A 57671-nucleotide genomic window follows, 5' to 3' on the forward strand; every position below is an offset into this window, starting at 1 on the left:
CGGATGCGGGCTACCAGATCGCTATCGATTGCGCCAAAGAGCAGGGCCTCAATCTCCCGATGATCAAATAACTAATGTGGGAGCGGGCTTGCTCGCGAATGCGGTGTATCAGTCACTGAAGTCGTTAGCTGACCCATCGCTTTCGCGAGCAAGCCCGCTCCCACATGTGATCTGCGTTTCACCCAAAAACAATCCATCAGAGGTTGAACATAAATGGCAGTAAAAGACGCTCGTGCAAGCACCACCCCGTTGATCGAAAGGCGTTCGATCGACTACATCCCGGAAGCGGAAAGACACGGCCGTCTATTGAGTCAGTTCACCCTGTGGTTGGGTGCCAACCTGCAAATCACTGCGATCGTCACCGGGGCCCTGGCCGTGGTGCTGGGCGGTGATGTGTTCTGGTCGTTGATCGGTCTGTTGATCGGTCAACTGCTGGGCGGTGGCGTCATGGCCCTGCATGCGGCGCAAGGCCCGCAACTGGGCTTGCCGCAGATGATCTCCAGCCGCGTGCAGTTCGGCGTGTATGGCGCGGTGATTCCCCTGGTGCTGGTGTGCCTGATGTACATCGGTTTTTCTGCCAGCGGCTCATTGCTGGCGGGGCAGGCGGTGGCGCAGTTGCTTCACGTTGAAGACTGGGTCGGCATCGTATTGTTCGCGGGGCTGATCATGGTGTTTACGATCTTCGGCTACCGGGTGATCCACGGCATCGGTCGCATCGCCAGCGTGCTGGGGGTGGTTGCCTTCGTGTACCTGTTCTACAGGCTGCTGGCCGGTAACGACATCGGTGCGTTGCTGGGCAACAGGCATTTTTCCCTCAGCAGTTTCCTGCTGGCGATTTCCCTCTCGGCGTCCTGGCAGATTGCGTTCGGCCCGTATGTGGCGGACTACTCGCGCTACTTGCCGCGCAGCACGCAGGCCTCGAAAACCTTCTGGGCCGTGGGCCTCGGTTCGGTGATCGGCGCGCAGGCTTCGATGGTGTTCGGTGTGTTTGCGGCAGCCCTGGCAGGCTCGCAATTCGCTCACCACGAAGTGTCGTTTATCGTCGGCCTGGGCGGCACCGGGATCGTCGCGGCGCTGCTGTATTTCAGCATCGCCTTCGGCAAGGTCACCGTCACCACCCTCAACGCCTACGGCAGCTTCATGTCGATCGCGACAATCATCAGTGGTTTCCGTGGCAGCCGGCATATCGGCAGTGGCACGCGGCTGTTGTACATCTTCGTGATGGTGTCGATTGCCGCCGCGCTGGCGTTGCTGGGCAAGGACTCGTTCCTCAAGGATTTCTCCGCGTTCATCCTGTTCCTGCTGGCGTTTTTCACGCCCTGGAGTGCGATCAACCTGGTGGACTTCTACTGCATCACCAAAGAGCGCTATGACATCCCGGCCCTGTCCAACCCCAACGGTCGCTACGGTCGCTGGAACCTGATGGGCATCAGCATCTACGTGTTCGGCGTGCTGATTCAGATGCCGTTCATCTCGACGCATTTCTACACCGGCCCACTGGTCGCGAGCCTGGGCGACACCGATATCTCGTGGATCATCGGGCTGGTGGTGCCGGCGGCGTTGTACTACTGGGCTGCGAAAAAATGGCACAGCCCGATTCCTGAGCGCCTCGTGCTGCCCGATGTGCAGGGCGCCGCTGCTCAACCTGTTTAACCAGAACCCGGTACGCATGACGAACAGCGAATTGAAACAGCAAAACTGGCGAAAACTTTCCTCAAGGGACATCCTGAACTCTGGCACGCATGGTGAGCGACAACGCAGCCAAGAAAATCGACGCGGCCTTGTAGGTTGAGTGTTTCCGGTTGCCGCCACAGGCAACCGGGCGCCCGGCCACAATCCACTGGATCGAGAGCACACTATGTTTCCTGAGAGTTTTACGTTTTCCATCGCCGACTGGGTCAACAGTTGGGTCGATGCGCTGGTGACCAACTACGGCGATGTGTTCCGGCACATCTCCGATACGTTGCTGTGGGCCATCGTTAACCTGGAAGGTTTGCTGCGCGCAGCGCCCTGGTGGTTGATGTTGCTGATTGTCGGCGGTATTGCCTGGCATGCCACTCGCAAGTGGTTCACCACCGTCGTGATCGTCGGCCTGCTGTTTCTGGTGGGCGCGGTCGGGCTGTGGGACAAACTGATGCAAACCCTGGCGCTGATGATGGTGGCCACGGTGATCTCGGTGCTGATCGGCATTCCCCTGGGGATTCTGTCGGCCCGCAGCAACCGCCTGCGTTCGGTGCTGATGCCGCTGCTGGACATCATGCAGACCATGCCCAGCTTCGTGTACCTGATCCCGGTGTTGATGCTGTTCGGCCTGGGCAAGGTCCCGGCGATTTTCGCCACGGTGATCTACGCCGCACCGCCGCTGATTCGTCTCACCGACCTGGGCATTCGCCAGGTGGACGGTGAAGTCATGGAAGCGATCAACGCCTTCGGTGCCAACCGCTGGCAGCAACTGTTCGGCGTGCAACTGCCGCTGGCCCTGCCGAGCATCATGGCCGGGATCAACCAGACCACCATGATGGCCCTGTCGATGGTGGTGATCGCCTCGATGATCGGCGCCCGTGGCCTGGGTGAAGATGTACTGGTGGGCATCCAGACCCTCAACGTTGGACGCGGCCTTGAAGCCGGTCTGGCGATCGTGATTCTTGCCGTGGTCATCGACCGCATTACGCAAGCCTATGGTCGTCCACGGCATGAGGCGAGCAAATGACTACTGTCAGCAAAATTGAAGTCAAAAACGTATTCAAGATTTTCGGCAACCGCTCCAAGGATGCACTGGCGTTGATTGGCCAGGGCAAGACCAAGGACGAGGTGCTGGCCGAGACTGGTTGCGTGGTGGGCGTGAACGACCTGTCCCTGAGCGTCGACACCGGTGAAATCTTCGTGATCATGGGGCTGTCGGGTTCCGGCAAGTCGACCCTGGTGCGTCACTTCAACCGGCTGATCGACCCTACCAGCGGTGCGATCCTGGTGGACGGTGAAGACATCCTGCAACTGGACATGGAAGCCTTGCGCCAATTCCGCCGGCACAAGATCAGCATGGTGTTCCAGAGCTTTGGCCTGCTGCCTCACAAGAGTGTGCTGGACAACGTTGCCTACGGCCTGAAAGTGCGTGGCGAAACCAGGCAAGTGTGCGCCGAGCGTGCGCTGCACTGGATCGAAACCGTGGGCCTCAAGGGCTATGAAAACAAATACCCGCATCAACTTTCCGGCGGCATGCGTCAGCGTGTAGGCCTGGCCCGGGCGCTGGCGGCCGACACTGACATCATCCTGATGGACGAGGCGTTCAGTGCGCTCGACCCGCTGATCCGTGCCGAGATGCAAGACCAGTTATTGGAGCTGCAAAAGACCCTGCACAAGACGATCGTGTTCATTACCCACGACCTCGATGAGGCGGTGCGCATCGGCAACCGCATTGCGATCCTCAAGGACGGCAAGCTGATCCAGGTCGGCACGCCCCGCGAGATTTTGCATTCACCGGCGGATGAGTACGTGAACCGGTTTGTCCAGCGGCGGGTGGCGGTGGTTTGATCCGATATTTGTGGTGGGTTGGCTGAGGCTATCGCAGGCAAGCCAGCTCCCACATTTGGAATGCGTTTCCCCTGTGGAAGCTGGCTCGCTTGCGATGAGGCCAGTGAAGCTGCACAACAATTGCGAATTTCATGAAGAGGTCAACGATGTCCCAGGCTGAAAAAATCATCATCGCCGACGCCCCGATGCGTTGGCAGGACGTGGTCGCCGTGGCTCGCCACGGTGCGATCCTCGAACTCTCGGGCCAGGCCTGGGCTCGCATCGACAATGCACAGGCCATCGTCCAGCGCATCGTCACCAGCGGCGAGCGCGCCTACGGCATCAACACCGGCCTGGGCGCCTTGTGCAACGTGTCGCTCAAGGACGAACAACTGAGCCGGCTGTCGCGCAATACCCTGCTTAGCCATGCCTGCGGCGTCGGTGCGCTACTGAGTGTGGAGCAAACCCGCGCGATCATTTGCGCGGCGATCATTAACTACAGCCACGGCAAATCCGGCTTGCATCCGCAGGTGGTGCATTCGCTGCTGGGGCTGCTCAACCATGGCATCACGCCGCAAGTGCCGTCCCAGGGTTCCGTGGGTTACCTGACCCACATGGCGCACATTGGCGTCGCCTTGCTCGGCGTCGGCGACGTCAGCTATCGGGGCCGTATCGTTCCCGCACACCAGGCGCTGGCTGAAGAAGGTTTGCAGCCCGTAGTGCTCGGTGCCAAGGACGGGCTGTGCCTGGTCAACGGCACGCCGTGCATGACCGGCCTCAGCAGCCTGGCCCTGGCCGATGCGCACCGCCTGCTGCAATGGGCCGATGTGATCGGTGCCATGAGCTTCGAAGGCCAGCGCGGCCAGATCGACGCCTTCGACGAAGAAATCATCGCGCTCAAGCCGCACCCGGGCATGCAGCAAGTGGGCATCAACCTGCGCGCGTTGCTGGACGGCAGCGAAGTGATCGCCAGCAGCAAAGGCATTCGTACCCAGGACGCCCTGAGCATCCGTTCGATTCCCCAGGTGCACGGCGCGGCCCGCGACCAACTGGAACACGCCACCCGGCAGATCGAAACCGAACTCAACGGCGCCACCGATAACCCGCTGGTGCTCGGCACTCCAGACAACTACCGCGTGGTGTCCCAGGCCAATCCCCACGGGCAGTCCGTGGCCCTGGCGGCCGACATGCTGGCCATCGCCATGGCCGAAATCGGCTCCATCGCCGAGCGTCGCCTGGACCGTCTGATCAACCCGCACGTCAGTGGTTTGCCGGCGTTCCTGGTGAGCAACCCCGGGGTCAACTCCGGGATGATGATCGTGCAGTACGTCGCCGCCTCGCTGTGCGGGCAAAACCGCCAGTTGGCGCAACCGGCGGTGCTCGACAACTTCGTCACCTCGGGCCTGCAGGAAGACCACCTGAGCATGGGCACCAACGCCGCCCTGAAGCTGTATTCGGTGCTGGAAAACGTCACCCAGATCCTCGCCATCGAGTACTTGCTGGCGGCCCAGGCGTTCGAGTTCCTCCAGGACCAACGCTTCGGCGCCGGCACCGATGCCGCCTGGCGTTTGCTGCGCGAACACGTCCCGGCCTACGACCAGGACCGCTGGCTGGCGCCAGACATCGCAGCCACCGCCGCGTTGCTCAAGGACGCCGATTTACTGCAACGCACGCTACCGAATTTGCACTGACCTTTTCCCAACAATAACCAGCGTGCCAAGCCGACTGATCCTCTAAAAGAGCACAGCGGCGGATAACGGAAGCATCCGGAGCGACTGGTAGTTAACAACACTCTCAAAAGGAGCATGAATGTGACTGCGCTAAACCTGATTCCAGGCCAACTGAGCCTTGCCCAACTGCGGGCCATCTACCAGCAGCCGGTAACCCTCAGTCTGGATGACAGCGCCTCGGCCCAGATCGAAGCCAGTGTCGCCTGTGTGGAGCAGATTCTCGCCGAGAACCGCACCGCCTACGGCATCAACACCGGTTTCGGCCTGCTGGCCTCGACCCGCATTGCCAGCGAAGACCTGGAAAACCTCCAGCGTTCCCTGGTGCTGTCCCACGCCGCCGGCGTCGGTGAGCCCATCAGCGATGCGCTGGTACGGCTGGTCATGGTGCTCAAGGTCAACAGCCTGAGCCGGGGTTTTTCCGGGATTCGCCGGCAGGTCATCGACGCGCTGATCGCCCTGATCAATGCCGAGGTCTACCCGCACATTCCACTGAAAGGTTCGGTGGGCGCCTCCGGTGACTTGGCACCATTGGCCCACATGTCGCTGGTGCTGCTGGGCGAAGGCAAGGCCCGCTACAAAGGCGAATGGCTGGAAGCTACCGAAGCGCTGAAAGTTGCCGGCCTGACGCCGCTGACCCTCGCGGCCAAGGAAGGCCTGGCGCTGCTCAACGGCACCCAGGTTTCCACCGCTTATGCATTGCGTGGGCTGTTCGAGGGCGAAGATCTGTTCGCCGGTGCCCTGGCCTGTGGCGCCCTGACGGTGGAAGCCGTGCTGGGTTCGCGCTCGCCGTTCGACGCCCGCATTCACGCTGCCCGGGGCCAACGCGGCCAGATCGACTCTGCGGCCGCGTATCGCGCCCTGCTGGGTGAAAGCAGCGAAGTGTCGCAATCCCACGAAAACTGCGACAAGGTCCAGGACCCGTACTCCCTGCGTTGCCAGCCACAAGTCATGGGCGCCTGCCTGACCCAGTTCCGCCAGGCGGCTGAAGTACTGGTGGTGGAAGCCAACGCCGTGTCGGATAACCCGCTGGTGTTTGCGGCTGAAGGTGACGTGATTTCCGGTGGCAACTTCCACGCTGAACCGGTGGCCATGGCGGCGGACAACATGGCGCTGGCCATCGCGGAAATCGGCTCCCTGAGCGAGCGTCGCATCTCGTTGATGATGGACAAGCACATGTCGCAACTGCCGCCATTCCTGGTGGGCAATGGCGGTGTGAACTCCGGCTTCATGATCGCCCAGGTGACGGCGGCGGCATTGGCCAGCGAGAACAAGGCACTGGCGCATCCCCATAGCGTCGACAGCCTGCCGACGTCAGCCAACCAGGAAGACCACGTGTCGATGGCCCCGGCGGCGGGCAAGCGCCTGTGGGAAATGGCCGAGAACACCCGCGGTGTGCTGGCGGTGGAATGGTTGGCGGCTTGCCAGGGCCTGGACCTGCGCAATGGCTTGAAGACTTCGCCGGCGCTGGAAAAGGCGCGTGGGATCCTGCGCAGCAAAGTCGCGTTTTATGAGAAGGACCGCTTCTTTGCGCCGGACATCAATGCCGCCAGTGAGCTGCTGGCAACGCGTTGCCTGAACGAGCTGGTGCCGGCGAAGTTGTTGCCGAGCTTGTAAGAGCGACACCGATCCAGTGTGGGAGCTGTCGAGCCCCGGCGAGGCTGCGATGGCGCCGGAACAGGCAACACTTTCGTAGCCTGACCTACCGCTATCGCAGCCTCGCTGGGGCTCGACAGCTCCCACATTTGATCTTCTACAGATTCGAATTTTCTCAGGATAAAAATAATTAAGGACGAGAAATGCACCAGCAAGAAAAGACGTTAAAACGCGGGCTCTCCGCCCGACATATTCGCTTCATGGCCCTCGGTTCCGCGATCGGTACCGGGCTGTTCTACGGCTCTGCCTCCGCCATCCAGATGGCCGGCCCGGCCGTGCTCCTGGCCTACCTGATCGGTGGCGCCGCGGTGTTCATGGTCATGCGCGCCCTCGGCGAAATGGCCGTGCATAACCCGGTGTCCGGCTCCTTCGGCCAGTACGCCAGTACCTACCTGGGCCCGATGGCCGGCTTTATCCTCGGCTGGACCTACGCCTTTGAAATGATCATCGTCTGCCTCGCCGACGTCACCGCCTTCGGCATCTACATGGGCTTCTGGTTTCCCGAAGTCGCGCGCTGGGTCTGGGTGCTGGGCATCGTGTTGCTGATCGGCGGCCTGAACCTGTGCAACGTCAAAGTCTTTGGCGAAATGGAGTTCTGGCTGTCGCTGCTCAAGGTCGGTGCCATTGTCGCAATGATCCTCGGCGGCTTCGGCATCATGCTGTTCGGCATTCACTCGGCGGGCGAAGCACCCGCTACCGGCCTCAGCAACCTGTGGGCTCACGGTGGCTTCATGCCGAACGGCGTGGGTGGCTTGATCGCGTCCTTCGCGGTGGTGATGTTTGCGTTTGGCGGCATCGAAATCATCGGCATCACCGCCGGCGAAGCCAAGGACCCGCAGCGGGTGATCCCCAAGGCAATCAACGCCGTGCCGTTGCGTATCCTGCTGTTCTACGTGCTGACGTTGTTTGTGCTGATGGCGATCTACCCGTGGCCGCAGATCGGCAGCCAGGGCAGCCCGTTCGTGCAGATCTTCAGCAACCTGGGGATAGGCTCGGCGGCGACCATCCTTAACATTGTGGTGATCTCGGCCGCCGTCTCGGCCATCAACAGCGACATTTTCGGCGCCGGTCGCATGATGTATGGCCTGGCCCAGCAAGGGCAGGCGCCCAAGGGTTTTGCCCAACTGTCGAGCCAGGGCGTGCCGTGGATGACCGTAGTGGTGATGGGCGCCGCGTTGCTCGGCGGTGTGGTGCTCAATTACCTGATCCCGGAAAACGTGTTCCTGGTCATCGCCTCGATTGCGACCTTCGCCACGGTGTGGGTATGGCTGATGATCCTGGTCACCCAGGTGGCCATGCGTCGCTCGATGACCAGGGAACAGATTGCCGAGCTGAAATTCCCGGTGCCGTTCTGGCCCTACGCGCCAGCGGCCGCCATCGTGTTCATGCTGTTCATCTTCGGCGTGCTGGGTTACTTCCCGGACACCCAGGCCGCTCTTATGGTCGGCGCCGTGTGGATCGTCTTGCTGATCGTCGCCTATCTGCTGTGGGTCAAGCCCGCCGCCGGGCAAACGGCCAAGGTCCACTACGACCCGGCTTTGTCTCATCGATAACCTAATGGAGGCGTTGATGAAAACGCTTTGGCAACACTGCCACGTTGCAACCATGGCCCAGGGCAACTACTCGATCATCGAGGACGCCGCCATTGTTACCTCGGGCACGCTCATCGAGTGGATCGGCCCGCGCGCCGATCTGCCGGATGCGAACTACGCAACCACCCATGACCTGCAAGGGGCGTGGGTCACGCCCGGGCTGATCGACTGCCACACCCACACGGTGTTCGGCGGCAATCGCAGCGGCGAGTTCGAGCAGCGGCTGCAAGGCGTGAGCTACGCCGAGATCGCAGCGGCCGGTGGCGGTATTGCCAGCACCGTGCGCGCCACGCGTGCGGCGAGCGAAGATGAACTGTTTGCCAGCGGCCACAAGCGCCTGCGCAGTTTGCTGCGCGACGGTGTAACCACCGTCGAGATCAAGTCCGGCTACGGCCTGGACCTGGCCAGCGAGCGCAAGATCCTGCGGGTGATCCGTCGCCTCGGCGCCGAGTTGCCGGTCAGTGTGCGCAGCACCTGCCTGGCGGCGCATGCGTTGCCGCCGGAGTACGTGGACCGGGCCGATGCCTACATCGATCACATCTGCACCGAAATGCTCCCGGCGCTGGCAGCGGAAGGCCTGGTGGACGCGGTCGACGCCTTCTGTGAGTACCTGGCGTTCTCACCGGAGCAGGTGGAGCGCGTGTTCATCGCCGCCCGGAAACTTGGCTTGCCGGTAAAGCTGCACGCCGAACAGTTGTCGTCCCTGCATGGCTCCAGCCTGGCGGCGCGTTACCAGGCGCTGTCGGCGGACCACCTGGAATTCATGACCGAGGAAGACGCCATCGCCATGGCCGCTTCCGGCACCGTCGCGGTGTTGCTGCCGGGCGCGTTCTACTTCCTGCGGGAAACCCAGTTGCCGCCGATGGATGCCCTGCGCAAGCACGGCGTGAAGATCGCGATCGCCAGCGACCTCAACCCGGGCACCTCGCCGGCGTTGTCGGTGCGCTTGATGCTGAACATGGCCTGCACCCTGTTCCGCATGACCCCGGAAGAAGCCCTGGCCGGCGCCACGCAACACGCGGCCACCGCCCTGGGCCTGGGCAACAGCCATGGCTCGCTGGAAGTGGGCAAGGTCGCGGATTTTGTCGCCTGGCAGATTGATCGTCCCGCCGACCTGGCCTACTGGCTGGGTGGCGAGCTGGATAAACGCGTCGTGCGCCACGGCGTCGAAGTCACCGTTTAAGGAGTACCGCTGTGGATAAGGTTCTGAACTTCAAACAAGGCCGTGTGCCGCTGCTGATCAGCATGCCCCACGCGGGGCTGCGCCTGACGCCGGCGGTGCAAGCCGGGCTGATCCCCGAGGCGCAAAGCCTGCCGGACACCGACTGGCACATTCCCACGCTGTATGACTTCGCCGAAGCGCTGGGCGCCAGCACCCTGGCGGCGGAGTATTCGCGCTTTGTCATCGACCTGAACCGGCCTTCAGACGACAAGCCGCTGTACGTTGGCGCGACCACCGGCCTGTACCCGGCGACGCTGTTTGACGGTGTGCCGCTGTTCCGCGAAGGCCTGGAACCGTCCAAGGCCGAGCGCGCCACGTACCTGGAGCAGGTGTGGACGCCGTATCACCGCACCCTGCAAAACGAACTGGCCCGGCTCAAGGCCGAGTTCGGTTATGCGCTGCTGTTTGATGCGCACTCGATCCGCTCGGTGATCCCGCACCTGTTCGAAGGCAAGCTGCCGGACTTCAACCTCGGCACCTTCAACGGCGCGGCCTGCGATCCGCAGCTGGCCAGCGAACTGGAAGCCATCTGTGCCGGCCACCCGCAGTACAGCCATGTGCTCAACGGGCGCTTCAAGGGCGGGCACATCACCCGTCACTACGGCAACCCGGCCGAGAACATCCACGCCGTGCAGCTGGAGTTGGGGCAGTGCACCTACATGGAAGAGTTTGAGCCCTTCCGTTATCGCGCCGACCTGGCCGAGCCGACGCGGGTGGTGTTGAAGGAACTGCTGGAAGGGTTCCTGGCGTGGGGCAAGCGGCATTACTCCTGAGTGGCGTCGCTGCTGAGATAGCCTTCGCGAGCAAGCCCGCTCCCACATTCGACCGTGTTTCTTCAGGAGGAACACGGTCGAATGTGGGAGCGGGCTTGCTCGCGAAGAGGCCCTCAACAGCAACACACCTCCCAAGTCGTCTGTGTGCAAATCCCTGTCGCCACAGTTCGCTTTGATCGAGGTCTCGCTGGGTAAGGTGTTGGGCACGGCGCGTCAGACGCCACTCCCACAATAAAAACTGCCGAGTGAGACCGCATCGATGAAAAGACTGTTCAACCGTTGTCTGTTGATTCTCACCGGCGCCGCACTCTTGAGCGCCAACGCGATGGCTGCCGACCCGGCCTCGTGCAAGGTCGTGCGCATGGGCGTGGTCAGCTGGACCGACGTGATCGCCACCAGCGGCATGGCCGACGTGCTGCTCAATGGCCTGGGCTATGACAGCAAGCAAACCAGCGCCGTGCAGCAGATCATCTTTGCCGGCATCCGCGACAAGCGCCTGGATATATTCCTGGGCTACTGGAAACCGGCGATGGACAACAACATCGCACCGTTCCTCGCGGCCAAGCAGGTCAAGGTGTTCGACAAGCCGAGCCTGTCCGACGCCCAGGCGACGCTGGCGGTGCCGCAGTACGTTGCCGACGCCGGCTTGAAAACCTTTGCCGACATTGCCCGCTTCAAGGACAAGCTGGGCGGCAAGATCTATGGCATCGAGCCGGGCAGCGGTGCCAATACCGATATCCAGAAAATGATCGACAGCAACCGCTTTGGCCTCGGCGGCTTCAAGCTCGTGGCCTCCGGCGAGGCAGGCATGCTGGCGGCGGTGCAGCGGGCAGTGAATCGCAAGGAGTTCGTGGTGTTTGTCGGCTGGACCCCACACCCGATGAACATCAACATGAAAATGGCGTACCTGACCGGCAGTGAAGATGTGTTCGGTGCCAACGAAGGCATGGCCACGGTCTCCACGGTGACGGCGCCGGATTACGCCGAACGTTGCCCCAACGTGACACGCCTGCTGGAAAACCTGACCTACACCGCGGCCCAGGAAAGCCAGTTGATGGTGCCGATCATGGACCGCAAGACGCCGCAGGATGTGGCCAGACAGTGGCTGCGCGACAATCCCGAGGACTTGCAGCGCTGGCTGGCGGGCGTGACGACCCTGGATGGCAAGGACGGCGTGGCGGCGGTGCAGGCCAGCCTCAAGCCCTGAGCAAATGAAGATCAAAATGTGGGAGCGGGCTTGCTCGCGAATGCGGTGGGTCAGCCACACAAGTATTGACTGATAGACCGCATTCGCGAGCAAGCCCGCTCCCACATTGCATTCGTGGCGGCTGTTAAATCCTTATCTTCAGGACGATCCTTCGATGTCCCATTACCCGATTTCCGCGCAGATGTGCGCATTCGTCGAAAAAACCGAATCCTTCACCAGCGACGACACATCGCTGGCCGGATTGCGCCGAGGCTACGACCGCATGTGCCAGGCGTTCACCCCGGCGCGGCCCGAAGGGTTACAGGTGTCAGACGTTTCCCTGGGTGGCGTGGGCGTACGCATTTATCAACCGGCGACGCCAACCCCTGATAGCGGCTGGCCATGCATCCTTTATATGCACGGTGGCGGCTGGGTGGTCGGCGGCCTGGATTCCCATGACTTCATGTGTGCTGAGCTGGCCGACTCACTGCAAGTGCTGGTGATCGCCATCGATTACCGCCTGGCACCCGAACACCCGTTTCCGGCCGCCTTTGAGGATTGCCGTGCGGTCTGGCAGGCGATCCAGGTGGGCGAAGCGCCCCAGCCGATCAACCTTCAGCGTCTGGTGGTGGCCGGTGACAGCGCCGGCGGTAACCTGGCGGCGGCCCTGTGCCTGGGCCTGCGGGATGACCATCAGCCGCAGCCCCTGGCGCAAGTCCTGATCTACCCCGGCCTGGGCGGCCCCGCCGACCTGCCGTCCCGCCGCGATTGCGTCGACGCGCCGCTGCTCAGTACCGCCGACACCGAGTGCTATCTCGCCCTTTACCTGCGTGGGCCGGGCAAGCCGTCGCCCTACGCCATGCCATTGCTGGCCGTGGATTTCAGCGGGTTGCCGCAGGCTTTGATCGCTGTCGCCCAGTTCGACCCGTTGCGGGACGACGGCATGCTCTACGCCGAACGCCTGCAAGGCGCCGGGGTGGCGGCCACGCTGTATCCCGGCAAAGGCCTGGTTCACGGCTGCCTGCGGGCCCGGGGCCAGGTGTTGGAGGTCGACCGGCTGTACGTTTATCTGCTGGACTACCTGCGTGGTGTTCTGCTGACACAGGTCTAGGTCCACGAGGACATGCTCATTGCACAATTCGGGTTTATGATGCCAGACGGCAAAATAATAGACGTCCCCCCAGGGATGAACTCGACCCCTTACGGAGCGCGCAATGCAGACTTTGTACCCGCAGATCAAACCCTACGCCCGGCACGATCTGGCCGTCGATGAAACCCACGTCCTGTACGTCGACGAAAGCGGTTCCCCGGAAGGCTTGCCCGTTGTGTTCATCCATGGCGGCCCCGGCGCCGGGTGTGATGCCAATAGCCGCTGCTATTTCGATCCTAATCTGTACCGAATTGTTACTTTTGATCAGCGTGGCTGCGGGCGCTCCACCCCACGGGCCAGCCTGGAAAACAACACCACCTGGGACCTGGTGGCCGACCTTGAGCGGATTCGCGAACACCTGGGCATCGAAAAATGGGTGCTGTTCGGCGGTTCCTGGGGCTCGACCCTGGCCCTGGCCTACGCGCAAACCCACCCGGAGCGTGTGCACGGCCTGATCGTGCGGGGCATTTTCCTGGCCCGCCCCCAGGACATTCAGTGGTTCTACCAGGCTGGCGCCAGCCGGCTGTTCCCCGATTACTGGCAGGACTACCTGGCGCCTATCCCGGCGGAGGAGCGGCACGACCTGCTCAGCGCCTACCACAAGCGCCTGACCGGCAACGACCAGATCGCCCAGATGCACGCCGCCAAGGCCTGGTCCACGTGGGAAGGGCGCATGTTGGGCCTGTGCCCGAACCCGCAATTGATCGAGCGTTTCTCCGAACCCCAGCGCGCCCTGTCGATTGCCCGTATCGAATGCCATTACTTCACCAATAACTCGTTCCTTGAACCTGACCAACTGATCCGCGACATGCACAAGATCGCCCACCTGCCTGGCGTAATCGTGCATGGCCGCTACGATATGATCTGCCCGCTGGACAATGCCTGGGAGCTGCATCAGGCCTGGCCCAACAGTGAGCTGCAGATCATCCGCGAGGCCGGCCATGCGGCTTCCGAACCCGGAATTACCGATGCGCTGGTGCGTGCGGCGAGTGAAATGGCACGGCGCCTGCTTGATTTGCCGCCTGAAGAAGCATGAAGGGGCTTTTGCAACGGGTGCGCGGCGCCCGGGTCGAGGTAGAGGGGCAGGTGGTCGGGGCGATAGACCAGGGTTTGCTGGTGCTGGTGGCTGTCGAGCCTTCGGATACGCAAGCCAGCGCCGACAAGCTGCTGCATAAGCTGCTTAACTATCGGGTGTTCAGCGACGACGAGGGCAAGATGAACCTGTCCTTGAAAGACATTGGCGGCGGTTTGCTGCTGGTGTCGCAGTTCACCCTGGCGGCAGACACCAAGAGTGGGCTGAGGCCGAGCTTCTCCACGGCGGCACCGCCGGCGTTGGGCGAGGCGCTTTTCGACTATCTGCTGTTACAAGCGCAACAATTGCATGGCACGGTAGCGGCAGGGCGTTTTGGCGCTGATATGCAGGTGCATTTGGTCAATGATGGGCCGGTCACCTTCCTGTTACAGACGTGAATGTACTGAAAACGACTTGTGATGCCCAAAAAACCGGGTTTTCGCTACAAATACTTCGCTGACCCTGATGCGTTGTCACGCGGGCTACTAGATAATCGCGCGCTACGGGGATCAGCGTTAATTGGTCCATTTTTGACTTAGGTAGAGACTTGTCCGATAGCCATTGGGGAATCATTTAGCCCCATGGGAGTCGGAACAATGCTCGCCAACCTGGCATATAGATAGCTGGCCGTTGGTTTTTTGATCTGTTTTCGGCGAGGGTTGCTCGTGATTGTTAGTCCCTGTAATGCACCAAAATTGTCTGCCAAACGGTTACGAAACGTACTGGTGACGGGCTCTGCCCTGTTTTGCCTGTTCGGCGCGGGTCAACTGTGGGCATTCAGTCTGGATGATGTGTCGGCCAAGGCAAAAGAGCTGGCCGGGCAGAAATACGAAGCTCCGCGCAGCAATTTGCCGAACGAATTCCGCGAAATGAAATTCGCTGATTACCAGAAAATTCGTTTCCGCAACGAAAAAGCCGAGTGGGCCGATCAGAACACCCCGTTCAAGCTGTCCTTCTACCACCAGGGTATGCATTTCGATACACCGGTGAAAATCAACGAAGTCACCGCCGACAGCGTTCAGGAAATCAAGTACGACCCGTCCCGCTTCGATTTCGGCGACGTCAAGTTTGATCCCAAATCCACCGAACAGCTGGGTTATGCCGGTTTCCGTGTGCTGTACCCGATCAACAAGGGTGACAAGCAAGACGAAATCATGACCATGCTCGGCGCCAGCTATTTCCGCGTCGTGGGCAAGGACCAGGTCTACGGCCTGTCTGCCCGCGGCATGGCGATCGACACCGCGTTGCCGTCCGGCGAAGAATTCCCGCGTTTCACCGAGTTCTGGATCGAGCGTCCAAAACCGGGTGAGAAACAGCTGGTGATCTACGCCCTGCTGGATTCGCCGCGGGCCACCGGCGCTTATCGCCTGATCCTGCGCCCGGGTACCGACACCATCGTCGACGTCAAATCCCAGATGTACCTGCGTGACAAGGTCACCAAGCTGGGCATCGCCCCGCTGACCAGCATGTTCCTGTTCGGCGCCAACCAGCCGTCCAAGGTCCTCAACTACCGTCGCGAGCTGCACGATTCCAGCGGCCTGTCGATCCATGCCGGCAACGGCGAGTGGATCTGGCGCCCACTGAACAACCCCAAACACCTGTCGGTCAGCAACTTCACCGTGGAAAACCCGCGTGGTTTCGGCCTGCTGCAACGCGGCCGCAACTTCAGCCACTACGAAGACCTCGACGACAACTACGACAAGCGCCCAAGCGCCTGGATCGAGCCTGAAGGCGATTGGGGCAAGGGCTCCGTCGACCTGGTAGAGATTCCGACCGCCGATGAAACCAACGACAACATCGTTGCGTTCTGGAGCCCGGAAACACTGCCGGAGCCAGGCAAGCCGCTGGACGTTGCCTACCGCCTGCACTGGACATTGCAAGACGCCGAGTTCCATTCGCCAGAAAGCGCCTGGGTCAAGCAGACCCTGCGTTCCACCGGCGACGTCAAGCAATCCAACCTGATCCGTCAGCCAGACGGCAGCGTGGCTTACCTGGTGGACTTCGAGGGCCCGTCCCTGAAGAAACTGCCAGCTGACGCACCGGTTCGCAGCCAGGTCAGCGTGGGCGACAACGCCGAAATCGTTGAAAACAGCGTGCGCTACAACCCGCACACCCAAGGCTGGCGCTTGACCCTGCGCATGAAGATCAAGGACGCAGGCAAACCGACTGAAATGCGCGCTGCTCTGGTTCAGGACATCGTGCAGCCGGAACCGGAGAAGGTTTCGACCCAAGTGCTGAAAGCCGACAAAGTACTGGCTAAACAGCACGAGAAAGCGGCCAAGAAAGACGCCAAGGACAAGGACGCCAAGCAGCCGGAAGCGGCTGCCCCAGCCACACCACTCCCTACCCAGGATCAGGCCAAGACAGAGCAAGTCCTGACCGAAACCTGGAGCTATCAGTTGCCTGCCGATGAGTAATTCTCAAGTCCAGCCAGAGACTCTTGCCGAGTACCTGGCGCATCTACCGATGACCGATGAGCAGCGCGCCGAACTGGCGGGCTGCGAGTCCTTCAGTGAATTGCACAAGCGCCTGTCATCGTCCACGTTCGACGCGCCTGCCGACGCTGCCCAGGCATCGGTAGGCGCCCGGCTGACCCTCAACACTGCCGAAGAGCTGCAAGACGCCGAAATGCTGGTGCTCGACGCCAGCGGCCGGGTTTGCCTCAAGGCCACGCCGCCGATCCGTCGGACCAAGGTCGTGCCTGAGCCGTGGCGCACCAATATCCTGGTGCGTGGCTGGCGCCGCCTGACCGGCCGCACCAATCCGCCGGCCCCGCCGAAGGATGAGCGCGTACTGCCGGCCGCCCGCTGGCGCACCGTCGGTTCGATCCGTCGCTATATCCTGCTGGTGCTGATGCTCGGCCAGACGATCGTTGCCGGCTGGTACATGAAAGGCATCATGCCGTACCAGGGTTGGTCCTTCGTCGACTTTGACGAGATCCGCAACCAGACCCTGCTGCAAACCGCGACCCAGGTACTGCCTTACGCCCTGCAAACCAGCATCCTGGTGCTGTTCGGGATTCTGTTCTGCTGGGTCTCGGCCGGTTTCTGGACCGCGCTGATGGGCTTCCTGGAACTGCTGACCGGTCACGATAAATACCGTATCTCCGGTAAAAGTGCCGGTGACGAGCCGATTCCGAAAGACGCCCGCACCGCCCTGGTCATGCCGATCTGCAACGAAGACGTGCCCCGGGTATTTGCCGGCCTGCGCGCGACGTTCGAATCGGTGGCTGCCACCGGTGACCTGGACCGTTTCGACTTCTTCGTCCTCAGCGACAGTAACGAGGCCGACATCTGCATCGCCGAGCAGCAAGCCTGGCTCGACGTGTGCCGCGAAGCCGGTGGCTTCGGCAAGATCTTCTATCGCCGCCGTCGCCGTCGCGTCAAACGCAAGAGCGGCAACCTCGACGACTTCTGCCGTCGCTGGGGCGGTGACTACAAGTACATGGTGGTGCTCGACGCCGACAGCGTGATGAGCGGCGAATGCCTGACCAGCCTGGTGCGCCTGATGGAAGCCACGCCGGATGCCGGGATTATCCAGACCGCGCCACGTGCGTCGGGCATGGATACCCTGTATGCGCGCATGCAGCAGTTCGCCACCCGGGTGTACGGCCCGCTGTTTACCGCCGGCCTGCACTTCTGGCAGTTGGGTGAATCCCACTACTGGGGTCACAACGCGATCATCCGCATGAAGCCGTTTATCGAGCACTGCGCCCTGGCGCCGTTGCCGGGTAAAGGTGCGTTTGCCGGTGCGATTCTTTCCCACGACTTCGTTGAAGCGGCGCTGATGCGCCGTGCCGGCTGGGGCGTGTGGATTGCCTACGACTTGCCGGGCAGCTACGAAGAGCTGCCGCCAAACCTGCTGGACGAACTCAAGCGTGACCGTCGCTGGTGCCATGGCAACCTGATGAACTTCCGCCTGTTCCTGGTAAAAGGCATGCACCCGGTGCACCGTGCGGTGTTCCTCACCGGCGTGATGTCGTACCTGTCGGCACCGTTGTGGTTCTTCTTCCTGGTGCTGTCCACGGCCTTGCTGGCGGTCAACACACTGATGGAGCCGCAATACTTCATGGCGCCGCGCCAGTTGTATCCGTTGTGGCCACAATGGCATCCGGACAAGGCGGTGGCGCTGTTCTCCACCACCATCGTGCTGCTGTTCCTGCCTAAATTGCTGAGCATCATCCTGATCTGGGCCAAGGGCGCGAAAGAGTTCGGCGGCAAGTTCAAGGTGACCCTGTCGATGCTGCTGGAGATGCTGTTCTCCATGTTGCTGGCGCCGGTGCGGATGATTTTCCACACCCGTTTCGTACTGGCCGCGTTCCTCGGCTGGGCGGCGACCTGGAACTCGCCACAGCGTGACGACGACTCCACACCATGGAGCGAGGCAGTCAAGCGCCACGGTCCGCAGACCCTGCTCGGCTTCTTCTGGGCGCTGCTGGTGGTGTGGTTGAACCCAAGCTTCCTGTGGTGGCTGGTGCCGATCGTCGGTTCGCTGATGCTGTCGATTCCGGTGTCGGTGATTTCCAGCCGGGTCAAACTGGGCCTCAAGTCTCGCGACGAGAGCCTGTTCCTGATCCCCGAGGAATACAATCCGCCCCAGGCGCTGTTGTCGACCGACAAGTACACCCACGAAAACCGTTGGCATGCGCTCAATGACGGTTTTGTGCGGGCGGTGGTCGATCCGCAGCAGAACGCCCTGGCGTGCGCCTTGGCAACTTCCCGTCACGGGCAGGCGGAGCCGATTGAGTGGCTGCGTGTTGACCGGGTTCGCCACGCGTTGAAAGTCGGCCCGGCCGGCCTCAACAACGGTGAACGCCTGGCCTTGCTCAGCGACCCGGTCGCCCTGGCACGCTTGCACGAGCAGGTCTGGAGCGAAGGCCACGCCGAGTGGCTGAGCGCCTGGCGCGAATCGGTCAAGGCCGATCCGCATGCGCCATTGCTTCCATTGAAGCCGCTGTCGTCCCAGGCTCAACCGGCCTGATTCCGACGCCCCCGAGGTGCCACCTCGGGGGCGTTTGCGATAACCGTCCTACGTTGTTTTTCCCTTCTGCTGTATTGCGCTAACTCCTTGTTATTTCGAAACAAAAGACCCTTCTCCGAGGCATATTGCCGTGCCTGCGAGTGGGTTAGCATCGCCCCCCAAATCTGACTCGAAGCCTGCGGCTTACGCGACCTTGCGCGTGGCCGGGTGTGGGAGTGTTTAATGGAACAGGGGCTTTTTTCATGATCAAAAGGTATTTGTCGATGCTGCTGCTCGGCATCGTCACATTTTCCCACGGTTACCTGGCGCATGCCGGAGCCATAGATGAGGCCGTTCGGCGGGGTGTGTTGAAAGTCGGCACCAATCCGGCCTACGTGCCCTTTGAGATGACCGACAAGAAAGGCCGGATCGTCGGGTTTGAAATTGACCTGCTTCGGGAGATGAGCAAGGCGCTGGGGGTCAAGCTGGAGCTGGTTTCGGTACCGTATATCGACCTGATTCCCGGCCTGCTGGCCAGCCGGTTCGACCTGATCGGCAGCGGCATGACTGTCACGCAGGAGCGCAACCTGACCCTCAATTTCAGCGACTCGTTCATCATCGTCGGCCAGACCGTGCTGCTGAACCCTCGGTTGGCCGACAAGGTCCAGAGCATCGAGGACTTGAACGAGGCCGGTTACCGGATCGTGGCCGCCGAAGGCACCACAGGCGAGGCGGCGGCGAAAAGGTTTCTCGGCACTGCACGGCTGCGCAGTTTTCCAACACCTGAAGAAGGCGTGCGCCAGGTGGTGGAGGGCAAGGCCGATGCGTTTATCCATGATGCGCCGTATAACCTGATCGCCATTACCAAGCCCCAGAACAGTGCGCTGTTGGCGCTGGAGCAACCCTTCACCTACGAGCCCCTGGCGTTCGGCTTGAAAAAGGGCGATTACGACAGCCTCAACTGGATCAATCATTTCCTCAACCAGGTGGCCCAGGACGGCACCTACGATCGGCTGCATGACAAGTGGTTCAAGGACTCGGGCTGGATGGCGGAAGTGGACTGGTAGTCATAACTGCTTACACATCAAGCAATTGGCTGGGCCGTGGGTCGAGGTGTCTAGCCATGCCTTTCTCTGCACGGTTGTGGGGCTTTTCTGTCATACCTTGGCAACAAATCCCGGCGAAACCTTTGTACCCGGCGGTGAGTGAGTTAGGATCGCACCCCGAAATGGTGCAGCCCTTTTGCGCGCCGACCTCACAAGAAAATGAGTTCAGGGGACTTGATGATGAAAAAGTATCTTTCGATGCTGCTGCTGGGCGTCACCGCACTGGTGGCGGTCAACGCGGCACATGCCGGCGCCATCGATGATGCGGTCAAGCGCGGTACGCTGAAAGTCGGCATGGACCCGACTTACATGCCGTTCCAGATGACCAACAAACGCGGTGAAATCATCGGCTTTGAAGTCGACATCCTCAAGGCCATGGCCAAGTCGATGGGCGTGAAGTTCGAGCCGATTTCCACCGGTTACGACGGCATCATCCCGGCCCTGTTGACCGACAAGTTCGACATGATCGGCAGCGGCATGACCCTGACTCAGGAACGCAACCTGCGCCTGAACTTCAGCGAACCGTTCATCGTGGTCGGCCAGACCCTGCTGATCCGCAAGGAGCTGGAGGGCACCATCAAGTCCTACAAAGACCTGAATGACGAGAAATACCGCCTGACCTCCAAGCTCGGCACCACCGGCGAGATGGTGGCCAAGAAGCTGATCTCCAAAGCCAAGTACCACGGCTATGACAACGAGCAGGAAGCTGTTCTGGACGTGGTCAACGGCAAGGCTGACGCCTTCGTCTATGACGCCCCGTACAACGTGGTGGCCGTGAACAAGGTCGGCGCCGGCAAACTGGTGTTCCTTGATCAGCCGTTCACCTTTGAACCCCTGGCGTTCGGCCTGAAGAAGGGCGACTACGACAGCATCAACTTCATCAACAACTTCCTGCACCAGATCCGCAACGACGGCACCTACGATCGCATCCATGACAAGTGGTTCAAGAGCTCTGAGTGGCTCAAGGACATGGAATAAGGTTGGCTTAATACCGAGTCGAGCCCTTCGCGAGCAAGCCCGCTCCCACATTAGATCGCGGTCGAAATGTGGGAGCGGGCTTGCTCGCGAATAGGGCCTGCCAGGCGATACACATCCCGGAACCTGAAATGAAACAGAAAAAAGCCCAATGGCCCTGGCACCTGCTGACGGTGCTGGTGCTGGTCGGCCTGGCCGGCGCGTTGTATTACGCCACCTCGCTGATGTCCTACGAATGGCGCTGGAACCGCGTGCCGCAGTACTTCGTCTACCAGGCCGAAGAGTCCCAGCGGGCGTCGGACATTTCCACCGTCAGCGAGTTGGTGCGCAAGGGCGATGTGGCTGACGTCACCCTGCGTAATGACGAGGGCAACGAACAGCACCTGACCGTGGCCGAGAACAGTCTGCAAGTGGCCAAGGGCGATGACGTGGCCGAGGGCGATGTGGTCGGCGTCACCCGGCATTGGGCTGCGGGCCCTCTGCTGTGGGGCTTGTGGACTACGTTGTGGCTATCGGTGGTGTCCGGGGTGCTGGGACTGTTGATCGGCCTGGCGACCGGATTGTGTCGCCTGTCGAACAACCCGACCTTGCGCGATCTGTCGACGATCTACGTCGAACTGGTACGCGGTACGCCGTTGTTGGTGCAGATCTTCATTTTCTATTTCTTTATCGGCACGGTGCTCAACCTGTCCCGGGAATTCGCCGGGATCGCCGCGCTGTCACTGTTTACCGGCGCGTATGTGGCGGAAATCATCCGTGCCGGCGTGCAGTCGATTGCCCGTGGGCAGAATGAGGCGGCACGTTCCCTGGGGCTCAGTGCTGGCCAGTCGATGCGCCATGTGGTGTTGCCGCAAGCCTTCAAGCGCGTGCTGCCGCCCCTGGCCGGGCAATTTATCAGCCTGGTCAAAGACACGTCCCTGGTGTCGGTGATCGCGATTACCGAGCTGCTCAAAAGCGGCCGCGAGGTCATCACCACCTCGTTCTCGCCGTTCGAAATCCTGTTCTGCGTCGCAGGCCTGTACCTGCTGATCAACCTGCCGCTGTCGAAAATCGCCAGTCGGCTTGAGCGGAGGCTCGCGCAAAGTGATTGAAGTCCGCGATCTGGTAAAAGTCTTCGACACCCGTGGCCACGTCGTGCGCGCGGTGGACAACGTGACCACGCAGGTGGCCAAGGGTGAAGTGCTGGTGGTGATCGGCCCGTCCGGTTCCGGCAAGTCGACGTTCCTGCGCTGCCTTAACGGCCTGGAGGAATTCGATTCCGGCTCGGTAAGCATCGACGGCCTGCAACTGGCAGACCCGAAAACCGACGTGAACGCCTACCGCCGTGAAGTCGGCATGGTGTTCCAGCACTTCAACCTGTTCCCCCACATGACCGTGCTGGAAAACCTCTGCCTGGCGCAAAAAGTCGTGCGCAAGCGCGGCAAGAAAGAGCGCGAGGCCAAGGCCCTGGCGCTCCTGGAGAAAGTCGGCATTGCCCAGAAAGCCCACGAGTTCCCGTCGCGGCTTTCCGGTGGCCAGCAGCAACGCGTCGCGATTGCCCGCGCGCTGGCGATGGAGCCCAAGGTGATGCTGTTTGACGAGCCCACCTCGGCCCTGGACCCGGAAATGGTCGGCGAAGTGCTGGACGTGATGAAGACCCTGGCCCTGGAAGGCATGACCATGGTCTGCGTCACCCATGAAATGGGCTTTGCCCGGGAAGTGGCTGATCGCGTGCTGTTCTTCGATCACGGCAAACTGTTGGAGGACGCCGCCCCGGCGCAATTCTTCGATGCGCCGAAGGACCCCCGCGCCCAAGCCTTCCTGCGCCAGGTTCTATAAATGCGTGGGAATGCTTCTTGTGGCGAGGGAGCTTGCTCCCGCTGGGCTGCGTAGCGGCTCCCAAAAAAGATAGGAGCGCTGCGCACTCCAGCGGGAGCAAGCTCCCTCGCCACAGGTTGGGTTCTTTCAGACCTTGAACTTGCCCACCCACACCTGCAAATCCGCCCCCAGGCGCGCCAGTTCGACACTGGCCGCCGCAGTGTCCTGACTCGCGGCCCAGGTCTGTTCCGACACGTCCTTGACCTTCAGCACGCTGCGGTTGATCTCCTCGGCGACCGCGGTTTGTTCCTCGGCGGCAGCGGCAATTTGCGGGTTCATCTCCTGAATCACTGACACGGTACGGGTGATGCCAGCCAGAGCCTCTCCTGCGCGGCGGGTCAGTTGCACGCTGTTGTCGGTGAGGCTGCGACTGTTGTCCATAATGTCCGCGACCTGCTGCGTGCCCCGGTGCAGGCCGCTGATCAACTCCTCGATTTCCTCGGCCGACTGTTGGGTACGCTGCGCCAGGCTGCGCACTTCATCGGCGACCACGGCAAACCCCCTGCCGGCTTCGCCTGCGCGGGCCGCCTCGATCGCGGCGTTGAGGGCCAGCAAGTTGGTCTGTTCCGATACCGACTTGATCACCTCCAGCACGCTGCCGATCTTCCGGCTTTCCTGTTGCAGGCCTTGCATGGCCTGGCTTGAACGAGCCATCTCCTGAGCCAGGTGCTCGATGTGGGTAATGGCCTCAGCCACCACCTGATCGCCCTGGCCCGCCTGCCGGTCGGCCTCGGCAGCAGCCAGCGACGCTTGCTCGACATGGCGCGCAACTTCCTGGGAGGTGGCGAGCATCTCGTTCATGGCGGTGGCCACCTGTTCGGTTTCCTGCTTCTGGCCGTCGACCCCGTCGCGGGTTTGCTCGGTGACCGCCGAGAGTTGCTCGGCGGCGCTGGCGATCTGCTGGGCGCTGTCGCCGATGCCGCTGATCAAGCCCCGCAGGTTGAGGGTCATTTGCCCGATGCTGCGCTGCAACTGCCCCAGTTCATCCTGGCGCGAGGCCTGGATGTCGTGGCTCAGGTCACCTTCGGCAATCCGGTTGGCCACGGACAGGGCCTGGCGCAGCGGCGCGACGATCTGGCCGGCGATCAACCAGGCGGCCACGACGCCGAGCAACAGCGCCGCTGCAGTAACGTTGAGCAGCAGGGTGCGGGCGAGGCTGGCTTCGTTGTCACGCTTGGCGGTCTGGTCCTGGCTCAGCAGGTCGCTTTCCGTGAGCAATTGATCCAGCCACTGTTCAAGCTGGTTCTGGGTGGTTTCGGCGCTGAGTTGGGCATCCTTGAGGCGTGTCAGGTGAGTCCGGAAATCGAGCAGGACTTTTTTCAGGGCGCTGGCGTCAACCGGCAGCGCGCCTACCGCCGCCTGGGCGCCATCCAGGGCCAGTAGCGCATCACTCACGTCCTTGGCATAGGCGTCCAATGACGCAGCGGCCCAGGCGGGGCTCTGGGCGCGGTCTTCGGCTTGTTCCAGGGCCTGGCGCAATTGTTCCACGGCATCGAGGGCCTTTTCATCGTCTTGATTGGGCAGGTTGCTCGACAGTTCAGAGAGGCTGTCACTGCTCTGGACTGAGCTGCGCTTGAGCTGTTCACGGGCGTTTTCACGTTGCTTGATCAGCCCCTCCAGGCCGCTTAAGGCGGTCTTGAAACTGGTGACGAAGCGTCGGCTTTCCTGCAGCTGTTGTTGGTTGACCGGGTCGGTAAATCGCGGGGAAAGATCCACCAGGAACTGGTCGATCTTGTCCATGTGCAGCTCTATTTTGGACAGGCTGGCCGGGTCGTTAAGGGTGCGATAGACGATGCGATCAGCGCGCAACTCTTCGCCGACGACTGCCAATTGCGAGAGCAGCGTGAGTTTTTGGGAGCGCTCGAGGGATGCGCTCAAGGCTTGCCAGCCGGTAGAGGCGATGATCAGGCTGAGGCTGAGCACCAGGCCAAAGCCCAGGGCAAGTTTGAGGCTGATGCTGATGTTTCCGAGCAGGCGGGTCAGTGGACGAAACATGGTGAACCTCCAACGAATCAAAAGGAGCGTCTCAAGCGTCCGGCCAACAATGGTCAGGGGAGTTGAAACGCTACTTTTATTCGGCGCCAGGTGTGTGATCCACGACCTGAAAAACGCGTAGGAAATTTCACATATTGTCGGAGCGGCGGCCCTGATGGCCGCCGCAAGCGGGTCAGACCTTGAAGCGACCTACCAGGCTTTGCAGGTAAACCCCCAGGCGCGCCAGCTCGGCACTGGAAGCCGCGGTTTCTTCGCTGGCCGCCGAGGTTTGTTCGGAAACGTCCCGCACGTTGAGCACGCTGCGGTTTATTTCTTCGGCCACGGCGCTTTGCTGCTCGGCGGCGGTGGCGATCTGCTGGTTCATCGCCTGGATCGCCGAGACGGTACGGGTGATGTTCTCCAGGGCATTGCCGGCCCGACGGGTCAGCTCGACGCTGCTGTCGGTCAGGCCGCGACTGTTATCCATGATGGTCGCCACCTGCTGGGTGCCGCTTTGCAGGCCGACGATCAACTCTTCGATTTCCTCGGTGGACTTCTGCGTCCGCTGGGCAAGGCTGCGCACTTCATCGGCAACCACCGCAAAACCGCGTCCGGCTTCACCGGCGCGCGCCGCTTCAATCGCTGCGTTAAGGGCCAGCAGGTTGGTTTGCTGGGCCACCGACTTGATGACGTCCAGCACACTGCCGATCTTGTCGCTCTCACGCTTGAGATGGCCCATGGCTTCTGTGGAGTTGCCCACCTCGCTGGCCAGGCGCTCGATCTGGGCGATGGCCTCGCCGACCACCTTGTCGCCTTCACGGGCCTGTTGGTCGGCGGCTACGGCGGCTTCCGAGGCTTCTTCAGCGTTACGGGCGACTTCCTGCACGGTAGCGGCCATTTCGTTCATGGCGGTGGCCACCTGGTCGGTCTCGACCTTCTGGCTGTTGACCCCGGCGCTGGTCTGCTCGGTAACGGCCGATAGCTGCTCGGCGGCACTGGCGATCTGGGTGACGCCGTCGCTGATACCGCCAATCAGCTCCCGCAGGCCCACGGTCATGCTTTGCATCGACCGTTGCAGCTGCCCCAGTTCATCCTGGCGCTGGGAGATCAGGTTGTGGCTCAGGTCGCCGGACGCCACGCGTTCGGCGACTTTGAGGGTCTGGTTCAATGGAATCACGATCTGCCGGGTAATGGCCCAGGCGGCGAGTACACCAAACGCCAGCGCGAGGGCGGTGGCCAGTAACAGCAGGTTCTTGGCGTGGGCGGTATCGGTATCACGCACCACGGTTTGCGAAGTGGTGAGTTTGTTACTGCGATCGAGCAGGATATCGCCTTGCTCGCCCATGATTTTCATCGCGGCGGTACTGGCCACCTGGGAGTCGCGGTACTGGCTCACGGCGGCGCGGTAGGCCTGCAGCGAGACGCTGGCCTCTTGCAGGTTGGCCCGGTATTGCTCGGGCAACTGATCGTTGAGGTCGGTGATTTTCTTCAGGGCGTTGTCGATGGCATCCAGCGCCGGCTGTTCGGCCTCGACCTTGCCGCTGTAGGTGTAGCCGCGCACCTGGAAGCGCGCTTGCTGGATCAGTTTGCTCAGGTCGACCACGCTGTTGAACAGGGTGACGCTGTCGCCTTGCAGCAGGGATTTTTCCACTTCGTTGATTTTTGCGACGGCGTTGTCGGCGGTATCGCCCAGTTTGCTGCGGGCGCCTTCACGCTTGAGGCCGGCCTGCACCATGGCGCCGAAGGCTTTTTTGTATTGGCCCAAGGCATCCTGTTGCTGCTCTACCACGAGCTTGTCGTCGGGTTGCTCGATCAGGTCTGCGGCGGTTTTCAGGCCACTGTCCAGCTGGGTGATCAGGTCGTTGACCGCGCTGGTGCCTTGTTCGCCACGGCGCATTTCGAAGTCCAGTCGCGCCAGGCGCAGGTCCTTGGTCAGCCCGTTGAGGCTGGAGATGTAGCCCAGCTTGTCGCCACGGCTGATCACGCCGCTGAGGCCGGTCCAGCCGGTGAAGGTGATCAATAGGGTCAGGACCAAGACCAGGCCGAAGCCTATGCTCAGCTTGCGGTTGACGCTGACATTCCCCAGTTTCTCGGCTAACCAACGATACATGCTGCGAACTCCCCTGGAACAAGGCTTGGACTTATTCAGAGCGTATCGGCAGATTCGGATGTTTCTGTAGGAGCGAGCTTGCTCGCGAAGGTCGTCAACGATAACGCGGGCATTCTGAGTGAGCGCGGTGTCCTTGAGTTTTTCGCGAGCAAGCTCGCTCTTACAGGAGAGGGCGGTGTTAGAAAAGGCGGGCGAGCAGCGCGGTGACGGCAGTTTCGACTCTCAGGATGCGCGCGCCGAGTTGCACCGGCTGCAATCCGGCCTTGGCCAGCAGGTCCACCTCGTAGGGAATCCAGCCGCCCTCCGGCCCGATCGCCAGGGTGACCGGCTCATCCAGCCCGCGAGGGCAGGGCGGATAGTCGCCAGGGTGACCAATCAGGCCGAGGGTGCCTTGCGCCATGGCGGGCAGGCGGTCTTCGACGAATGGCTTGAAGCGCTTTTCGATCACGATCTCGGGCAGCACCGTGTCCCGGGCCTGTTCCAGGCCGAGGATCAATTGCTCGCGAATCGCTTCCGGCTCCAGGAACGGCGTCTGCCAGAAGCTTTTTTCCACGCGATAGCTGTTCACCAGCACCACCCGCGGCACGCCCATGGACGCCACGGTTTGCAGCACCCGGCGGAGCATTTTCGGGCGGGGCAGGGCCAGCAGCAGGGTCAGGGGCAGTTTGGCCGGCGGCGGCTGGTCGAAGGTCACTTCCAGCTCGGCTTCACGGGCTTCCAGGCGCAGCAACTGCGCGTTGCCCATCAAACCGCCGATGCGTCCGACCCGCAGGCTGTCGCCTACGGCGGCACGGTGGACTTCCTGCATATGCACCAGGCGCCGATCACGCAGCACCACCCGGTCGGCCGCGATAAAGTCGGCCTCCTCAAGCAGCAGCAGGTTCACGGCTGGGTCGCTGGCGGCTGGTCGTCGTCGGCGGGTTGGTCATCGGGGTGATCGCCACGCTTGCTCACCAGGCTGCCAAACAGGATGCCAATCTCGAACAGCATCCACATGGGTACGGCCAGCAGGGTCTGGGAGAAGATGTCCGGCGGGGTCAGGATCATGCCGACCACGAAGCAGCCGATGATCACGTAGGGGCGGATCTTCTTCAGGTATTTGACGTCGACCACGCCGATCCATACCAGCAGCACCACGGCCACCGGGATTTCGAAGGCCACGCCGAAGGCGAAGAACAGCGTCATCACGAAGTCGAGGTAGCTGGTGATGTCGGTCATCATTTCCACGCCGGCCGGCGTAGCGGCGGCGAAGAACTTGAAGATCAGCGGGAACACCAGGAAGTAGGCAAAAGCCATCCCGGTATAGAACAGCAGGATGCTCGACACCAGCAGCGGCACGGCGATGCGTTTTTCATGCTTGTACAGGCCCGGCGCGATAAAGCCCCAGATCTGATGCAGGATCACCGGGATCGCCAGGAACAGCGAGACCATCATCGTCAGCTTCAACGGCGTGAGGAACGGCGATGACACGTCGGTGGCGATCATCGTCGCGCCGGCCGGCAGGTAATTGCGCAGCGGCGTGGAGACGAAGGTGTAGATCTGCTGGGTGAAGGCAAACAGCCCGGCAAAGATGATGAAGATCGCCGCGACACAGCGCAGCAGGCGGGTGCGCAACTCGGTGAGGTGCGAGACCAGTGGCATGTGCTGGTCGGTTTCCGGTTTATCAGCGCTCATGGGGCTCGCGGCGGCAATGTAGGGTCGTGGGGCGCGGGCGACACGGCAGGTGTCGGCGCGGGTTCGGTCGGGGTCACGGGCGCAGTGGGCGCAGGCTCGACGGCGTGCACGGGTTCAGCGACCGGTGCAGGCGCGGGTGCGGCGGGCGGAGCAATCGAATGCTCGGCCACAGGCTCGACCGGCTTGGGCGTTTCCTGCACCGGCGAGAGAATCTTCCGTGCCTCCTGCTCCAACGACAGAATGTGTTCGTTGTGCAGTTGCCGGCGAATCTCGTCGGCGCCGATTTCCCGTTCAACTTCCTGTTTGATGGCGTTGAAACTGCGTTTCAGGCGCCCGATCCACAGGCCGGCCGTGCGCGCGGCACCGGGCAGGCGTTCCGGCCCCAGTACCAGCAGGGCCACGAGGCCGACGAGCAGCAGTTCAGAGAAGCTGATACCAAACATTATTCAGTACTCACGAGTCTTTTTGGTTCTGCTCTTTGACGTGCTCGGCCTGCACGTCGAAGGTGCGACGTTCAGTGATCGGCTGAGTGGCCTGCGGGTGTACAGGCTGCGCCGGTGGCACCGGATTGACGGCCGGGTCGGCAGGCTTTTCGTCGTCGTTCATGGCCTTGCGAAAGCCCTTGATCGATTCACCGACGTCGGTGCCGAGGTTTTTCAGTTTCTTGGTGCCGAACACCAGCACAACGACCACAAGAATGACGATCCAGTGTTTCCAGTCAAAAATGCCCATGCTGCAATTCCTCTGTAAAAGTTGGTCAGGCGGACGGGCGCGAGGCCTTTTCGGCATGCCCGGACAAGCCGAAGCGACGGTCCAGTTCATCAAGCACTGCCTGTGGATGCTGCCCCAGTTGGGCGAGCATGACCAGACTGTGGAACCACAAGTCGGCAGTTTCGTAGATCACGTCGCTGCAGTCGCCGCTGATTTGCGCGTCCTTGGCCGCAATAATCGTCTCGACGGATTCTTCGCCGAGTTTTTCCAGGATCTTGTTCAGACCCTTGTGGTACAGGCTGGCGACGTAGGAGCTGTCGGCGTCCGCGCCTTTGCGGTCTTCCAGCACCTGGGCCACACGGTTGAGGGTATCGCTCATGTTCAGTGTCCTGCCGAATAGATAGCGTGCGGGTCTTTGAGCACGGGCTCGACGGTCTTCCACTCGCCGTTCTGGAACACGCGGTAGAAGCAGCTGTGACGGCCGGTGTGACAGGCGATATCGCCGATCTGCTCGACCTTGAGGATCACCACATCGGCATCGCAGTCGATGCGCATCTCATGCAGGGTTTGCACGTGCCCGGACTCTTCGCCCTTGCGCCACAGTTTGCCACGGGAACGTGACCAGTAGATGGCGCGGTTCTCGGCGGCGGTCAGGCTCAGGGCCTCGCGGTTCATCCAGGCCATCATCAGCACGCGCCCGGTCTTGTAGTCCTGGGCAATGGCCGGCACCAGGCCGTCACTGTCCCACTTGATCTCGTCCAGCCAGTCTTTCATTTTCGGCTCCGGCAATTTGCGACAGTGTATAACCGGATTGGCTATCGACGCACGATCAGATACACGCCCACCGCGACCATGATGCCGGCCGGCCAGTGGCCCAGTTCATTCAGCGGCCCGCCGGCGGCCAGTATCGTACCGCCCACCAGGTGCGCGGCGCCCAGCAGGCGCAGGAACCAGTCGTCCTTGCGCTTGTGCCACGGCGGTGCGGGGTCCTTGGCGTGGGGCTGGGACATGCGCTCCAGCAGGTCGCGGGTCATGTTGGCCAGGTGCGGCAGTTGCTCGACCTGGCTTTGCAGGTTGCCCAGCAGGGTTTTCGGGCTGATACGGTCCCGCATCCAGCGCTCGAGGAACGGCTGGGCGGTGTTCCACAGGTCGAGGTCCGGGTACAGCTGGCGGCCCAGGCCTTCGATGTTCAGCAGGGTCTTTTGCAACAGTACCAACTGCGGCTGCACTTCCATATTGAAGCGCCGCGCCGTCTGGAACAGACGCATCAGCACCTGACCGAAGGAAATATCCTTTAACGGTTTTTCAAAGATCGGCTCGCACACAGTGCGGATCGCCGCTTCGAATTCGTTGAGCTTGGTTTCGGCCGGCACCCAGCCCGAATCGATGTGCAACTGCGCCACGCGGCGGTAATCACGCTTGAAGAAAGCGAACAGGTTGCGCGCCAGGTAATCCTGGTCTTCCGGGGTCAGGCTGCCGACGATGCCGCAGTCGATCGCAATGTACTGCGGGCTCCACGGGTTCACGGTGCTGACGAAGATGTTGCCGGGGTGCATGTCGGCATGGAAGAAGCTGTCGCGGAATACCTGGGTGAAGAAAATTTCCACGCCGCGCTCGGCAAGCATCTTCATGTCGGTGCGCTGGTCGGCCAGGGTCGCGAGGTCGGTGACCTGCACGCCGTAGATGCGCTCCATCACCAGCACTTTCGGGCGGCACCAGTCCCAATAGACTTGCGGCACGTACAGCAGCTGCGAGCCTTCGAAGTTGCGCTTGAGCTGGCTGGCGTTGGCCGCTTCGCGCAGCAGGTCGAGTTCGTCGTAGATGGTTTTTTCGTAGTCCAGCACCACGTCCACCGGGTGCAGCAGGCGCGCATCGGCAGAGAAGCGCTCGGCGGCGCGGGCGAGGATGAACAGCCACGCCAGGTCCTGGCCGATGATCGGCTTGAGGCCCGGGCGGATCACCTTCACCACCACTTCTTCGCCGCTTTTCAGTTGCGCGGCATGCACCTGGGCCACCGAGGCCGAGGCCAGCGGCGCGATGTCGAAGCGGCTGAAGACTTCGCTGATCTTCTTGCCCAGCTGTTCTTCAATCAGCGTGACTGCCAGTTGCGAGTCGAACGGTGGCACGCGGTCCTGCAACAGCATCAGCTCGTCGGCGATATCTTCGGGCAACAGGTCGCGGCGGGTGGAGAGGATCTGCCCGAACTTGATGAAGATCGGCCCCAGGTCCTGCAACGCCAGGCGCAGGCGCGCGCCACGGCTCAGCTCGAGGGTCTTGCGCGGGAACCAGCGCCACGGCAGCACATAGCGCACCGCCAGCAGAAACCACGGCAGCGGCAGGGCGAACAGCAGGTCATCGAGGCGGTAGCGGATTACGACGCGCTGGATACGAAACAAACGGCGGACGGCGAGCAGCTTCATGCGTTATCGCTTGAATCAAGGGAGCGGCTCAGGCGCTCGAAGCGCGCCTCAAGTCGTTCCAGGTCGAGTTTGGCCTGGTCGAGTTCGCGAAAGCGCGCTTCCGCTTCCCGTTGTCCGACCAGGGTGCGCGATTCTTCGCTCAGGTATTCGGCGAGGTTCTGGTTCAGGCTGGCGAAACCCTGCTGGTACCAGCGCGTGCGGCTGCGCAGATGACCGCTGATCAGTTGGGTGGCCACCGGGCCGAGCCAACGTGACAGCTCGTATTCCCAGTCCAGTTCCAGGTCTTGCAGCACGGCGGCCAGGTCCATCAGCACCGCGCTGTCGCCTTCAAGTTCCACGTCCGGGCCGTGGAGGATCGCCGTCTTGTCCCGGCTCAGGGCCAGGCGCAGCAGGCTTGAGCCGGAAGCACGCAGGGTGCAGTCGGCGTCGGCGGCCCAGTGGGACGCCAGCAACAGGCCTTCATCGCTGGGCAGGATAAACAGCTGCAAGGCGGGGCTGGTGCAGTCGACGGCGATGATCCTGCCGTTCAGGTGCGCCAGCCGTGCCAGGGCGGTGCTGTCCAGGCGCAGTACACGGTTGAGGCCGTGTTCGACGCTGGCGAGAAGGCCTGCGAACAGCATCAGGGCTTGATGCCGCGGTGCAGGGCGACGATGCCCGAGGTCATGTTGTGGTAGGTCACGCGGTCGAAACCGGCCTCTACCATCATCGACTTCAGGGTTTCCTGGTTCGGGTGCATGCGGATCGATTCGGCCAGGTAGCGGTAGCTTTCGGCGTCATTGGTGATCAGCTTGCCCATCAACGGCATGAAGGCGAACGAGTAGGTGTCGTAGACCTTGGACATCAGTGCGTTGGTCGGCTTGGAGAACTCCAGCACCAGCAGGCGACCGCCGGGCTTGAGTACGCGCAGCATCGAGCGCAGTGCGTCTTCCTTGTGGGTCACGTTACGCAGGCCGAAGGCGATGGTCACGCAGTCGAAGTGGTTGTCCGGGAACGGCAGCTTTTCAGCGTCGGCCTGGACGAACTCGATATTGCCCGCCACACCTTTGTCCAGCAGGCGATCACGACCGACCTTGAGCATCGAGCCGTTGATGTCGGCCAGTACCACCTGCCCGGCGGGGCCCACCAGCTTGGAGAACTTGGCGGCCAGGTCGCCCGTGCCGCCTGCGATATCCAGCACACGGTTGCCGGTGCGTACACCCGACAACTCAATGGTGAAGCGCTTCCACAGACGGTGCATGCCGCCGGAGAGCACGTCGTTCATCAAGTCGTACTTGGCGGCTACCGAGTGAAACACCTCGGCGACTTTTTCCGCTTTCTGGCTTTCCGGGACGTTCTTGAAGCCGAAGTGAGTGGTGGGTTCGGCATCGCTGCCTTTGCGCTGATCAGTCATATCGCTGTCACCAAAAGAGAATGGGGGCATTCTAATCCCCAAGGCATGCTTTGTCTTGGCAAGGCTGAAGGTAAGATAGGTGGTCACCGAGACCTTTTGCCGCATGGCGGGTCGACAAGTCTCTATAACGAGGAGTCATTCAAATGGCCCGTATACAGGTTGAACGTGCCCACACACTGGGCAAAGACGCTGCGCGAGAAAAAGCCGACAAGTTGGCGAGCAAACTCAAGGAGCAATATGGCCTGGAGTCTTCCTGGGCCGGCGACACACTGAACCTCAAACGTTCGGGCGTTAAAGGCACCGTGAAAGTGGCGGAAGATTCCCTGCGGATTGAAGTCGAACTGGGCCTGTTGATGTCGGCCATGAGTGGCACCATCAAGTCCGAAATCGAGAAGGCACTGGATAAAGCCCTGGCCTGATTTGCGACCTTCTTAGGGTGCCGATTCTAATTTTTCTGCCTACTTTGTGCCCAAGCCCCCAACTTCTGTGGGCAGTTCCTCCCCCCTTTATGCGTGAGGTGCACCATGGCCAAAGTTATTTTGAAGAAAAAAATTGCTACCGGAACTAACGCCCTGACTGACGTTAAATCCTATGCCCGCAAGATCTGGCTGGCCGGTTTGGGGGCTTACGCCAAGGTCGGAAGCGAGGGCGCCGAGTACTTCAAAGAGCTGGTTAAGACTGGTCAACATGTTGAAAGTAAAGGCAAAAAAGTTGTGATTGAACAACTTGATGCAGCCAACAGTCAGATTGATCAAGTCAAGAGCGAAGTCTTCGGCATCAAAGGTCGAGTCGAAGTGCAACTGGATAAAGTTGAAAGCGCTTTTGATAGTCGTGTTGGAAGTGCCTTGAATCGGATCGGCATTCCGTCTAAACATGACGTGGAGACACTCTCTGCTAAGCTCGATGAGCTGACGGCATTGCTCGAACGTGTCGCGCGTAAACACTAAGGAGACAACGGGATGGCTGGTAAAAAGACTACTGATAAAGAAGGCAGCTCGTGGATCGGGGAAGTTGAAAAATACTCCCGCAAGATCTGGCTGGCCGGTTTAGGCGTGTACTCGAAGGTGAGCAGTGACGGCGGTAAATACTTCGAGACTTTGGTTAAAGACGGCGAAAAGGCCGAGAAGTTGACCAAGAGCACAGTGGGTAAACAAGTCGATGCGGCAAAGGCTTCCGCCGGTTCTGCCAAATCACGTATCAGCGACAAGTGGGGCGAACTGGAAGGGGCTTTTGACAAGCGCCTGAACAGTGCCATTTCGCGACTGGGCGTACCTAGCCGTACTGAAGTGAAAGCGCTGCACAGCAAGGTCGATACCTTGACCAGGCAAATCGAAAAACTCACCGGCCTCAAAGCTGCGCCAGTTGCGGCTAAAACTGCAGCGGCTAAACCGGCTGCCAAGCCTGCGGCGAAAACTGCAGCGGCCAAGCCTGCTGCTAAAACCGCCGCTAAACCGCTGGTCAAGGCCGCCGCCAAACCGGCAGCCAAGCCAGCCGCCAAGGCGCCGGCCAAAGCTGCTGCAAAACCGGCTGCCAAGCCTGCGGCGAAAACCGCAGCGGCTAAACCGGCCGCCAAGCCTGCCGCTAAACCAGTGGCCGCTAAAGCAGCTGCAAAACCTGCGGCGAAACCTGCAGCCAAGCCGGCAGCAAAAGCAGCAGCCAAGCCAGCGGCGAAAACCGCTGCCGCCAAACCTGCTGCTGCCAAGCCAGCCGCTGCGAAACCTGCAGCCAAGCCGGTTGCTGCCAAGCCAGCCGCTGCGAAACCTGCAGCCAAGCCGGTTGCTGCCAAACCCGCCGCCAAGCCTGCGGCTGCAAAACCTGCAGCGGCCAAGCCAGCTGCAAAACCGGCTGCGGCGAAGAAGCCTGCCGTAGCCAAAAAGCCAGCAGCGCCGAAGCCAGCGGTAGCGGCCAAGCCTGCAACTGCAGCGCCGGCGACCAACTCGGTCACGCCACCGACGCCTGCTGCTACCCCGACTGCAACGCCGGCAACCCCGACGCCTACCAGTCAGTCCTGATTTTTACGGGACACATAAAAACGCCCGGCCTGCGAAGGTCGGGCGTTTTTTATGGAATCTACAGAACAACACAAATCCAATGTGGGAGCGGGCTTGCTCGCGAAAGCGGTGGATCAGTCACACATGTGCTGACTGACACTCCGCTTTCGCGAGCAAGCCCGCTCCCACATTTTAGTCCGCGTCGTCCAGGTAGCGCAGCGCCAACCTCTCTGTCGCCAGCCTCGCCGGCATCAGCAGATGCGGGGCCACCAGCATCATGATCTGGTACACCACCACCCGCACCTCACCTTCTCGGTCGAGAATCCGCTGGTAGTCCAGGGAAAACAGCAAGGTCATGGTGATCTGTTCCACCAACTGCCCCAGCGCCTGGGTTTCACTGACCAGTTGCCCATCCGTCTTGAGGCGGGCCAGCAACGAGGCCAGCGTGCGCTTGAGCGCCGTCAGCAGGTTGCGAATGCCCTTGGCCAGTTTCGGCAGGCGGCCCGCCAGGTTCGACAGGTCCTGGAACAGAAACCGATAGTGCGCCATGCGCTCCACGATCAGGTGCAGGAACAGCCAGTAATCCTCGGCCGCCAGTTGTGCGTCTTCCGGCGGATCGAGCAACGGCGCCAATTCGTTTTGAAAGCGCTCGAACAGCCCGAGCACCAACGGTTCCTTGCCATGGAAGTGGTAATAGAGATTGCCGGGGCTGATCCCCATTTCATTGGCCACCTCCATGGTCGACACGTTCGGCTCGCCCTTGTGGTTGAACAACTGCAAGGCACATTCAAGGATACGGTCGCGGGTCTTCATCCAGTCTTCTTAAAGTCGTCGTGGGGCTCAGCGGACTCGCACATAGGTGCCCGGCGCCGCTTCCATCGGTGGGTAATTCTGGTTGCCCAGGGCGGTCAGGGTTTCGCGCTGCACACCGGAGCGCTGCTGGATCCACGCCAGCCAGTTGGGCCACCAGCTGCCCTCGACATGATTGGCGTCGTAGTACCAGGCGCGCGGGTCGCTGCTCAGCTTGAGGTTCTCGACGTAGTTGGCCTTGGGGTTGCCCGGCGGGTTGAGGATGCTCTGGACATGCCCGCTGTTGGACAGAATGAAGCGCTTGTCGCCGCCCAGCAGCTGGGTGGAGCGGTACACCGCGTCCCACGGCGTGATGTGGTCGTTGATGCCGCCCACGCTGAAGCTGTCCACCGTCACCTTCTGCAAGTCGACAGGCGTGCCGCACACCTCCAGGCCGCCGGGATGGCTCAGCGGGTTGTGCTTGAAGAAGTCCAGCAAGTCGCCATGCAGCGCGGCGGGCAGGCGGGTGTTGTCGTTGTTCCAGTACAGGATGTCGAAGGCCGGCGGTTCCTTGCCCAGCAGGTAATTGTTGATCCAGTAGTTCCAGATCAGGTCGTTGGGACGCATCCAGGCGAATACCTTGGCCATGTCCCGGCCGTCGAGTACGCCTTGTTGGTAGGAGCGGCGCTTGGCGGCTTCCAGCGTCTGTTCGTCGGCGAACAGGGTGGCGGGGCTGTCGATCTGGCTGTCCAGCAGGCTCACCAGGTAGCTGGCGCTGGAGATGCGGCGCAGTTGGCGCTTGGCCTGCAGATGGCCTTGCAGCGCGGCGATGGTCAGGCCACCGGCGCAGGCGCCCATCAGGTTGACCTCGCGGGCGCCGGTGATTGCGCGGGTTACGTTCAGCGCTTCTTCCAAAGCCGCGACGTAGGTGGACAAGCCCCATTCCCGGTGGCGTACATCCGGGTTGCGCCAGCTGACCATAAACACTTGCAGGCCATTTTTCAGAGCGAACTGGACGAAGCTGTTGTTCGGGCTCAGGTCGAAAATGTAGTACTTGTTGATTTGCGGCGGCACCACCAGCAGCGGCTTGGCGTACTGTTTTTCGCTCATGGGCTTGTACTGGATCAGCTCCAGCAGTTCATTGCGAAACACCACCGAACCGGGTGTGGTGGCCACCGTCTTGCCGACTTCAAAGGCCTGCTTGGTGACCTGGCGCGGCAAGCCGTTGTTGTGCAGCAGGTCGTCGAACAGGTTGCTGACGCCACGCACCACGCTGTTGCCGCCGGAGTTGAGCAGCTCCTTGATCGCCAGCGGGTTGAGCAGGGTGTTGGATGGCGACACCGCATCGTTGAGCAGGGCAAAGGCAAAGTGCGCCCGCGCCCGGTCGTCGGCGCTGAGGTTGCTGTCGTCGATCCAGTGGCGGGTCTGTTTTTGCCAGCTCAGGTAGGCTTGCAGGCTGCGCCGATAAAACGGGTTGAGCTGCCAGGTCGGGTCGGCGAAGCGGCTGTCCTTCGGGTTCGGCTCGTGCACCGTTTCCCCGAGCAGCACGCGGCCCAATTGCCCGCCCAGCTTCAGGGCGTGGCGGGCGGTGTGCACCGGATTGCGCAGGCCGTGTGCGGCGACGCTGCGCAGGGTCGAGAGCAAATCCCGGCCGCGCAGGCCGGTGATCGCACTTTCAATATTGATGAACGCGGCGGGTGTGGGCACCGGGTTCGATACGGGTCTTTCTCGCATGCGCCAACACTCCTTCGTCAAGCCATCAACAAGCACGCCAATTCAGAACCATAGTCGGTTCTGGCCAAGTTGCGCGGCGCGGTCGTCCTGACCGCTGCCGTCTAAAGTGCGGGTTGCGGGTGAATCACCGCCCTCAGGCGTTCCTCCTGGAGAAACTTCATGATGATCGGCGCCACGGCCTCGGCCCGGGTAATCAGGAACAGATGGCCGTCGTCGATGATGTGCAATTGGGCGTTGGGAATACGCCAGGCCAGCATGCGCATGTTGATCGGCGGGATCAGCGGGTCGTCGTCGCCGGCCAGCACCAGGGTCGGCTGCTTGATCTTGTGCAGCCAGTGGATGCTGGTCCAGCCAAGCCCGGCGAACAGTTGCCAGTAGTAACCCAGCTTGCCCGCCGAACGCACTTTGCTCGCGTGTTCGGCGGCCAGTTTCGAATCCCGACGGAAGGAGCCGCCGTAGATCATCGGTGCAATGCGCACCACGTGGGACGGTTGGATATAACGCCGGGGGCTGGCCATCAGCCACAAGACCTTCGGCTTGCCCGGCACCATGAAGGCACCGGCGGCGGTGGCGGCCAGAATCAGCTTCTTGCAGCGTTCCGGATAGTCATAGGCGAACTGCTGCGCCAGCGCGCCGCCCCAGGAAACGCCCACCGCGTTGACCTGGCCATAGTCCAGGTAGTCGAGCATGCGCGCGGTGAGTTTGGCCAGGCCGGGAAAGCGATAAGGCCGGCTGGGGGTCGACGAGCCGCCGACGCCTGGCACATCAAAGGCAATCACTTCCAGGTCCGGGTCCAGGGCCTGGACGAACGGAAACACCAGCTCAAGGTTGGCGCCGATGCCATTGAAAATCAGCAGCGGCGTCAAGTGAGGCTTGCCCGGGCGTACCGCCGTGCGGATGGCTTGGCCATCCAGGTCGATGGTACGGAAGATGAACGGTTGCGGCATGGGCTTACCCTGCAAAATGGCGCTATTTCCCTGCGGGAACACGGTCAATGTGGGAGCTGGCTTGCCTGCGATGCAGACGCTACGGTGTATCAGGCACACCGAGTTGATGCCATCGCAGGCAAGCCAGCTCCCACATTTGATCCCATTCCCGCCTACCTTTCGTGAACGTATGTGCCCGGCGCCGCTTCCGCCGCTGCATAAGTCTTGTTGCCCAGGTTCGCAGGCGCCTTCTTCAACTTGCCCGACCGCTCCGCCTGCCACGCCTGCCAATGCAACCACCACGAATCGGTGTGCTTGGTGGCGTTCTCCTGCCAGTCCAGGGCCTTGCCCGGCATCGTATCGCTGGTCTGGTAACGCGATTTTGGATTGCCCGGCGGGTTCAGAATGCTCTGGATATGCCCGCTGCTGGACAGCACAAACTCCACCTTGCCGCCAAACAGCTGCGCCGACTTGTAGCAGGACTGCCACGGTGTGATGTGGTCGTTGGTGCCGGCCAAAGAATAAATATCGGCAGTGACCTGCTTCAGGTCGATCGGCGTGCCGCACACTTCCAGGGCATTGGCCCGCACCAAGGGATTGTTCTTGAACAGTTCGATCAGGTCGCCATGGAACGCGGCCGGCAAGCGGGTGGTGTCGTTGTTCCAGAACAGGATGTCGAACACCGGTGGCTCGTTGCCCAGCAGGTAGTTGTTGACCCAGTAGTTCCAGATCAGGTCATTGGGGCGCATCCAGGCAAACACCTTGGCCATGTCGCGGCCTTCCAGCACACCGGCCTGGTAGGAATGGCGCTTGGCCGCTTCCAGGGTCTGTTCGTCGACGAACAACGCCACCTGGGTGTCCAGGGTGGTGTCCAGCACGCTCACCAGCAGGGTCAGGGCGTTGACCTTCTTCTCGCCCAGCGCCGCGTAGTGGCCCAGCAGGGCGGTGCAGGTGATGCCGCCGGAGCAGGCGCCGAGCATGTTGATGTCCTTGCTGCCGGTGATCGCGCTCACCACATCGACCGCTTCTTTCAGCGCCTCGATGTAGGTCGACAGGCCCCACTCGCGCTGGGCCTTGGTCGGGTTGCGCCAACTGACGATAAACGTCTGCTGGTTATTGCGCAGGCAGAAGCGCGCCAGGCTCTTGTCCGGGCTCAGGTCGAATACATAGAACTTGTTGATCTGCGGCGGCACCACCAGCAGCGGGCGTTCGTGCACCTGCTCGGTGATCGGCCGGTACTGGATCAGTTCCAGCACATCGTTGCGAAACACCACGGCGCCTTCGGTGGTGCCCAGGCTCTTGCCCACTTCAAAGGCGCCCATGTTGACCTGGCTCGGCATGCCGCCGTTGTGCACCATGTCCTTGGCCAGGTGGGACAGGCCATCCAGCAGGCTCTTGCCGCCGGTTTCAAAGAAGCGTTTGACCGCCGCCGGGTTGGCTGCGCTGTTGGTGGGCGCCATGGCTTCGGTCATCAGGTTGATGACGAAGTGGCCGCGGCTGATGTCGTGTTCCGACAGGTTGCTGTCACCGATCCAGTCGTGCAGCTCCTTGCGCCACGCCAGGTAGGTTTGCAGGTAACGTTTGTAGAGCGGGTTCTGGGTCCACGCCGGGTCGTTGAAACGACGGTCGTCGGCCTCGGGTGTCAGCTGTGATTTGCCGAACACCACGTTCTTCAATTCGACGCCGAAATGGGCGACATGCTTGACGCTGTGCAACGGTTGTTTGATGGCCTGGGTCAGCACCATCCGAGCGGATGCCAGTAAATCCTTTTTCCGTAACGCGATGATCGGGTTCAGCCCCAGGGTGTTTTCCGAGGCCTGGCGTTTCAAGTCATCGTTGTTCTTGTTACTCATCTACGACGCTCCATTGTCCGACAGACGAGTACCGGGTACCGCTGTGTACCACTACTTGCCACACAGCACAGCCTGGTACTACTGCTCGGGTGACCGTTAATACCGCATCGTCAAATGCAGGGAACTTGCCAGTTCCATTGGTTACCCGAGTTTAATTTTTTTCGCAAGCGGGCCAATCGTTGGCCACGACAGAGGGGCATTCAAGCAGATGGAATTAGAAAATGCCCACTAATGAGCAAGAGGCCTGGGCTAGAGCATCAGCCGCACGACCGATTGGCTCGGGTCGCGGGTTTTTCCGGCGGCTTTCAGCTCGGCAAGATAGTCAGCCCACAGCGCGTCCTGACGCACGGCAAGTTGATAGAGGTAGTCCCAGGTGAACAATCCGCTGTCATGGCCATCGTCGAAGGTCAATTTCAGTGCGTATTGGCCGGCGGGTTCGATCTTGGTCAAGCCGACATTGAGCTTGCCGAATTGCAGGATCGGTTTGCCGTGGCCCTGGACCTCGGCGGAGGGGGAGTGCACGCGAAGGAATTCGGCGGGCAGTTGATACACCTCGTCGGGACCGTAGGTGAGGCCCAGGGTCCTGGAGGCTTTGTGCAGGTTGATGGCGGTAGGCAGTTTGGTCATATGGGGAACCGCTCAGAGATGATCCTGAAGGAACCGGCTTTAAACTGTGGGAGCGGGCTTGCTCGCGAATGCGGTGGGTCAGTTCATGCAATTGTGACTGACCCACCGCATTCGCGAGCAAGCCCGCTCCCACATTAAAGCAGAGCGGTTCCTGCGTGAGGCTTACAGGATATAACGAGACAGATCTTCGTTCTGCGCCAATTCGCCCAGGTGGCTGTTGACGTAGTCGGCGTCGATCTTGATTGCCACGCCATTCTGCGCGCCCGCCATGTCGCCGGCACTGAAGGACACTTCCTCCAGCAGGCGCTCAAGCAGGGTGTGCAAGCGACGGGCACCGATGTTCTCGGTCTTCTCGTTGACCTGCCAGGCAATCTCCGCCAGACGCTTGATACCGTCCGGCAGGAACTCAATCCCCAGGCCTTCGGTTTTCAGCAGCTCGCGGTATTGCTCGGTCAGCGACGCATGCGGCTCGCTGAGGATGCGTTCGAAATCGCCCGGCGTCAGCGCTTTCAGTTCAACGCGAATCGGCAGGCGGCCTTGCAGCTCCGGCACCAGGTCGCTTGGCTTGCTCAGGTGGAAGGCACCGGACGCGATAAACAGGATGTGGTCGGTCTTGACCATGCCCAGCTTGGTGTTGACGGTGCAACCTTCGATCAGCGGAAGCAGGTCGCGCTGCACGCCTTCGCGGGACACGTCGACGCCGCCGGAATTGCCGCGCTTGGCCACCTTGTCGATCTCGTCGATGAACACGATGCCGTGCTGCTCGACCGCTTCCAGGGCCTTGGCCTTGAGTTCTTCCTCATTGACCAGGCGCCCGGCTTCTTCGTCGCGCACCAGTTTCAGCGCTTCCTTCACCTTGAGCTTGCGGCTTTTCTTCTTGCCTTTGCCCATGTTGGCGAACAGGTTCTGCAACTGGCTGGTCATTTCTTCCATGCCAGGCGGTGCGGAGATGTCGACGCCGGACACTTCGGCGACTTCGATCTCGATTTCCTTGTCGTCCAGCTGACCTTCACGCAGGCGCTTGCGGAACAGCTGGCGGGTATTGGAATCCGAGCTTGGCGCGGCGTCTTCGTTGAAGCCCATGCGTGCCGGTGGCAGCAAGGCGTCGAGGATGCGTTCTTCAGCGGCGTCTTCGGCGCGATGGCTGACCTTGGTCATTTCCTGTTCGCGCAGCAGCTTCAGGGCAGCGTCGGCCAGGTCACGAATGATCGACTCGACGTCACGGCCCACATAGCCCACTTCGGTGAACTTGGTGGCTTCGACCTTGATGAACGGCGCATTGGCCAGCTTGGCCAGGCGCCGGGCGATCTCGGTTTTACCGACACCGGTCGGGCCGATCATCAGGATGTTCTTGGGGGTTACTTCAACGCGCAATTCTTCGGGCAGTTGCATCCGGCGCCAGCGGTTACGCAGGGCGATGGCAACGGCGCGCTTGGCATCGTCCTGGCCGATGATATGGCGATTGAGTTCATGGACGATTTCGCGGGGAGTCATGGACATAGTAATTGGCGGTCCTCAAGCGGGAATAAGCCTGCGGCTTATTCGGCGAGGTCCTGCTCCTCAATGGTCAGGTTGTGGTTGGTGAAGACACAGATGTCGCCAGCGATACCCAGGGCAGTCTCGACGATTTCCCGGGCCGACAGGTCGGTTTTCTTCAGCAGGGCGCTGGCCGCCGCTTGTGCGTAGCCGCCGCCGGAGCCCATGGCGATCAGGCCTTCTTCGGGTTCAACCACGTCGCCGTTGCCGGTGATGATCAGCGAGGCGTCTTTGTTGGCGACGGCCAACATGGCTTCCAGGCGGCTGAGGGAGCGGTCGGTGCGCCATTCTTTGGCGAGTTCGACGGCGGCACGGACCAGATGGCCCTGGTGCTTCTCAAGTTGGCCTTCAAAGCGCTCGAACAGGGTAAAGGCGTCAGCGGTGGCGCCGGCAAAACCGGCGAGGACCTGGCCGTGGTACAGGCGACGGACTTTTTTCGCGTTGCCTTTCATCACGGTATTGCCAAGTGAAACCTGGCCGTCGCCGCCCATGACGACTTTGCCGTGGCGGCGAACTGAAACGATGGTGGTCAAGGGGAGAGTCTCCACGCTGCGGGGCGAAAATGCCCTGATGGAACTCATATGGGGGTGGCGGGGGGGATTTCAACTGTAGGACGGGAGGGCGGACGAGTGGTGTTTATGTGTCGGACTCGGTCCTGAGGCCGATGAAAATCAAATGTGGGAGCGGGCTTGCTCGCGAATGCGGTGTGTCAGTCACCTAAAATATTGACTGATCTACCGCATTCGCGAGCAAGCCCGCTCCCACATTAACCCGATGCTGTTTCCGGAATCAGCGGCTCTGGCGTTGTTGTAACAACAGGTTGCTAAACCCGGCGCCGGCCAGTTGTTTCTGGGCCACGGTCAGCTGTTCACGGTTGCTGAACGGCCCTACCAGCACGCGATACCAGGTCGCATCCTTAACCGTCCCGGACTCCACCGTCACCGCCTGCCCCAACAGAATAATCTGCGCGCGCACACGGTCCGCATCCGCCTGTTTCGGGAACGAGCCCGCCTGCAGGAAGAACTTGGTCACCGGCGCGGCCTTGGTGGTGGCAACCGGCGGCGGTGGCGGCGGGGTAATCCCGGCCAACGCAGCCTGGGCCCGGGCCGTGTCGATCTTCGCTGCTTCCGCCGGGGTAACCGGCGTAGTCGGCACCGGCTGCGGCGTCGGCAGGGTTTTCTCCGGCACGGCGTCCGGCGGCACGATCACTTCCGATTCCGGCAGCAGCGTGTAGAAGTCGTACTTCGGCTTCACCGGCGCAGTCGGGCTAGGCGGTGTCTTGTTCGCCTCGGCCATTTTCGTGGCCTTCTGCTGTTCTTGCTTGACCCGTTTGACGTCATCGCCCTTGCCCGGGTCGAGCTTCATCAGGAACACCACAAACGCGCCGACCGTCAGGCCGATGGCCATCCACAACCAGCCCGGAATAGGCTTCTTCGCCGGTGCCTGGTAGCGGCTGGCGCCGCGCTTGGGTGCAGGTTTTTTCTTGGCAGCCAACTTACATACGCTCCAGAGTTTCCAGGCCCAACAATTCCAGGCCTTGCTTGAGGGTCCGTCCTGCCAGTGCGGCGAGGCGCAGGCGGCTCTGCTTTTGGGCTTCGTCGTCTGCGGTCAGGATCGGGCAGTTCTCGTAGAAGCTGGAGAACAAACCGGCGACTTCGTACAAATAGGTGCAGAGGATGTGCGGTGTGCCTTTTTCGCCGACGCTGTTCAGCACTTCGCCGAATTGCGCCAGTTTGGCGGCCAGCTCCTGCTCGTGTGGCGCCTCAAGGTTGATCTGGCCTTCGACTTCGCTGAAGTCCTTGCCGAGCTTGCGGAACACACCGGCCACCCGCGTGTAGGCATACAGCAGGTACGGCGCGGTGTTGCCTTCGAAGTTGAGCATCAGTTCGAAGTTGAAGCTGTAGTCGCTGGTGCGGTGCTTGGACAGGTCGGCGTATTTCACCGCGCCAATCCCCACGACGCGGGCGATGTTGCGCAGGTCGGCTTCGGCCAGCTCCGGGTTCTTTTCCTTCACCAGGTTGTAGGCGCGGTCCTGGGCTTCGTTCAGCAGGTCGATCAGCTTCACGGTGCCGCCGTCACGGGTCTTGAACGGGCGGCCATCGGCGCCGTTCATGGTGCCGAAGCCCATGTGTTCCATCTGCATCGGGTGGGTCACGAAACCGGCGCGGCGCGCCACTTCGAACACTTGCTGGAAGTGCAGGGCCTGGCGCTGGTCAACGAAATACAGGGCACGGTCGGCTTTCAGCACGCCGCTGCGGTAGCGCACGGCGGCCAGGTCGGTGGTGGCGTAGAGGTAGCCGCCATCGGCCTTGACGATGATCACCGGCAGCGGGTCGCCGTCGGCGGTCTTGAATTCTTCGAGGAACACGCACTGCGCGCCGTTGCTTTCAACCAGCAGGCCCTTGGCCTTGAGGTCGTTGACCACGTTGATCAGGTCGTCGTTGTAGGCGCTTTCGCCCATCACGTCGGCCATGGTCAATTTGACGTTGAGCAGCTCGTAGATTTCCTGGCAGTGGGACAGCGAGATCTCGCGGAAGCGGCCCCACAGTTCCAGGCATTCGGCATCGCCGGCTTGCAGCTTGACCACCAGGCCACGGGCGCGGTCGGCGAATTCTTCGGATTCGTCGAAACGCTTCTTGGCGGCGCGGTAGAAGTTCTCCAGGTCCGACAGCTCGTTGCTGGTGATCGGGTTTTCCTGCAGATAGGCCATCAGCATGCCGAACTGGGTACCCCAGTCGCCCACGTGGTTCTGGCGGATCACGTCATCGCCGAGGAACTCCAGGACCCGCGCCACGCCGTCACCGATGATGGTGGAGCGCAGGTGGCCCACGTGCATTTCCTTGGCCAGGTTCGGTGCCGACAGGTCGATGGCCACGCGCTGTGCCGGGCCGGCCTTGCGCACGCCGATTTTCGCGTCGGCCAGGGCCGCGTCCAGGCGCGAAGCCAGGGCCTGGGTGTTCTGGAAGAAGTTGATGAAGCCTGGGCCGGCGATTTCAGCCTTGGTCACCTGAGGGTCGGCCGGCAGCGCGGCGATGATTTTTTCCGCCAGGTCGCGCGGCTTCAGGCCGGCCGGCTTGGCCAGCATCATCGCGATGTTGCTGGCGAAATCACCGTGGGTCTTGTCGCGGGTATTTTCCACCTGGATCGCCGGCGTCAGGCCTTCAGGCAACACACCTTCGTTGACGAGTTGGGTGAGGGCTTGTTGGATCAGCTGGCGAATGGTGTCTTTCATGGTGTTCTCTTTCGACCGCAAGCGGTGGCGCGCGATGCGCAGGTGGAAAAACTGGGCATTATCCGTGGCGAGGGCGGGCTTGCCAACCTTCGCGGGACCTTGACGGACGATTAACCTGTGGCGAGGGAGCTTGCTGTGGCGAGGGAGCTTGCTCCCGCTGGAGTGCGTAGCGCTCCCGGCTTTTTTGGGGCTGCTACGCAGCCCAGCGGGAGCAAGCTCCCTCGCCACAGGGGGTTAGTACAAATCTACCGGGTCTACGTCCAGCGACCATCTCACTTGTCGCCCGCTGGGCATTTGCTCCAGCGCAAGTAACCAGCTGCTTAATAAACGATGCAGCGGCGCGCGGGCGCTGGCTTGCAAGAGTAGCTGGGCGCGGTAACGCCCGGCGCGGCGTTCCATCGGTGCTGGCACCGGGCCCAATAGCTCGATGCCGGTCAGACCCAGTTCCCCCAGCAAACGTTCAGCCTCGCTGCACGCTTCATCCAGGAAACCTTCGGCCTGCCCCGGCTTGTGCGCTTCGGCCCGCAGCAGCGCCAGATGCGCAAACGGTGGCAAACCTGCCGAGCGTCGCTCGCTCAAGGCCTGTTCGGCGAAGGCAAAGTAGCCTTGTTCTGTCAGTTGAATCAGCAGCGGGTGGTCGGCCAGGTGCGTCTGGATGATCACCTTGCCCGGCTCTTCGGCCCGCCCGGCCCGGCCTGCGACCTGCACGATCAACTGCGCCATGCGCTCGCTGGCGCGAAAATCCCCGGAGAACAGCCCGCCGTCGGCATCCAGGATCGACACCAGGGTCACCCGTGGGAAGTGATGCCCTTTGGCAAGCATCTGCGTGCCCACCAGAATGCACGGCCGGCCCTTCTGGATCGTGGCGAACAACTGATTCATCGCGTCCTTGCGCGAGGTGCTGTCGCGGTCGACCCGCAGCACCGGGTAATCCGGGAACAGGATGCCCAGTCGTTCTTCGGCGCGCTCGGTGCCCGCGCCCACCGGTCGCAAGTCGACTTTGCCGCACTGCGGGCAGTGCCGCGGCACCCGTTCCACATGGCCGCAGTGATGGCAGCGCAACTCGCCGGAGCGCTGGTGCACGGTCATTCGCGCATCGCAGCGATTGCACTCGGACATCCAGCCGCAGTCGTGGCACAGCAGCGTCGGCGCAAAACCCCGGCGGTTGAGGAACACCAGCACTTGCTGGCCCGCCGCGAGGGTTTGCCCGATGGCTTGCTGCATCGGCCCGGAAATGCCGCTGTCCAGCGGGCGACTTTTTACATCCAGGCGCAGGAAGCGGGGCTGCTTGGCACCGCCGGCACGTTCATTGAGACGCAGCAGGCCGTAGCGCCCGGTGTAGGAGTTGTGCAGGCTTTCCAGGGACGGCGTGGCCGAGCCCAGCACAATCGGGATGTTTTCCTGGCGGGCACGCACCAGCGCCAGGTCGCGGGCGTGGTAGCGCAGGCCTTCCTGCTGTTTATAGGAGCCGTCGTGTTCTTCGTCGATGATGATCAGCCCGGGATTTTTCATCGGGGTGAACAGCGCCGAACGGGTGCCGATAATAATGTCGGCCTCGCCGTCCCGGGCGGCGAGCCAGGATTCCAGGCGCTCGCGGTCGTTGACCGCCGAGTGCACCAGGGCGATGCGCGCGTTGAAACGCTGCTCGAAACGCGCCAGGGTTTGCGGGCCGAGGTTGATCTCGGGGATCAGCACCAGTGCCTGTTTGCCGGCTTCGAGGGTTTCGCGGATCAGTTGCAAATAGACTTCGGTCTTGCCGCTGCCGGTGACGCCCGCCAGCAGGAACGCGTGGAAACTGTCGAAACCGGCGCGAATCGCTTCATAGGCGGCACGTTGTTCGGGGTTGAGCGGCAGTTCCGGCTGGGCCAGCCAGTGTTCGTGGCGCTCGCCGGGAGCATGCTTGCGAATCTCCACCTGCACCAGGCCCTTGGCCAGCAGCAAGTCCAGGCTGTCCTTGCTCAGCATCAGCTTGCTTAACAGCTGATGGGCGACGCCGTGGGGATGCTGGGCCAGGGTTGCCAGGGCTTCACGCTGGCGCGGGGCGCGGGCGATGCGCGGGTCGTCCATGCGCGCCCCCGGGACCATCGACCAGAAACGCTCCTGGCGCGCCTCGGCCAGTTCGCCCTGGCGCAACAGCACCGGCAGCGCCCAGCTCAAGGTGTCGCCGAGGCTGTGCTGGTAATACTGCGAGGTCCACAGGCACAGCTTGAACAGCGCAGGCGGCAGCGGCGGCGTGCTGTCGAGGATGGCCACGGCGGGCTTGAGCTTCTCGGCGGGCACTTCGCTGTGATCGGCGACTTCCACCAGGATGCCGATCATCTCCCGCCGGCCAAACGGTACCCGTACGCGCATGCCGGGCTGCAACTGCGACCGCAATACGCCAGCAGGAGCCCGATAATCGAACAGGCGGCGCAGGGGCGAGGGCAGGGCGAGGCGCAAAATGGCGTCGGGCACGCGGGGGTTCTCATATGACGGGCGGCGAAGAAGGGCGGGAGCCTAGCAGACCAGCGGTGGATGTGGGAGCCGGGCTTGCCCGCGATAGTATCGACACGGTGCACCTGAGGCACCGCAGCGCCTGCATCGCGGGCAAGCCCGGCTCCCACAGGGCCTTGTGTATGCCGCGCTTTTCTGATGAAAGGGGCCGTTGTGCTTCTTGCGCGTTTAAAAAGGTCTGGTAGAATCCGCGGCCTAATTACGTGCGGTATTCAACAATAGTGTTGATTGGCGGCACGCTAGCCTGAGGAATACACCATGAAAGCCGATATCCATCCAAACTATGTTGCCATCGACGTTACCTGCAGCTGCGGTAACAAGTTCGAAACCCGTTCGACTTTCGGCAAAGCTCTGCCAATCGACGTGTGCAACGAGTGCCACCCGTTCTACACCGGTAAGCAGAAGACTCTGGATGTTGGCGGCCGTGTTGACCGCTTCAAGACCCGCTTCGGTGCTTTCGGCGCTAAAGCTGCTCCTAAAGCCGAGTAAGGCTGGTCCGCTTGGATGGCCTGTATGGCTTGTCCTCGCTGATGAAAAAGGCGTCCCTTGTGGGCGCCTTTTTTGTGTCTGCGATTTGGCTGGCGCCCGCCCAGGCCGAGGTGTTCTGCCCGGCGCCCGGCGATGTCGCGACCTTCGACGTGCAGCGGGTAGTGGATGGCGACACCGTGCGCCTCAAGGATGGCCGCAGCATACGCATGATCGGCGTCAATGCCCCGGAAACCGGCAAGCAGGGGCGCACTGACGAGCCCTTCGCCGTGGCTGCTCGCGAGCGCCTGCAAAGTCTGGTGGACGCGAGCGGTGGGCGCGTTGGCGTGGTGCCCGGACGGGAGAGCAAGGACCGTTACGGCCGCACCCTGGCCCATCTCTACGGTGCCAATGGAGCAAATCTGGAAGCGCAGTTGCTCGCCGAAGGCCTTGGCTTCCAGGTGGCGGTCGCGCCGAATGTGGAACTGGTGGCCTGCCAGCAAGCCGCCGAACGCAGCGCCCGGCAGGCCCGGCTGGGGGTGTGGCGCCGGTCACCGGTGGTCGATGCGGCGAAGATCCGGCGCTCGGGCTTTGCGGTGGTCAGCGGTCAGGTGAACAAAATCGAACGCAATCGCGGCGGAGTCTGGATTGAGTTGCAGGGCTCACTGGTACTGCGCATTGCACCCAATCTGGTGGGCCGATTCGACAGTGCGCTGTTGAAAGGTTTGCAGGGCCAGTCCATCGAAGCCCGCGGCTGGGTGCTGGACCGCTCCCGACGCGGCGGCCTGGAAAAGGGCCAGGCACGCTGGCTGTTGCCACTGACCGATCCCGGCATGCTCGAGCAGGCGCCGTAAGAAAAAATTGTAGACATTTTTCAGGTCGATTGTGAACAGTTGAGCCCTTGTATCCCGTGGCTCTTGGCCAAAAGTCGTAGGGCAGGGCCCTTGACACCTGTGACTGCCCAGTCTTGTGGGGACTTTGCGACACGCGTATCCTCGGCGGTCCGTCGACCAACAGTAAAAGCGGAATGCCGATATGTCTGATTTGAAAACTGCCGCTCTCGAATATCATGCCCATCCTCGTCCAGGAAAGCTGAGTGTAGAGCTCACCAAAGCCACTGCCACCGCCCGCGACCTGTCGCTGGCCTACAGCCCTGGCGTTGCCGAGCCCGTACGTGAAATCGCCCGCGATCCTGAACTGGCCTACAAGTACACCGGCAAAGGCAACCTGGTTGCAGTGATCTCTGATGGCACCGCGATCCTCGGCCTGGGTAACCTCGGCCCATTGGCTTCCAAGCCAGTCATGGAAGGTAAGGGCGTGCTGTTCAAGCGCTTCGCCGGCATTGACGTATTCGATATCGAAGTCGATTCCGAGAGCCCGCAGGCTTTCATCGACACCGTAAAGCGCATCTCCATCACCTTCGGTGGCATCAACCTGGAAGACATCAAGGCACCTGAGTGCTTCGAGATCGAAAAGGCCCTGATCGAACAGTGCGACATCCCGGTATTCCACGATGACCAGCACGGCACCGCGATCGTTACCGCAGCCGGCATGATCAACGCCCTGGAAATCGCCGGCAAAACCCTTGGCGAAGCCAAGATCGTTTGCCTGGGCGCCGGCGCTGCGGCCATCTCCTGCATGAAGTTGCTGGTGAGCATGGGCGCCAAGCTGGAAAACATCTACATGGTCGACAGCAAGGGCGTTGTGCAGTCCGAGCGTACCGACCTGAACCAGTACAAGGCGATGTTCGCGCATCCGTCCTCCAAGCGTACCCTGGCTGACGCCCTGGACGGTGCAGACGTGTTCGTTGGCCTGTCCGGCCCGAACCTGCTGAGCGCCGAAGGCCTCAAGTCCATGGCCGCCAACCCGATCGTGTTCGCGTGCTCCAACCCGGATCCGGAAATCTCCCCGGAGCTGGCCCACGCCACCCGTAGCGACGTGATCATGGCCACCGGCCGTTCGGACTACCCGAACCAGGTCAACAACGTACTGGGCTTCCCGTTCATCTTCCGTGGTGCCCTGGACGTTCGCGCCAAGCGCATCAACGAAGAGATGAAAGTCGCGGCCGCCAACGCCCTGCGCGAACTGGCCAAGCTGCCGGTTCCTCAGGAAGTGTGCGACGCCTACGGCGGCATCAAGCTGGAATTCGGTCGTGAGTACATCATCCCGAAACCAATGGATAAGCGCCTGATCACCCTGATCTCCGATGCCGTGGCCAAAGCCGCAATCGAGACGGGTGTGGCCACCCTGCCGTATCCGAAGAACTACCCGCTGCAAAGTGTGGATGATGTGTTCAACGGCTAAGCCGTTGTAGCGCACCACCAAAAAGCCCCGGCTCTTGCGAGTCGGGGCTTTTTTTGTGGCTGGCAATTGGCTCGAGCCTGGCGGTGATCCAACTGTGGGAGCGGGCTTGCTCGCGAAGACGGTGTGTCAGTCGGCCCATGTGAGCCTGATGCTCCGCTTTCGCAAGCCCGCTCCCACATTGGAACTGCGTGTTAGAACAAGTCGATCGGCGCCGCCTCGTCCGCCGGCAGCGGGCTGCCCGGTGCAACACCATTGCCCAGCTCGTTGACCGACGGCGGCGTGTCCTCGCTCTTGAACAGCTCGAAGTACGCATTCGGCGTGCTCGGCGCTGCTGCACGGCCGCTGACCGGGTCGATCCGTAGGCTCAGGATGCCTTCCGGTTCCGGCTGGGTATGCAGCGGCATATCCTTCAGCGCGGCGCCCATGTAGCTCATCCAGATCGGCAGCGCGACGGTGCCGCCGAACTCCCGGCGACCGAGGCTTTCCGGCTGGTCGTAACCAGTCCATACGGTGGTCACGTAGTCGGCGTTGTAGCCGGAGAACCAGGCATCCTTGGAGTCGTTGGTGGTACCGGTCTTGCCGGCGATATCGGCACGGCCCAGGGCCAGGGCGCGACGCCCCGTACCTTTCTTGATCACGTCTTCCAGGATGCTGTTGAGGATGTAGGTGGTACGGCCATCCACAACGCGTTCGGCTACCGCCGGCGCTTGTGGTGCGGCGGGAGCACCGGCTGCCGGGGCTTCGCCTGGCGTCGGCTCGATGGTGATGCCGCCGTTGGCCGGTGCTGCCTGGCCGTCCGTGGCCGCGACGCCATTGACCACGTCGCCCGGTACCCGTGGCGGGTTGGCGGTGAACAGGGTTTCGCCGCTACGGCTTTCGATCTTGTCGATCAGGTACGGGGTGATCTTGTAGCCGCCGTTGGCAAAGGTGCTCCAGCCGGTGGCGATTTCCATCGGCGTCAGCGTGGCGGTACCCAGTGCCAGGGACAGGTTGGGCGGCAGGTCCGACTTGTTGAAGCCGAAGCGGGTGATGTAGTCGATGGTCTTGCCTACGCCCATCGCCTGCAGCAGGCGGATCGACACCAGGTTACGCGACTTGTACAGCGCCTCGCGGACGCGGATCGGGCCGAGGAAGGTGTTGGTGTCGTTCTTCGGGCGCCAGACCTTGTCCAGGTACTCGTCGACGAACACGATCGGTGCATCGTTGACCAGGCTGGCGGCGGTGTAGCCGTTATCCAGTGCAGCGCTGTAGATGAACGGCTTGAAGCTGGAACCCGGCTGGCGCTTGGCCTGGGTGGCGCGGTTGTAGTTGCTCTGCTCGAAGGCAAAGCCGCCGACCAGGGCACGGATTGCACCGTTCTGCGGGTCAAGCGACACCAGCGCGCCCTGTGCCACGGGCACCTGGCTGAATTTCAGGCTGTCGTCCTTCTGGCGCTGCACGCGAACCAGGTCACCGACCTGGGCCACGTCCGACGGCTGCTTGGGCATCGGGCCCATGCTGTTGGTGTTCAGGAAAGGGCGGGCCCATTTCATGCTGTCCCACGACACATGCTCTTCGCCGGTGCGCGTCAGTACCTGCACGCCATCTTTCTTCACCTGGGTGACGATGGCGGGTTCAAGGCCGCTGATCGGGCGCTGTTTGCCCAGCTCGACGGTCCAGGCGCTCAGGGTCTTGCCCGGCAGGCGCGATTCAGGGCCGCGGTAGCCATGGCGCTGGTCATAGGCGACCAGGCCATCGTGTACCGACTTGTTGGCGATTTCCTGCAGGTTGCTCGGAATCGTCGTGGTCACGCGGAAACCTTCGGTGTACGCCTCGCTGCCATAGCGGCCGACCATCTCGGCACGGGCCATTTCGGCGATATACGGGGCATTCACTTCCGGGGTCGGCACGTGATAGCTGGCGTTCAGCGGCTCGGCCACCGCACTTTCGTACGCGGCCTGGTCGATCTTGCCCAGCTTGTACATGCGGCCCAGGATCCAGTCGCGGCGCTCTTTGCTGCGCGCCGGGTTGGCCAGCGGGTTGAAGCGCGAAGGCGCCTTGGGCAGGCCGGCAATCATCGCCATCTGCGCCAGGCTGGCGTCACGAATCGACTTGCCGTAGTAAACCTGCGAAGCCGCCTCGATGCCGTAGGCGCGGTTGCCCAGATAGATCTTGTTGACGTACAGCTCAAGGATCTCGTCCTTGGTCAGCTGACGTTCGATCTGCAACGCCAGGAGGATTTCCGTGGCTTTGCGGGAAAAGCTGCGTTCGCTGGTCAGGAAGAAGTTTTTCGCCACCTGCATGGTGATGGTGCTGCCACCGGATTGAATGTGTCCGCTTTTGACCAATTGCGTGGCCGCCCGCACCAGGCTGCTTGGGTCGACGCCATAGTGATTGGCGAAGTTATCGTCTTCAGCCGACAGCAGGGCGTTGATGAAATTGGGTGGAATGTCGGCGAAACGGATCGGTGTGCGGCGCATTTCGCCGAACTCCGCGATCAGTTTTTCATCGCTGCTGTAGACCCGCAAAGGAATCTGCAACTGGATACTTCTCAGGGCCTCTACGGAGGGCAAACCCGGACTAAGGTAGAGATAGGCCCCGCTGAGCACGAGCATCAGCCCGCAGACGATCGCGACAATGGAGTACCCGAAAAACTTCAGCAGACGAATCAAGGCTTTTGGATTTCCAAGGAAAAGAATGGGTTAGGCGTCGGGGCATGCACGGCAAGTGGTGGATCGACCCGGCCAGCAGATAAACGCGGGAAAAAACGCTGGGCATTAAAGCATTTTTCGGCTTCGGGCGTCATTCGCGCCGCTCATACAAGCCGACCGAATGCAGGAAGCCTGGCAGCAATCAGTCCGTAAGACAGGGAAAGTTTTGGGGAGTTTTATGAGAAAGGGATTTTTCAGGCGAAAAGCCGATGCCGTCCTGGGTATCGACATCAATGACACCGGCGTCAGGCTGGTGGAGCTGGAGGCTTCAGGCACTGGCTACAGCGTGCGGGGCTACGCCATGCAGCAGTTGCCGGCCCATGCGGTGGTCGACAGCAGCGTGGTTGATTTCGATGCCGTCGCGCAGGCACTTTCCCGGGCGCTGGTACAGGCGCATACATCACTCAGGCATGCCGCCGTGGCCGTGGCAGGGCCCTCGGTGATTACCCGCGTGCTGGAGATGGACGCGGGGCTGACGGATGCTGAAATGGTGCGTCGAATCCATGGGGAAGCAGACCAGTACATTCCTTATCCGCTGGAGGATGTGGCTATCGACTTCCAGGTGCAGGGCCCGTCGGCCCATGACCCGCAAAGCGTCGATGTGCTGCTGGTTGCCTGCCTCAAGGAACAGGTGGAGGCCCGTGAGGCGGTTTTGGCCCTTGCGGGGCTGACGACGCGGATAGTGGATGTCGAAGCATTTGCATTGGCTCGCGCGGGCAGGCAGGCTTCGGACAGCATCACGCTGGGCCGTCGTGTCGATGGCGCGCAATGGGCCGTGGATGCCCAGGGAATGGGAGTGGCCTGCGGGCTGGCCCTGAGGAGTTTCGACTGATGACACGAATCAACCTGTTGCCGTGGCGCGCAGAACGGAATGAGCGGCGGCGCAAATATTTTCTGGTGTTTTTGGCGGGGGCTGCAGCGGTGGCGCTGGCTGCGGTTTGGCTGGCAGACCAGGTGATCGACCGTGCAATCGATCGGCAGTTGGCCCGCAATAACCAGTTGAGCCAGGGTGTCATCGGGCTCGACTCGCGGATCAAGGCCATCGACGAACTGCATGAGCAGCGTCAGCAGTTGATGGAACGGATGAAAGTTGTGCAGGGTTTGCAGGACGATCGTGCGGCGGGTGCTCAGTTGCTGGACCAGTTGGCCCGTGCCGTGCCGGACGGGGTGCAGTTGCGCGAAGTGAGCGTCGACGGCGGTTCTGTTTCCATCAGCGGCACGGCCGGATCGAACCGGGACATTGCTCAGTTCATGCGAGGCCTCGAAGCTGCCGAAGACTTGGAAGCGCCCCGGCTTCAACGGGTTCGCGGCGCGCAGGAGGGCGACGACAATGGCTTCCAGTTGACGGTTCGCCATGGTCACTCGGATGAGGTGCGCCAATGAGAGGGGCGTCAGGTCTGCCAGGGCTGACGGAATCCGATATAACCCAGCTCTGCCAGAACGCCGCCAACTGGCCCTTGCCGGGCAAGGCGTTGCTGGCTGGCGCGGTGGTTTGCCTGCTGTGGGCAGTGGGCAATACCTTCTACTTGAGTGGGGCGCGGGAGCAACTGCGCCAGCTTGAGTCGCAGGAAGTGGCGCTTGAACAGCAGGTCGCGCTGAAAACCGTCCAGGCTGCCGGCCTGGAGTCCCTGGTCCGCGAACTCGAAACAATGCGAGGCCATTTCGCCAACCTGTTACGGCGGCTGCCTGCCGACACCCAGGTACCCGGCCTGCTTGAAGATATTGGCCGCCTGAGTGCCGCCAATGGCTTGGTGCTGGAGGCCATCGAACTTCGGGATGACCAGCCTCGCGCCCTGTACATCGAATCGCCCATGCAGATTGGCGTCACCGGGACTTTTCACGACCTGGCGGCGTTCATCAACGGCATGGCCAGCTTGCCGGGAATTGTCACGGTGCATGACTTGGCATTCAGTCCTGTCGATCCCTCGGTGTTGCATCTCAGTCTGGTAGCCAGGACCTATCGTCACAACCGCCAGGCGGGCGATGACCTGGAGGTTGATTTGCACCCGCCGGCACAGGCTGTCGCCGAGCCCGGGCCGCAGCAAGTGGCGTACGATTTTGCAGCCTTGCGCGACCCTTTCCAGCCGCCCTCTCGCCAACTGGTTCGACCCGCCGGGCGACCGGCTGCCGGACCTGATCTCGCTAGGCCTCGCGGAATCCTCGAAGGCTTCGCCGTGGAGCAGTTCGAAATGGTCGGGACCTTGTCCCTGGGGGCTCAAACCTTCGCCCTGCTGCGCGGAGCGTCGTCTGTCCATCGGCTGGCAATCGGCGATTACCTGGGCCCGGACCACGGGCGCATCACGGCGATTCATGACTCCCATGTCGAACTGGCCGAGCTTTTCCCGGATGGCCAGGGCGCGTGGCTGGAACGCTCGCAAACCCTTGCCCTGAACGTGAACTCATAACGGAAACAAACAATGAAAAGGACTTTTTCGTCCTTCGGTGTGGCGCTATGGATAGCGTTCACGGCACCGATGGTCATGGCTGTGCCCAATCGAATCGACTTGATTCACCTGCCGACACCTGGCAATGCGCCCCTGAGTTCCGGACGCGTGGCATTCACCGGGGACAAGCTGTCCCTCAACTTCCAGAACATCGAGTTGCGCGCGGTGCTGCAGCAGATTGCCGACGTTGCCGGCCTCAATCTGGTGACCAGTGACGACGTGCAGGGTTCGATCACCCTGCGCCTCAAGGACGTGCCCTGGGACCAGGCCCTGGACCTGGTGCTGCAAACCAAGGGGCTGGACAAGCGTGTGACGGCCAATGTGCTGCTGGTCGCGCCGGCCGAGGAGTTGGCCGCCCGCGAGTTGCTGGCGATGGAGTCGCGCAAGCAAATGACTGACTTGGCACCGCTGCGCCGCGAGTTGCTGCAAGTCAATTACGCCAAGGCGTCGGACCTGGCCAAGCTCTTCCAGTCGGCCGTGGGCCTGGAAGGCGCCACCGATGAGCGCGGCTCGGTGGCGGTGGATGACCGCACCAACAACATCATCGCCTACCAGACCCAGGAGCGGCTGGAGGAACTGCGCACGATTGTGGCGCAACTGGATATTCCGGTAAGGCAGGTGATGATCGAGGCGCGGATCGTCGAGGCCAATGTGGATTACGACAAAAGCCTTGGCGTGCGCTGGGGCGGGCAACTGAATCGGGGTAACTGGGGAACTGGCGGGATCAGGAAGCCGCTGGCGGAGGGGGCCGAGCCGCCTGAAAACCCGCCCAGCTCGCCGTTTGTGGACCTGGGGGCGGTCAACGGCAGCGCCGGCCTGGGTGTCGCGTTTATCACCGACAACCTGCTGCTGGACCTGGAACTGACCGCCATGGAAAAAACCGGCAATGGTGAAATCGTTTCGCAGCCCAAGGTCGTCACCTCCGACAAGGAAACCGCGCGAATCCTCAAGGGCACCGAGATTCCCTATCAGGAGTCCAGCTCCACCGGCGCGACCTCGGTGTCGTTCAAGGAGGCCTCCTTGTCATTGGAAGTGACCCCGCAAATCACCCCGGACGGCTGGGTGATCATGGAGGTCAAGGTCACCAAGGACGAGCCCGACTACCTGAACAGGCTCAACGATGTGCCGCCGATCAAGAAAAACGAGGTCAATGCCAAGGTGCTGGTCAAGGACGGGGAGACCATCGTGATCGGCGGGGTTTTCTCCAATACTCAAAGCAAAGTGGTAGATAAAGTGCCATTTTTGGGCGATGTGCCGTATCTTGGCCGCCTTTTCCGGCGGGATGTGGTTTCGGAGAAAAAATCCGAGCTGCTGGTATTCCTGACTCCGCGTATTATGAATAACCAGGCGATTGCTGTGAGTCGTTGATTCTGTGCGAAATTTGATTCTTGTAGGACCGATGGGGGCTGGAAAAAGCACCATCGGCCGTTTGCTGGCCAAAGAGCTGCGCCTGCCATTCAAAGACTCCGATAAGGAAATTGAATTGCGCACGGGCGCCAATATCCCGTGGATCTTCGATAAGG

At 61.7% G+C, this 57671-nt stretch carries 51 protein-coding genes and 3 pseudogenes (1 of these 54 running past the window's edge); 31 read left to right on the forward strand and 23 right to left on the reverse strand.

Annotated features, from left to right (window positions below):
• From HX817_RS31525 to HX817_RS01325, 20 genes and pseudogenes are all read left to right on the forward strand, one after another.
• Positions 1–71, forward strand: a 71-nt coding sequence (locus HX817_RS31525; protein ID WP_371317765.1) for a hypothetical protein, incomplete at its 5' end; no start/stop codon positions are given.
• Between the two features lie 142 nt (positions 72–213).
• A complete protein-coding gene (locus HX817_RS01235) occupies positions 214–1653 on the forward strand; it encodes a cytosine permease (RefSeq protein ID WP_177039670.1) in 1440 nt (479 codons plus the stop codon).
• Positions 1640–1787 (forward strand): annotated as a pseudogene (locus HX817_RS01240) (histidine ABC transporter substrate-binding protein); the annotation flags it as partial. The gene HX817_RS01235 and the pseudogene HX817_RS01240, both read left to right, overlap by 14 nt.
• 71 nt (positions 1788–1858) lie before the next feature.
• A complete protein-coding gene (locus HX817_RS01245; protein WP_003209260.1) occupies positions 1859–2710 on the forward strand; it encodes a proline/glycine betaine ABC transporter permease in 852 nt (283 codons plus the stop codon).
• Positions 2707–3531 (forward strand): glycine betaine/L-proline ABC transporter ATP-binding protein, encoded by an 825-nt coding sequence (locus HX817_RS01250; RefSeq protein WP_008430269.1) that lies wholly within the window; start codon positions 2707–2709, stop codon positions 3529–3531. The genes HX817_RS01245 and HX817_RS01250 overlap by 4 nt, the downstream gene beginning before the upstream one ends.
• A 146-nt stretch (positions 3532–3677) precedes the next feature.
• Positions 3678–5201 (forward strand): histidine ammonia-lyase, encoded by a 1524-nt coding sequence (hutH, locus tag HX817_RS01255; protein ID WP_177036498.1) that lies wholly within the window; start codon positions 3678–3680, stop codon positions 5199–5201.
• A 114-nt stretch (positions 5202–5315) separates the two neighbouring features.
• On the forward strand, positions 5316–6854 hold the full coding sequence (gene hutH / locus HX817_RS01260; protein ID WP_085984627.1) for a histidine ammonia-lyase: 1539 nt from the start codon (positions 5316–5318) through the stop codon (positions 6852–6854).
• A 182-nt stretch (positions 6855–7036) separates the two neighbouring features.
• On the forward strand, positions 7037–8446 hold the full coding sequence (locus HX817_RS01265) for an amino acid permease (RefSeq protein WP_003209267.1): 1410 nt from the start codon (positions 7037–7039) through the stop codon (positions 8444–8446).
• Positions 8447–8462: 16 nt separating this feature from the next.
• Positions 8463–9668, forward strand: coding sequence for an imidazolonepropionase (gene hutI / locus HX817_RS01270; protein WP_003209269.1), 1206 nt, complete (start codon positions 8463–8465; stop codon positions 9666–9668).
• 11 nt (positions 9669–9679) lie between these two features.
• On the forward strand, positions 9680–10480 hold the full coding sequence (gene hutG / locus HX817_RS01275; protein ID WP_087692905.1) for an N-formylglutamate deformylase: 801 nt from the start codon (positions 9680–9682) through the stop codon (positions 10478–10480).
• 259 nt (positions 10481–10739) lie between these two features.
• Positions 10740–11687, forward strand: coding sequence for a choline ABC transporter substrate-binding protein (locus HX817_RS01280; protein WP_008439284.1), 948 nt, complete (start codon positions 10740–10742; stop codon positions 11685–11687).
• A gap of 154 nt (positions 11688–11841) precedes the next feature.
• Positions 11842–12777 carry an alpha/beta hydrolase gene (locus HX817_RS01285; protein WP_003209274.1) on the forward strand — a complete coding sequence of 312 codons (936 nt, stop codon included), beginning with the start codon at positions 11842–11844 and terminating at the stop codon, positions 12775–12777.
• Between the two features lie 103 nt (positions 12778–12880).
• Positions 12881–13852: a prolyl aminopeptidase gene (gene pip, locus HX817_RS01290; protein WP_008439282.1), complete on the forward strand. Its 972-nt coding sequence runs from the start codon at positions 12881–12883 to the stop codon at positions 13850–13852.
• Entirely contained in the window at positions 13849–14286 is a 438-nt protein-coding gene (gene dtd, locus HX817_RS01295) for a D-aminoacyl-tRNA deacylase (protein WP_087692908.1), read from the forward strand. The genes pip and dtd overlap by 4 nt, the downstream gene beginning before the upstream one ends.
• Before the next feature lie 267 nt (positions 14287–14553).
• Positions 14554–16305, forward strand: coding sequence for a glucan biosynthesis protein G (locus tag HX817_RS01300; RefSeq protein WP_008439280.1), 1752 nt, complete (start codon positions 14554–14556; stop codon positions 16303–16305).
• A pseudogene (mdoH, locus tag HX817_RS01305) lies at positions 16298–18873 on the forward strand (glucans biosynthesis glucosyltransferase MdoH); the annotation flags it as partial. The gene HX817_RS01300 and the pseudogene mdoH, both read left to right, overlap by 8 nt.
• A 237-nt stretch (positions 18874–19110) precedes the next feature.
• On the forward strand, positions 19111–19914 hold the full coding sequence (locus tag HX817_RS01310; RefSeq protein WP_043226395.1) for a transporter substrate-binding domain-containing protein: 804 nt from the start codon (positions 19111–19113) through the stop codon (positions 19912–19914).
• A gap of 219 nt (positions 19915–20133) precedes the next feature.
• Entirely contained in the window at positions 20134–20931 is a 798-nt protein-coding gene (locus HX817_RS01315) for a transporter substrate-binding domain-containing protein (RefSeq protein ID WP_003209284.1), read from the forward strand.
• A gap of 128 nt (positions 20932–21059) precedes the next feature.
• Positions 21060–22019, forward strand: coding sequence for an amino acid ABC transporter permease (locus tag HX817_RS01320; RefSeq protein WP_003209286.1), 960 nt, complete (start codon positions 21060–21062; stop codon positions 22017–22019).
• On the forward strand, positions 22012–22746 hold the full coding sequence (locus HX817_RS01325; RefSeq protein WP_063033481.1) for an amino acid ABC transporter ATP-binding protein: 735 nt from the start codon (positions 22012–22014) through the stop codon (positions 22744–22746). The genes HX817_RS01320 and HX817_RS01325 overlap by 8 nt, the downstream gene beginning before the upstream one ends.
• Before the next feature lie 126 nt (positions 22747–22872).
• Here the strand turns inward: HX817_RS01325 and HX817_RS01330 are convergent, their stop codons facing one another.
• The 12 genes and pseudogenes from HX817_RS01330 to ubiE all read right to left on the reverse strand — a co-directional run bounded on the left by HX817_RS01330 (position 22873) and on the right by ubiE (position 33064).
• The gene (locus HX817_RS01330) at positions 22873–24780 is read right to left on the reverse strand and encodes a methyl-accepting chemotaxis protein (RefSeq protein WP_177039671.1); all 1908 of its coding nucleotides are present in this window, start codon (positions 24778–24780) and stop codon (positions 22873–22875) included.
• A gap of 172 nt (positions 24781–24952) precedes the next feature.
• A complete protein-coding gene (locus HX817_RS31530) occupies positions 24953–25825 on the reverse strand; it encodes a methyl-accepting chemotaxis protein (RefSeq protein WP_371103578.1) in 873 nt (290 codons plus the stop codon).
• A pseudogene (locus HX817_RS31535) lies at positions 25811–26869 on the reverse strand (methyl-accepting chemotaxis protein); the annotation flags it as partial. The pseudogene HX817_RS31535 and the gene HX817_RS31530, both read right to left, overlap by 15 nt.
• Positions 26870–27047: 178 nt before the next feature.
• Complete coding sequence (locus HX817_RS01340) at positions 27048–27755, reverse strand: 16S rRNA (uracil(1498)-N(3))-methyltransferase (RefSeq protein ID WP_003209293.1); 708 nt, start codon at positions 27753–27755, stop codon at positions 27048–27050.
• Positions 27752–28543, reverse strand: a complete 792-nt coding sequence (gene tatC / locus HX817_RS01345; RefSeq protein WP_003209295.1) for a twin-arginine translocase subunit TatC — start codon at positions 28541–28543, stop codon at positions 27752–27754. The genes HX817_RS01340 and tatC overlap by 4 nt, the downstream gene beginning before the upstream one ends.
• Positions 28540–28986, reverse strand: a complete 447-nt coding sequence (gene tatB / locus HX817_RS01350; RefSeq protein ID WP_003209296.1) for a Sec-independent protein translocase protein TatB — start codon at positions 28984–28986, stop codon at positions 28540–28542. Before tatB ends, tatC begins: the two co-directional genes overlap by 4 nt.
• Positions 28987–28996: 10 nt before the next feature.
• Positions 28997–29275 (reverse strand): twin-arginine translocase TatA/TatE family subunit, encoded by a 279-nt coding sequence (locus tag HX817_RS01355; RefSeq protein WP_003209298.1) that lies wholly within the window; start codon positions 29273–29275, stop codon positions 28997–28999.
• A gap of 25 nt (positions 29276–29300) precedes the next feature.
• Positions 29301–29633, reverse strand: coding sequence for a phosphoribosyl-ATP diphosphatase (locus tag HX817_RS01360; protein ID WP_003209299.1), 333 nt, complete (start codon positions 29631–29633; stop codon positions 29301–29303).
• A 2-nt stretch (positions 29634–29635) separates the two neighbouring features.
• Positions 29636–30028, reverse strand: a complete 393-nt coding sequence (gene hisI, locus HX817_RS01365) for a phosphoribosyl-AMP cyclohydrolase (RefSeq protein WP_003209300.1) — start codon at positions 30026–30028, stop codon at positions 29636–29638.
• A 41-nt stretch (positions 30029–30069) separates the two neighbouring features.
• The gene (gene ubiB / locus HX817_RS01370; protein ID WP_003209302.1) at positions 30070–31674 is read right to left on the reverse strand and encodes a ubiquinone biosynthesis regulatory protein kinase UbiB; all 1605 of its coding nucleotides are present in this window, start codon (positions 31672–31674) and stop codon (positions 30070–30072) included.
• Positions 31671–32294: an SCP2 domain-containing protein gene (locus tag HX817_RS01375; protein ID WP_003209304.1), complete on the reverse strand. Its 624-nt coding sequence runs from the start codon at positions 32292–32294 to the stop codon at positions 31671–31673. The genes ubiB and HX817_RS01375 overlap by 4 nt, the downstream gene beginning before the upstream one ends.
• The gene (gene ubiE, locus HX817_RS01380; RefSeq protein ID WP_177039673.1) at positions 32294–33064 is read right to left on the reverse strand and encodes a bifunctional demethylmenaquinone methyltransferase/2-methoxy-6-polyprenyl-1,4-benzoquinol methylase UbiE; all 771 of its coding nucleotides are present in this window, start codon (positions 33062–33064) and stop codon (positions 32294–32296) included. The genes HX817_RS01375 and ubiE overlap by 1 nt, the downstream gene beginning before the upstream one ends.
• A gap of 143 nt (positions 33065–33207) precedes the next feature.
• Between ubiE and HX817_RS01385 the strand changes: the two genes are divergently transcribed.
• The 3 genes from HX817_RS01385 (at position 33208) to HX817_RS01395 (ending at position 35076) form a co-directional block, all read left to right on the forward strand.
• The gene (locus HX817_RS01385; RefSeq protein WP_008439272.1) at positions 33208–33483 is read left to right on the forward strand and encodes a polyhydroxyalkanoic acid system family protein; all 276 of its coding nucleotides are present in this window, start codon (positions 33208–33210) and stop codon (positions 33481–33483) included.
• A 105-nt stretch (positions 33484–33588) separates the two neighbouring features.
• Complete coding sequence (locus HX817_RS01390; RefSeq protein WP_003209309.1) at positions 33589–34011, forward strand: phasin family protein; 423 nt, start codon at positions 33589–33591, stop codon at positions 34009–34011.
• A 12-nt stretch (positions 34012–34023) separates the two neighbouring features.
• Complete coding sequence (locus HX817_RS01395; protein WP_177039674.1) at positions 34024–35076, forward strand: phasin family protein; 1053 nt, start codon at positions 34024–34026, stop codon at positions 35074–35076.
• Positions 35077–35247: 171 nt separating this feature from the next.
• Here the strand turns inward: HX817_RS01395 and HX817_RS01400 are convergent, their stop codons facing one another.
• The 10 genes from HX817_RS01400 to HX817_RS01445 form a co-directional block, all read right to left on the reverse strand.
• Positions 35248–35868 (reverse strand): TetR/AcrR family transcriptional regulator, encoded by a 621-nt coding sequence (locus HX817_RS01400; RefSeq protein ID WP_003209312.1) that lies wholly within the window; start codon positions 35866–35868, stop codon positions 35248–35250.
• A 27-nt stretch (positions 35869–35895) separates the two neighbouring features.
• Positions 35896–37578: a class II poly(R)-hydroxyalkanoic acid synthase gene (phaC, locus tag HX817_RS01405; protein ID WP_003209314.1), complete on the reverse strand. Its 1683-nt coding sequence runs from the start codon at positions 37576–37578 to the stop codon at positions 35896–35898.
• A 101-nt stretch (positions 37579–37679) separates the two neighbouring features.
• Positions 37680–38525: a poly(3-hydroxyalkanoate) depolymerase gene (phaZ, locus tag HX817_RS01410; RefSeq protein ID WP_177039675.1), complete on the reverse strand. Its 846-nt coding sequence runs from the start codon at positions 38523–38525 to the stop codon at positions 37680–37682.
• Positions 38526–38677: 152 nt separating this feature from the next.
• On the reverse strand, positions 38678–40357 hold the full coding sequence (phaC, locus tag HX817_RS01415; RefSeq protein ID WP_003209318.1) for a class II poly(R)-hydroxyalkanoic acid synthase: 1680 nt from the start codon (positions 40355–40357) through the stop codon (positions 38678–38680).
• Between the two features lie 249 nt (positions 40358–40606).
• Entirely contained in the window at positions 40607–40984 is a 378-nt protein-coding gene (locus HX817_RS01420; protein ID WP_003209319.1) for a gamma-butyrobetaine hydroxylase-like domain-containing protein, read from the reverse strand.
• A gap of 162 nt (positions 40985–41146) precedes the next feature.
• On the reverse strand, positions 41147–42484 hold the full coding sequence (gene hslU, locus HX817_RS01425; protein ID WP_003209321.1) for an ATP-dependent protease ATPase subunit HslU: 1338 nt from the start codon (positions 42482–42484) through the stop codon (positions 41147–41149).
• Positions 42485–42522: 38 nt separating this feature from the next.
• On the reverse strand, positions 42523–43053 hold the full coding sequence (hslV, locus tag HX817_RS01430) for an ATP-dependent protease subunit HslV (RefSeq protein WP_003209323.1): 531 nt from the start codon (positions 43051–43053) through the stop codon (positions 42523–42525).
• Positions 43054–43309: 256 nt separating this feature from the next.
• The gene (locus HX817_RS01435) at positions 43310–44014 is read right to left on the reverse strand and encodes an SPOR domain-containing protein (protein WP_003209324.1); all 705 of its coding nucleotides are present in this window, start codon (positions 44012–44014) and stop codon (positions 43310–43312) included.
• A 1-nt stretch (position 44015) separates the two neighbouring features.
• Positions 44016–45752 (reverse strand): arginine--tRNA ligase, encoded by a 1737-nt coding sequence (gene argS / locus HX817_RS01440; RefSeq protein ID WP_003209327.1) that lies wholly within the window; start codon positions 45750–45752, stop codon positions 44016–44018.
• A gap of 234 nt (positions 45753–45986) precedes the next feature.
• The gene (locus tag HX817_RS01445) at positions 45987–48206 is read right to left on the reverse strand and encodes a primosomal protein N' (protein WP_177039676.1); all 2220 of its coding nucleotides are present in this window, start codon (positions 48204–48206) and stop codon (positions 45987–45989) included.
• Between the two features lie 297 nt (positions 48207–48503).
• On the opposite strand from HX817_RS01445, the gene rpmE reads away from it, so the two are divergent.
• The 3 genes from rpmE (at position 48504) to HX817_RS01460 (ending at position 51014) form a co-directional block, all read left to right on the forward strand.
• Positions 48504–48734, forward strand: coding sequence for a 50S ribosomal protein L31 (rpmE, locus tag HX817_RS01450; protein WP_003209330.1), 231 nt, complete (start codon positions 48504–48506; stop codon positions 48732–48734).
• A gap of 41 nt (positions 48735–48775) precedes the next feature.
• Positions 48776–49564, forward strand: a complete 789-nt coding sequence (locus HX817_RS01455) for a thermonuclease family protein (protein WP_087692534.1) — start codon at positions 48776–48778, stop codon at positions 49562–49564.
• Positions 49565–49745: 181 nt separating this feature from the next.
• Positions 49746–51014, forward strand: a complete 1269-nt coding sequence (locus tag HX817_RS01460) for a malic enzyme-like NAD(P)-binding protein (RefSeq protein WP_003209334.1) — start codon at positions 49746–49748, stop codon at positions 51012–51014.
• 191 nt (positions 51015–51205) lie between these two features.
• Here HX817_RS01460 and HX817_RS01465 read toward each other — a convergent pair whose 3' ends face one another.
• Positions 51206–53662: a penicillin-binding protein 1A gene (locus HX817_RS01465; protein WP_371316571.1), complete on the reverse strand. Its 2457-nt coding sequence runs from the start codon at positions 53660–53662 to the stop codon at positions 51206–51208.
• Positions 53663–53882: 220 nt separating this feature from the next.
• Between HX817_RS01465 and pilM the strand changes: the two genes are divergently transcribed.
• The 5 genes from pilM to aroK form a co-directional block, all read left to right on the forward strand.
• Positions 53883–54536 carry a type IV pilus biogenesis protein PilM gene (gene pilM, locus HX817_RS01470; protein ID WP_177039677.1) on the forward strand — a complete coding sequence of 218 codons (654 nt, stop codon included), beginning with the start codon at positions 53883–53885 and terminating at the stop codon, positions 54534–54536.
• On the forward strand, positions 54536–55087 hold the full coding sequence (locus HX817_RS01475) for a PilN domain-containing protein (RefSeq protein WP_102367941.1): 552 nt from the start codon (positions 54536–54538) through the stop codon (positions 55085–55087). The genes pilM and HX817_RS01475 overlap by 1 nt, the downstream gene beginning before the upstream one ends.
• Positions 55084–56109, forward strand: coding sequence for a pilus assembly protein PilP (locus HX817_RS01480; protein WP_177039678.1), 1026 nt, complete (start codon positions 55084–55086; stop codon positions 56107–56109). The genes HX817_RS01475 and HX817_RS01480 overlap by 4 nt, the downstream gene beginning before the upstream one ends.
• Before the next feature lie 69 nt (positions 56110–56178).
• A complete protein-coding gene (locus tag HX817_RS01485) occupies positions 56179–57516 on the forward strand; it encodes a type IV pilus secretin PilQ (RefSeq protein WP_177039743.1) in 1338 nt (445 codons plus the stop codon).
• Positions 57517–57520: 4 nt separating this feature from the next.
• On the forward strand, positions 57521–57671 hold the beginning of the coding sequence (gene aroK, locus HX817_RS01490; RefSeq protein ID WP_003209345.1) for a shikimate kinase AroK. The gene runs 368 nt beyond the window's last position; 151 of the gene's 519 nt are visible here — the first part of the coding sequence; it begins with the start codon at positions 57521–57523; its stop codon lies beyond the right edge, outside the window.

This window comes from Pseudomonas sp. C6002 (genome assembly GCF_013385805.1).
GTDB lineage: Bacteria > Pseudomonadota > Gammaproteobacteria > Pseudomonadales > Pseudomonadaceae > Aquipseudomonas.

Coding starts and splice junctions, on each gene's coding strand:
- hutH (WP_085984627.1), top strand. CDS start 5,316: ATGAATGTGACTGCGCTAAACCTGATTCCAGGCCAACTGAGCCTTGCC.
- HX817_RS01285 (WP_003209274.1), top strand. CDS start 11,842: ATGTCCCATTACCCGATTTCCGCGCAGATGTGCGCATTCGTCGAAAAA.
- phaC (WP_003209314.1), bottom strand. CDS start 37,578: ATGCGAGAAAGACCCGTATCGAACCCGGTGCCCACACCCGCCGCGTTC.
- HX817_RS01420 (WP_003209319.1), bottom strand. CDS start 40,984: ATGACCAAACTGCCTACCGCCATCAACCTGCACAAAGCCTCCAGGACC.
- HX817_RS01315 (WP_003209284.1), top strand. CDS start 20,134: ATGAAAAAGTATCTTTCGATGCTGCTGCTGGGCGTCACCGCACTGGTG.
- HX817_RS01395 (WP_177039674.1), top strand. CDS start 34,024: ATGGCTGGTAAAAAGACTACTGATAAAGAAGGCAGCTCGTGGATCGGG.
- HX817_RS01480 (WP_177039678.1), top strand. CDS start 55,084: ATGAGAGGGGCGTCAGGTCTGCCAGGGCTGACGGAATCCGATATAACC.
- tatB (WP_003209296.1), bottom strand. CDS start 28,986: ATGTTTGGTATCAGCTTCTCTGAACTGCTGCTCGTCGGCCTCGTGGCC.
- HX817_RS01330 (WP_177039671.1), bottom strand. CDS start 24,780: ATGTTTCGTCCACTGACCCGCCTGCTCGGAAACATCAGCATCAGCCTC.
- HX817_RS01320 (WP_003209286.1), top strand. CDS start 21,060: ATGAAACAGAAAAAAGCCCAATGGCCCTGGCACCTGCTGACGGTGCTG.
- HX817_RS01400 (WP_003209312.1), bottom strand. CDS start 35,868: ATGAAGACCCGCGACCGTATCCTTGAATGTGCCTTGCAGTTGTTCAAC.
- HX817_RS01280 (WP_008439284.1), top strand. CDS start 10,740: ATGAAAAGACTGTTCAACCGTTGTCTGTTGATTCTCACCGGCGCCGCA.
- HX817_RS01355 (WP_003209298.1), bottom strand. CDS start 29,275: ATGGGCATTTTTGACTGGAAACACTGGATCGTCATTCTTGTGGTCGTT.
- HX817_RS01485 (WP_177039743.1), top strand. CDS start 56,179: ATGGTCATGGCTGTGCCCAATCGAATCGACTTGATTCACCTGCCGACA.
- HX817_RS01475 (WP_102367941.1), top strand. CDS start 54,536: ATGACACGAATCAACCTGTTGCCGTGGCGCGCAGAACGGAATGAGCGG.
- HX817_RS01460 (WP_003209334.1), top strand. CDS start 49,746: ATGTCTGATTTGAAAACTGCCGCTCTCGAATATCATGCCCATCCTCGT.
- hutI (WP_003209269.1), top strand. CDS start 8,463: ATGAAAACGCTTTGGCAACACTGCCACGTTGCAACCATGGCCCAGGGC.
- HX817_RS01310 (WP_043226395.1), top strand. CDS start 19,111: ATGATCAAAAGGTATTTGTCGATGCTGCTGCTCGGCATCGTCACATTT.
- ubiB (WP_003209302.1), bottom strand. CDS start 31,674: ATGAAGCTGCTCGCCGTCCGCCGTTTGTTTCGTATCCAGCGCGTCGTA.
- hisI (WP_003209300.1), bottom strand. CDS start 30,028: ATGAAAGACTGGCTGGACGAGATCAAGTGGGACAGTGACGGCCTGGTG.
- tatC (WP_003209295.1), bottom strand. CDS start 28,543: ATGAGCGCTGATAAACCGGAAACCGACCAGCACATGCCACTGGTCTCG.
- ubiE (WP_177039673.1), bottom strand. CDS start 33,064: ATGACTGATCAGCGCAAAGGCAGCGATGCCGAACCCACCACTCACTTC.
- HX817_RS01390 (WP_003209309.1), top strand. CDS start 33,589: ATGGCCAAAGTTATTTTGAAGAAAAAAATTGCTACCGGAACTAACGCC.
- hutH (WP_177036498.1), top strand. CDS start 3,678: ATGTCCCAGGCTGAAAAAATCATCATCGCCGACGCCCCGATGCGTTGG.
- HX817_RS31530 (WP_371103578.1), bottom strand. CDS start 25,825: ATGCAAAGCATGACCGTGGGCCTGCGGGAGCTGATTGGCGGTATCAGC.
- phaC (WP_003209318.1), bottom strand. CDS start 40,357: ATGAGTAACAAGAACAACGATGACTTGAAACGCCAGGCCTCGGAAAAC.
- pip (WP_008439282.1), top strand. CDS start 12,881: ATGCAGACTTTGTACCCGCAGATCAAACCCTACGCCCGGCACGATCTG.
- HX817_RS01375 (WP_003209304.1), bottom strand. CDS start 32,294: ATGCTGTTCGCAGGCCTTCTCGCCAGCGTCGAACACGGCCTCAACCGT.
- hslU (WP_003209321.1), bottom strand. CDS start 42,484: ATGTCCATGACTCCCCGCGAAATCGTCCATGAACTCAATCGCCATATC.
- dtd (WP_087692908.1), top strand. CDS start 13,849: ATGAAGGGGCTTTTGCAACGGGTGCGCGGCGCCCGGGTCGAGGTAGAG.
- phaZ (WP_177039675.1), bottom strand. CDS start 38,525: ATGCCGCAACCGTTCATCTTCCGTACCATCGACCTGGATGGCCAAGCC.
- HX817_RS01265 (WP_003209267.1), top strand. CDS start 7,037: ATGCACCAGCAAGAAAAGACGTTAAAACGCGGGCTCTCCGCCCGACAT.
- HX817_RS01245 (WP_003209260.1), top strand. CDS start 1,859: ATGTTTCCTGAGAGTTTTACGTTTTCCATCGCCGACTGGGTCAACAGT.
- pilM (WP_177039677.1), top strand. CDS start 53,883: ATGAGAAAGGGATTTTTCAGGCGAAAAGCCGATGCCGTCCTGGGTATC.
- argS (WP_003209327.1), bottom strand. CDS start 45,752: ATGAAAGACACCATTCGCCAGCTGATCCAACAAGCCCTCACCCAACTC.
- HX817_RS01385 (WP_008439272.1), top strand. CDS start 33,208: ATGGCCCGTATACAGGTTGAACGTGCCCACACACTGGGCAAAGACGCT.
- HX817_RS01455 (WP_087692534.1), top strand. CDS start 48,776: ATGAAAAAGGCGTCCCTTGTGGGCGCCTTTTTTGTGTCTGCGATTTGG.
- HX817_RS01235 (WP_177039670.1), top strand. CDS start 214: ATGGCAGTAAAAGACGCTCGTGCAAGCACCACCCCGTTGATCGAAAGG.
- rpmE (WP_003209330.1), top strand. CDS start 48,504: ATGAAAGCCGATATCCATCCAAACTATGTTGCCATCGACGTTACCTGC.
- HX817_RS01360 (WP_003209299.1), bottom strand. CDS start 29,633: ATGAGCGATACCCTCAACCGTGTGGCCCAGGTGCTGGAAGACCGCAAA.
- HX817_RS01250 (WP_008430269.1), top strand. CDS start 2,707: ATGACTACTGTCAGCAAAATTGAAGTCAAAAACGTATTCAAGATTTTC.